Annotated in this window: 28 protein-coding genes (1 of these 28 only partly in view); 27 read left to right on the top strand and 1 reads right to left on the bottom strand. The window is 57.4% G+C overall.

Going from position 1 to position 42,225, the window contains the following annotated elements; translation table 11 throughout:
* Positions 1 to 81: 81 nt before the first annotated feature.
* The 20 genes from HXO69_RS00950 (at position 82) to tuf (ending at position 34,395) form a co-directional block, all read left to right on the top strand.
* A complete protein-coding gene (locus HXO69_RS00950; protein ID WP_296544741.1) occupies positions 82 to 1,461 on the top strand; it encodes a molybdopterin molybdotransferase MoeA in 1,380 nt (459 codons plus the stop codon).
* A 123-nt stretch (positions 1,462 to 1,584) separates the two neighbouring features.
* On the top strand, positions 1,585 to 2,085 hold the full coding sequence (gene moaC, locus HXO69_RS00945; protein ID WP_044150196.1) for a cyclic pyranopterin monophosphate synthase MoaC: 501 nt from the start codon (positions 1,585 to 1,587) through the stop codon (positions 2,083 to 2,085).
* Positions 2,086 to 2,140: 55 nt separating this feature from the next.
* Positions 2,141 to 2,659, top strand: coding sequence for a molybdenum cofactor biosynthesis protein B (locus tag HXO69_RS00940; protein ID WP_296544740.1), 519 nt, complete (start codon positions 2,141 to 2,143; stop codon positions 2,657 to 2,659).
* Positions 2,649 to 3,155 carry a molybdenum cofactor biosynthesis protein MoaE gene (locus HXO69_RS00935; RefSeq protein ID WP_005504913.1) on the top strand — a complete coding sequence of 169 codons (507 nt, stop codon included), beginning with the start codon at positions 2,649 to 2,651 and terminating at the stop codon, positions 3,153 to 3,155. The genes HXO69_RS00940 and HXO69_RS00935 overlap by 11 nt, the downstream gene beginning before the upstream one ends.
* A gap of 128 nt (positions 3,156 to 3,283) precedes the next feature.
* Positions 3,284 to 4,477 (top strand): ThiF family adenylyltransferase, encoded by a 1,194-nt coding sequence (locus tag HXO69_RS00930; RefSeq protein ID WP_296544738.1) that lies wholly within the window; start codon positions 3,284 to 3,286, stop codon positions 4,475 to 4,477.
* Positions 4,478 to 4,555: 78 nt separating this feature from the next.
* Entirely contained in the window at positions 4,556 to 8,275 is a 3,720-nt protein-coding gene (locus HXO69_RS00925; RefSeq protein ID WP_296544736.1) for a nitrate reductase subunit alpha, read from the top strand.
* Complete coding sequence (narH, locus tag HXO69_RS00920) at positions 8,275 to 9,888, top strand: nitrate reductase subunit beta (RefSeq protein ID WP_005504921.1); 1,614 nt, start codon at positions 8,275 to 8,277, stop codon at positions 9,886 to 9,888. The genes HXO69_RS00925 and narH overlap by 1 nt, the downstream gene beginning before the upstream one ends.
* A 3-nt stretch (positions 9,889 to 9,891) precedes the next feature.
* On the top strand, positions 9,892 to 10,632 hold the full coding sequence (narJ, locus tag HXO69_RS00915) for a nitrate reductase molybdenum cofactor assembly chaperone (protein ID WP_005504922.1): 741 nt from the start codon (positions 9,892 to 9,894) through the stop codon (positions 10,630 to 10,632).
* 26 nt (positions 10,633 to 10,658) lie between these two features.
* The gene (gene narI / locus HXO69_RS00910) at positions 10,659 to 11,492 is read left to right on the top strand and encodes a respiratory nitrate reductase subunit gamma (protein WP_049341119.1); all 834 of its coding nucleotides are present in this window, start codon (positions 10,659 to 10,661) and stop codon (positions 11,490 to 11,492) included.
* A gap of 30 nt (positions 11,493 to 11,522) precedes the next feature.
* Positions 11,523 to 12,743 (top strand): nitrate/nitrite transporter, encoded by a 1,221-nt coding sequence (locus HXO69_RS00905; protein ID WP_296544735.1) that lies wholly within the window; start codon positions 11,523 to 11,525, stop codon positions 12,741 to 12,743.
* 285 nt (positions 12,744 to 13,028) lie between these two features.
* Entirely contained in the window at positions 13,029 to 15,869 is a 2,841-nt protein-coding gene (gcvP, locus tag HXO69_RS00900) for an aminomethyl-transferring glycine dehydrogenase (protein ID WP_296544734.1), read from the top strand.
* Between the two features lie 173 nt (positions 15,870 to 16,042).
* Positions 16,043 to 17,161: a glycine cleavage system aminomethyltransferase GcvT gene (gcvT, locus tag HXO69_RS00895; RefSeq protein WP_070831766.1), complete on the top strand. Its 1,119-nt coding sequence runs from the start codon at positions 16,043 to 16,045 to the stop codon at positions 17,159 to 17,161.
* Positions 17,162 to 17,435: 274 nt separating this feature from the next.
* Entirely contained in the window at positions 17,436 to 18,932 is a 1,497-nt protein-coding gene (locus HXO69_RS00890; protein WP_296544732.1) for an L-serine ammonia-lyase, read from the top strand.
* Between the two features lie 257 nt (positions 18,933 to 19,189).
* Positions 19,190 to 22,696, top strand: a complete 3,507-nt coding sequence (rpoB, locus tag HXO69_RS00885) for a DNA-directed RNA polymerase subunit beta (RefSeq protein ID WP_200962785.1) — start codon at positions 19,190 to 19,192, stop codon at positions 22,694 to 22,696.
* Positions 22,697 to 22,806: 110 nt separating this feature from the next.
* Positions 22,807 to 26,709, top strand: coding sequence for a DNA-directed RNA polymerase subunit beta' (locus HXO69_RS00880; RefSeq protein WP_294627903.1), 3,903 nt, complete (start codon positions 22,807 to 22,809; stop codon positions 26,707 to 26,709).
* Between the two features lie 521 nt (positions 26,710 to 27,230).
* Entirely contained in the window at positions 27,231 to 29,336 is a 2,106-nt protein-coding gene (locus HXO69_RS00875; protein ID WP_296544731.1) for a neutral/alkaline non-lysosomal ceramidase N-terminal domain-containing protein, read from the top strand.
* A 636-nt stretch (positions 29,337 to 29,972) separates the two neighbouring features.
* Positions 29,973 to 30,347 carry a 30S ribosomal protein S12 gene (rpsL, locus tag HXO69_RS00870; protein ID WP_005504939.1) on the top strand — a complete coding sequence of 125 codons (375 nt, stop codon included), beginning with the start codon at positions 29,973 to 29,975 and terminating at the stop codon, positions 30,345 to 30,347.
* Positions 30,347 to 30,817: a 30S ribosomal protein S7 gene (rpsG, locus tag HXO69_RS00865; RefSeq protein WP_005504941.1), complete on the top strand. Its 471-nt coding sequence runs from the start codon at positions 30,347 to 30,349 to the stop codon at positions 30,815 to 30,817. Before rpsL ends, rpsG begins: the two co-directional genes overlap by 1 nt.
* A 72-nt stretch (positions 30,818 to 30,889) precedes the next feature.
* Positions 30,890 to 33,004 carry an elongation factor G gene (gene fusA / locus HXO69_RS00860; RefSeq protein WP_296544729.1) on the top strand — a complete coding sequence of 705 codons (2,115 nt, stop codon included), beginning with the start codon at positions 30,890 to 30,892 and terminating at the stop codon, positions 33,002 to 33,004.
* A gap of 200 nt (positions 33,005 to 33,204) precedes the next feature.
* Positions 33,205 to 34,395, top strand: a complete 1,191-nt coding sequence (tuf, locus tag HXO69_RS00855) for an elongation factor Tu (RefSeq protein ID WP_005504946.1) — start codon at positions 33,205 to 33,207, stop codon at positions 34,393 to 34,395.
* Positions 34,396 to 34,979: 584 nt separating this feature from the next.
* Here the strand turns inward: tuf and HXO69_RS00850 are convergent.
* Complete coding sequence (locus HXO69_RS00850) at positions 34,980 to 38,309, bottom strand: Fe2+/Zn2+ uptake regulation protein (protein WP_296544727.1); 3,330 nt, start codon at positions 38,307 to 38,309, stop codon at positions 34,980 to 34,982.
* A 576-nt stretch (positions 38,310 to 38,885) separates the two neighbouring features.
* Between HXO69_RS00850 and rpsJ the strand changes: the two genes are divergently transcribed.
* The 7 genes in view from rpsJ to rplV are tightly spaced (at most 60 nt apart) and all read left to right on the top strand, a layout consistent with a single transcriptional unit that may run on beyond the window.
* Positions 38,886 to 39,194: a 30S ribosomal protein S10 gene (rpsJ, locus tag HXO69_RS00845; protein ID WP_004005287.1), complete on the top strand. Its 309-nt coding sequence runs from the start codon at positions 38,886 to 38,888 to the stop codon at positions 39,192 to 39,194.
* 13 nt (positions 39,195 to 39,207) lie between these two features.
* The gene (gene rplC, locus HXO69_RS00840; RefSeq protein WP_005504955.1) at positions 39,208 to 39,864 is read left to right on the top strand and encodes a 50S ribosomal protein L3; all 657 of its coding nucleotides are present in this window, start codon (positions 39,208 to 39,210) and stop codon (positions 39,862 to 39,864) included.
* Between the two features lie 6 nt (positions 39,865 to 39,870).
* Entirely contained in the window at positions 39,871 to 40,488 is a 618-nt protein-coding gene (gene rplD / locus HXO69_RS00835; protein WP_296544726.1) for a 50S ribosomal protein L4, read from the top strand.
* Complete coding sequence (gene rplW / locus HXO69_RS00830; protein ID WP_005504959.1) at positions 40,488 to 40,790, top strand: 50S ribosomal protein L23; 303 nt, start codon at positions 40,488 to 40,490, stop codon at positions 40,788 to 40,790. Before rplD ends, rplW begins: the two co-directional genes overlap by 1 nt.
* A gap of 40 nt (positions 40,791 to 40,830) precedes the next feature.
* Positions 40,831 to 41,667 carry a 50S ribosomal protein L2 gene (gene rplB, locus HXO69_RS00825; RefSeq protein WP_005504961.1) on the top strand — a complete coding sequence of 279 codons (837 nt, stop codon included), beginning with the start codon at positions 40,831 to 40,833 and terminating at the stop codon, positions 41,665 to 41,667.
* 12 nt (positions 41,668 to 41,679) lie between these two features.
* The gene (gene rpsS / locus HXO69_RS00820) at positions 41,680 to 41,961 is read left to right on the top strand and encodes a 30S ribosomal protein S19 (RefSeq protein ID WP_004005282.1); all 282 of its coding nucleotides are present in this window, start codon (positions 41,680 to 41,682) and stop codon (positions 41,959 to 41,961) included.
* Positions 41,962 to 42,021: 60 nt separating this feature from the next.
* Positions 42,022 to 42,225: the 5' portion of a 50S ribosomal protein L22 gene (rplV, locus tag HXO69_RS00815; RefSeq protein ID WP_005504964.1), read on the top strand. It continues 162 nt past the right edge of the window; the window shows 204 of its 366 coding nt (coding positions 1-204); its start codon is at positions 42,022 to 42,024; the stop codon falls past the right edge of the window.

Here is a 42,225-nt window from a genome sequence, read left to right as displayed (position 1 = left end):
GCCTTAGGACAAGCTCCATTTACCAGCCCACAAACACACACCTACACTAGTCATAACCGCCGCCGCACGATTGGAACCGACATGATTTCCCCCGAATTCAACGGAACCCCCAGCACCGAAGAATACCGCGCCTACCTGGCGCTACTGCTGCGCGAAGTCTTCATCGGCACAGCAGAAACGGTTCCCCTCTACCACGCGGCAGGACGCATCCTCGCCCAAGACGTCACCGCACGCATGGACGTACCCAGCTTCGACAACTCCCAAATGGACGGTTACGCCCTCACCGCCGAAGCTGCCGAACGCGAAGACCGCATCTTCACCGTCGGACGTGAAATCCCCGCCGGCCGACCCCTTCAGCGTTCCCGCTCCTCCGACGACCTGACCTACCCCATCATGACCGGCGCGCCTATGCCCAAGGGCTACGATGCCGTCATCCCCGTCGAACAGTCCGAACGCATCGAATACCCCGACCTACCCGAATCCTTCGGCCGCCCCAGCGAAAAGGTCAAACTCGCTCCCGGCAAGCCCGGACAGTTCGTCCGCCGCCGCGGTGAAGACGTCGTCACCGGTCAGGTCCTCGCACGTGCCGGTGAACGCATCACCCCCGCCCTGCTTGGTGCGCTCGCCTCCCAGGGCTATGCGCGCCTGACCGTCGCGGCGGGTCCCCGCGTGCTCGTGTGCACCGGCGGCGACGAAATCCTCTCCGGCGTTGAAGAAGACGGAAGCGCCACCACTCAGGAACTCGCTCAGGGCCAGATTTTTGACGCCAACGGCCCCATGCTCACCGCCATGCTCCAAGAAGACGGAGCGGAGGTGCGACGCATCGCTATTGGTGATGACCCCGTCGAGCTGCTGCACCGCCTCACGGCAGAATACGAGAGCTTCAAGCCGGACATCATCATCACCTCCGGAGGCATCAGCCACGGCAAATACGAAGTGGTGCGCAACGCCATCGCCAAGGCACACGAAGCCGACATCCTGGTGCCCGTCTCCTGGTTCGGCCACGTCAGCCAGCAGCCCGGCGGACCGCAGGGTGTAAACGTTCTCGATTTCAAGGGCCACCGCGTGCCCATGATTTCCTTCCCCGGCAACCCGGTGAGCACCCTCATCTCGTACGCGCTGATTCTGCGCCCCTACCTGCGTGCAGGCGGCCCCTACGGTGTGCCCTATGCGGTTGCCTCCGAACAAGCAACGCTGAATAACGCACCGCGCGGCGTGCTCGTCACCGACGCCCCGCTCACCGCACCGGCGACCAAGCGCCAGTTCCTGCGCGGTACCCTCGCCATGGTCGAGGTGGAGCCCGGAACCTACCGGGTGGAGCTCTACCCCGACGTGCTCTCCGGCTCGCACCTGCTGCACCGCGCGGCACAGGCGGATGTGCTCATTGAGCTGGCGCCCGGAACCACCTACACCGGGGGAGAAGCGGTACCCTACCACCGCATCCGCCTCACCGATAACTAGGCGACGCACCCCCGCATTGTTCCTTGCTTTAGAGCAGTGAATAATAGCGGCAGGGAATAATTGAGACTCACACTAACTAACGATTCGCGGCAGAAGAACACCGCGCAGAAGCCAGGAGAAACGATGACCTCTACCTCTCAGCCCAACCAGGAACTGACCCACGTGCGCGCCGATGGCTCGGCACACATGGTAGACGTTACGGAGAAGTCAGTCACCACCCGCACCGCTCTGGCTGAGGCGACTGTGCGCACCCGCGAAGACGTCATCGCCATGATTTTTGACGCTGACCTGCCCAAGGGCGACGCACTGCCCGTCGCACGCGTCGCCGGCATTATGGGTGCTAAGCGTACCCCGGAAATCATTCCTCTCTGCCACCCGCTGCCCCTGGGCAAGATTACGGTGGATTTCGAGCGCGGCACTGATTTCGTGCGTATTGAAGCATCCGTGAAGACCCGAGGTGTGACCGGTGTGGAGATGGAGGCGCTTACCGCCGTCTCCTCGGCGGCACTGACCGTGTTCGACATGATTAAGGCAGTCGATAAGCACGCCGTTATTACCGATATTCGTGTTCTGGAGAAGAGCGGCGGCAAGTCCGGCGACTGGTCCGTCCGCGAGGACTCCTAAGCCCCGGCGGAACACCGCCCCACCGCCATCTGGTAAATGCAGAAAAGGAATTCCAATGAGTAGCGAAGAGTACACCATGCCGGAGAACCTGACCGGCCTGGTCATTGTAGCCTCCACCCGCGCAGCCCGCGGCGTGTACGAGGATAAGTCCGGTCCCATCGCCGTGGAGTGGTTGCGCTCGCGCGGCTTCGACACCCCGGACGCTGTGGTCATCGAGGACCGCGATATTGTCGAGTACTTCAACACCCTGGTGACCGAAGGTAAGAAGAACGGTAACCTGCCGACCTTCATCCTGACCAGCGGTGGTACCGGTCTGAACTCTGACGACCAGACCGTGGAGGCGGTTCGCCCCCACCTGGATAAGGAAGTACCCGGCATCATGCACGCTTTCTGGATGAACGGTCTGAAGAACGTTCCTGCAGCCGTGCTTTCGCGCGGTGTGGCGGGCGTGATTGACCGTACCTTCGTGATGACCCTGCCCGGTTCGCGCGGCGGTGTGAAGGACGGCGTGGCAACCCTCGACCCGCTCGTCGAGCACATTTGCCGCCAGATGGAGGACTACCATGACCACTAAGCCGCAGAACGAAGAATCCCTGGACCATTCGGGTGCGCACGGTGCTGAGCCGAGCGGCTCGACCGTGGTGTTCACCGATATTACGGAGGCGCCCCTGGAACCGCTGTACGCGGCGGCTAAGGCTGAGGTTATGACCGATGCTATGGGTGCCCTGGTAATTTTTGACGGCATTGTGCGCAACCACGATCACGGTAGTGCGGTGCGTGGGCTGTCCTATAGCGCGCATCCGCAGGCTCGTGAGTATATTGCCGAGGTTGCCGCTGAGGTTGCTGCTGAGCTCGATGGCGTGCGCCTGTGGGCTGTGCACCGTGTGGGCCCGATTGCTATTGGCGAGTCTGCTCTGACCGTGATGGCGGCGGCTGCTCACCGCGGCCGCGCGTTTGATGCATGCGAGCTGGTTGCCGACCGTGTGAAGGCTCGTGTGCCGATTTGGAAGGAACAGGAACTGCTCGATGGAAGCATCGAGTGGGTTGGTGTGGATACTTCGCCCGCTTAGCCTTCTGAATATTCTGATATCTCTATATAAGCCTGTCAGGGGGATTTCTCTCGGGCAGGCTTATTCTCCTTGAGGCTTGGATCCCAGAAATCTCAAGTCACCTCTACTACTAGACGCGAGGAATTCCTATGTCTTCTCAGCCTTCAACCGGCACGGGCGAGCTCTCTGCCGCTGAGCGTGCATTCTACTCTCGTCAGCTGATTCTGCCCGAAATGGGTTACGAGGCTCAGCTGGCGCTCAAGGGCGCACGCGTGGTGGTGTTGGGCGCTGGTGGTTTGGGCGCTCCGGCGCTACTGTACCTGGCGGGTGCCGGGGTCGGTCAGATTGTGGTGGTTGATGATGACGTCGTGGATGCTTCGAATCTGCACCGCCAGGTGATTCATACGCACGCCAGGGTAGGTAATTCTAAGGCTGAGTCTGCCGCTGAGTCTTTGCGCTCGCTGAATCCTTTTATTGAGGTTGTGCCGGTGCGTGAGCGTTTGACGGAGGCGAATGTTGATGAGCTTTTGTCTGGTGCTGATTTGGTGCTGGATGGTAGCGATAATTTTGAGTCGCGTTATGTGGTGTCGGCAGCTGCTGCACGTGCTGGGATTGCGCATGTGTGGGCTGCGATTCTTGGTTTTGATGCGCAGCTGAGTGTGTTTTGGGCGGGGCACGGCCCGGTGTACGAGGATTTGTACCCTCATGCTCCTGCTGCCGGTAGCGTACCGTCGTGTAGTACTGCTGGCGTGGTGGGTGCTATGGCTGGCGTGGTGGGTGCTGCGATGGCCATGGAGGCGGTGAAGCTGCTGACCGGGGTGGGGGAGCCGCTCATGGGTGAGGTTGGCCTATATTCGGCATTAAGCGGAAGGTGGGAATATATACCTCTTGTAGCTAGCGTGCAAGCTGTACCTAAGAAAAGCGCTGTTTTGCCCCAAGAAACGAGTCATAAGCCCAAAAATCATGTAACAATTCGTAATATTTCTCAGGATTTTACAAGCCCTTCTGTCGACTCGAAGCCCCGCTCGATGAGCGCTCAGGACCTTAAAAAGATGTCATCGGGTGAAAATATTGCCCTTTTGGATGTCCGTGAGCAGGTGGAGTTCAATGCCTTTGCAATTGACGGTGCCATTAACCTACCCCTCACTGAATTGCTTGAAGCGGCTCGAAATGACTCTCTCAAAGCCCTGATTGAGCGTAAAATCCCCGTAAATGCCCAGAAAATCGTTATTTACTGCACCGGATACACCCGAACGGTTGAGGCGGCTCGTGAAATAGCGCCTCTGGAGGAGCGTTCTGTGTACATGCTTGAGGGTGGAATTTCCGCCTGGCTTACGGTCTAAAACACCCTTATTTCGCATGAATTAGGCAAGGTTTTTATCTCGTATTTTCTATGCCAAATTTCCGATATATTGGGCAGTATGGAACAAGCATCACAGATTAAGGGCCCGGATGGCCCCCTTACCGATCAGCTGATCAAGTTCGGTAAGTTCTTCTCCCGCTGGGATGAGACTGAAGACGGCCGCGCCGTCTTCCGTGAAGGCGGCCGCGAAGGTGACGCCTTCTACCGCGACCGTTGGAGCCACGATAAGGAAGTTCGCTCTACCCACGGCGTGAACTGCACCGGCTCCTGCTCCTGGAAGGTGTACGTCAAGGACGGCATTATCACCTGGGAAGCACAAGAAACCGACTACCCCTCGGTTGGTCCCGACCGCCCCGAGTACGAGCCCCGCGGCTGCCCCCGCGGTGCAGCATTCTCGTGGTACACCTACTCTCCCACCCGCGTTAAGTACCCCTACGTTCGTGGTCTTCTGCTGGAGATGTACCGCGAAGCGAAGGCAATCCACAACGATCCCGTGGACGCCTTCCACTCCATCGTGTCCGACCCCGCCAAGCGTGCACGCTACGTGAACGCACGCGGTAAGGGTGGTCTGGTGCGCTCGACCTGGGCTGAGGCTCTCGAGCTGATGGCTGCTGCTCACGTGCACACCATCAAGTACTACGGTCCCGACCGTAACACCGGCTTCACCCCGATTCCGGCAATGTCTATGGCTTCCTTCAGCGCGGGTGTTCGCTACATCCAGCTGACCGGCGGCGTCATGACCAGCTTCTACGACTGGTACGCTGACCTCCCCGTGGCTTCCCCGCAGGTCTTCGGCGACCAGACCGACGTTCCCGAGTCCGGCGACTGGTGGGACGCTGCATACCTCATCATGTGGGGTGCAAACGTTCCGCTGACCCGTACCCCGGACGCTCACTGGGTCTCCGAGGTTCGCTACCGCGGTACCAAGGTTGTCACCGTGAGCCCCGACTACGCCGACAACACCAAGTTCGCTGATGAGTGGCTGCCCGCACAGGCAGGTACCGACGCGGCACTGGCAATGGCGATGGGCCATGTCATCCTCAAGGAGAACTACGTCGACCAGCGTGTCGAGTTCTTTGAGGACTTCGCCCTGACCTACACCGACCTCCCCTTCCTGGTCACCCTGGAAACCCGTGAAGACGGCGTTAAGGTCCCCTCCAAGTTCCTGACCGCAGCTAAGCTCGCAGGCGAGGCTGAGCAGGCTAACGCTGACTTCAAGCCCGTCCTGATGGACCGCGAGACCGGTGAGGTCTTCGTGCCCAACGGCACCATGGGTCACCGTTACGCTCAGGAAGACCAGGGCAAGTGGAACCTGGACCTGCAGGGTCGTAAGCCGATTCTGTCGATTCGCGACCTGCCCCAGGGCCAGACTGCAGCTGCAGAGATCAAGATGCCGACCTTCGACAACCCGAAGGGTCACGGCGACGTCATTACCCGCGGTGTGCCCGTAGCCTACGTTGAAGGCCACGAAGTCACCACCGTCTTCGACATCATGCTGGCACAGTACGGTGTGGGCCGTGAGGGCCTGCCCGGCACCTGGGCTAAGGACTACGAGGACTGGAACGTTCAGAACACCCCGGCATGGCAGGAGCAGATTACCTCTGTCCCCGCCGAGGCTGTTATCCGCGTCGCCCGCGAGTTCGCCAAGAGCGCCCTGGATTCCGGCGGCCGCTCCATGATTATCTTCGGCGCGGGTATCTGCCAGTGGTACCACGCTGACACCACCTACCGCGCTATCCTCGCCCTGCTGAACCTGACCGGTTGCCAGGGTCGTAACGGTGGCGGTTGGGCTCACTACGTGGGCCAGGAGAAGGCACGTCCGCTGACCGGTCTGACCAACATTGCGAACGCTCTGGACTGGAGCCGCCCGCCGCGTCACATGATCGGTACCGGCTTCTGGTACATGCACACTGACCAGTTCCGTCAGGATGCATACTCCACCGACTACCTGCAGTCCCCGCTGGCTAAGGGCGAGCTGCGCGACGTTCACACTGCTGACGTTGTGGCACGCTCCGTGCGCATGGGCTGGATGCCGTTCTACCCGCAGTTCCCCGAGAACTCGCTGGAGCTGGCTGAGAAGGCAGAGCAGGCAGTGGCACGCGGCGAGGCTGCCTCGAACGCGGACTACATTGCGAAGCGTCTGAACTCTGGCGACCTGGAGTTCTCCGTTGAGGACGTTGACAACCCCGTCAACTGGCCTCGTACCCTGACCCTGTGGCGTTCGAACCTGTTCGGTTCCTCCGCTAAGGGTGAGAGCTACTTCCTGAAGCACCTGGTCGGTAGCATGGACAACGTCCAGGGCTCCGATTCGGAGAAGTTGCCGAACGAAGTGAAGTGGGTTGATGAGGCACCTCAGGGCAAGCTGGATCTGCTGGTCACCTCGGACTTCCGTATGACCTCCACCACCCTGCTGTCTGACATCGTTCTGCCGACTGCAACCTGGTACGAGAAGCACGATATCTCCTCGACCGATATGCACCCGTTCCTGCACGCGTTCTCCCCGGCAATTGACCCGCCGTGGGAGGCAAAGACCGACCACGAGACCTTCAAGGCACTGGCGTACGAGTTCAGCCGCCTGGCTAAGAAGCACCTCGGCGTCCGTAAGGACATCGTTTCGGTCCCGCTGCTGCACGACACCCCCGGCCAGATTGCTCAGCCCGGCGGTCACGCACCCGACTGGAAGAACACCCCCGGTATGGAGGGCGTACCCGGCAAGAACATGCCGAACTTCGTTACCGTCGAGCGCGACTACGGCGCACTGTACGACATGTACACCACCGTTGGCCCGCTGTTCGACAAGCTCGGTGCAACCACCAAGTTCATTACTTACGACCTGAAGAACGAAGTCGCGAAGATGGCTAAGGAATTCGGCGTGATGGACTCCGGTAAGGGCGCAGGTCGTCCGGCACTGGATACCGACGTGAAGATTTCTGAAGCAATCCTCATGATTTCCGGTACCTCCAACGGTGAGGTTGCTATCAAGGGCTTCAAGGAGCTCGAGAAGCAGACCGGTCTGCACCTGATGGACCTGGCAGAAGGTAACGAGGAACGTCGTATCACCTTCCCCATGACCCAGGCCGCACCGCAGCCCGTGATGACCTCCCCCGAGTGGTCCGGTTCGGAGACCGGCGGTCGCCGCTACGCTCCGTTCACCGTCAACATCGAGAAGAAGAAGCCGTTCCACACCCTGACCGGCCGTATGCACTTCTTCCTCGACCACGACTGGATGCACGAAATGGGCGAGGCTCTGCCGATTTACCGTCCGCCGCTGGACATGACCGGCCTGTACAACGAGCCCGAGCTCGGTACTACCGATGGTGTTTCGGTTGCTGTTCGCTACCTGACCCCGCACAACAAGTGGGCAATTCACTCGCAGTACTTCGACAACCACTACATGCTCAGCATGTTCCGTGGTGGTCCGACTGCGTGGATGAGCCCGCAGGACGCTGAGAAGATTGGCGTCAAGGATGGCGAGTGGATTGAGTGTGTGAACAACAACGGTGTCTTCGTTGGTCGTGCGGTCGTTTCGCACCGTATGCCCGAGGGCGTCTGCTACGTCCACCACGCTCAGGAGCGTATGGTTAGCCCGAAGTCTGAAGTCACCGGTAAGCGCGGTGGTATTCACAACTCGGTGACCCGTATTCTTCTGAAGCCCACCCACATGATTGGTGGCTACGCTCACCAGGCGTTCGCCTTCAACTATCTTGGACCGACCGGTAACCAGCGAGACATCGTCTCGTACATCCGTCGCCGTAAGTCCCAGGAGGTAACTTTCTAATGCGCGTTATGGCACAAGTTGCTATGGTGATGGCGCTCGATAAGTGCATCGGCTGCCACACCTGCTCCGTGACCTGTAAGCAGGCATGGACGAACCGAGCCGGTACCGAGTACGTCTGGTTCAACAACGTTGAGACTCGTCCCGGTCAGGGTTACCCCCGCCGTTACGAGGATCAGGAGAAGTGGAAGGGCGGCTGGGTGCTGAACAAGCGCGGTCGTTTGGAGCTCAAGAGCGGTAACCGCTTCCAGAAGCTCTTCACGATCTTCGCTTCCCCGATTCAGCCCGAGCTGAACGACTACTACGAGCCCTGGACCTACGATTACCAGAACCTGACCAGTGCTCCTCTGGGTGATGACTTCCCGGCTGCTAAGCCGGTCTCCCTCATCACCGGTGAGGACACCAAGGTCGAGTGGGGTATGAACTGGGACGACAACCTGGCTGGTGCGACCGAGTACGGTCACCTGGACCCGCTGGTTGAGAAGGTTCGCAAGAAGGCTGAGGACAAGATTAAGTTCGAGTTCGAGCAGACCTTCATGTTCTACCTGCCTCGTATTTGTGAGCACTGCTTGAACCCCTCCTGCATGGCTTCTTGCCCCTCCGGCGCTATCTACAAGCGCGCTGAGGACGGTATCGTTCTGGTTGACCAGGACCGTTGCCGCGGTTGGCGTCAGTGCATCACCGGTTGCCCCTACAAGAAGGTGTACTTCAACCACAAGACGGGTAAGGCTGAGAAGTGTACCTTCTGCTACCCCCGTATTGAGGCTGGTATTCCGACCGTGTGTGCTGAGACCTGTGTTGGTCGTATGCGCTACATCGGTATCTTCCTCTACGATGCAGACCGCGTGACTGAGGCTGCTTCGGTTGAGGATGAGAAGGACCTCTACGAGGCTCAGCTGTCGCTGATGCTTGATCCTTCGGATCCGGCTGTGATTGAGCAGGCTCGTAAGAACGACATCCCCGATGCGTGGATTACTGCAGCTCAGAAGTCGCCCGTATACAAGCTGGCGAAGGAGTGGAAGGTGGCTCTGCCCCTGCACCCCGAGTACCGCACCATGCCGATGGTTTGGTACGTGCCGCCGCTGTCTCCGATTGTTGACCTGCTCAAGGAACAGGGCCACGATGCAGAGAACAGCAACAACCTGTTCGGCGCTATTGAGTCTCTCCGTATTCCGGTTGAGTACCTGGCTGAGTTGTTCACCGCTGGTGACACTGAGGTTGTTACTAACGTTCTGCGCCGCCTGGCTGCGATGCGTTCGTACATGCGTGACATCAACCTCGGTGGCGAAGGCAACGAGGAGATTGCTCAGGCAGTTGGCATGACTGGTCAGCAGGTGTACGAGATGTACCGCCTGATGGCTATCGCTAAGTACAACGAGCGTTACGTCATTCCGAAGGCTCACATGGAAGACGCCCACAACCTTGAGGAAATGGGCTGCTCCCTGAGCGTGGATGGCGGACCCGGCATGTACGGCGATGCGTTCAACGACATGGAGGGTCGCCCGACCCCCGTGTCTACCGGTGTCTACGAGGCTAACAACAAGGTCAGCTTGTTCAGCTGGGATGGTTCTTCCCGTCCTGACGGCCTCTTCCCGAATACCACCGGAAAGAAGTAATAAGTGGCTGGATTCTTTTCCAAGCTCATGGGCAAGGCCGGTTCCGAGGCTACTGTCTCGGAGCCGGCTCAGCCGGAGAACCCGTTTGATATCGATTACGGTCCCGGCGAGGATAAGGACTCGGTGATTTACCAGGTGAGCGGTATGCTCCTGGGCTACCCCGATGAGGAGACTCTGAAGGTTCTGCCTGAACTGGTGGAGATTACCGCTTCCACCCAGGATGAGGCTTTCATTGCTGCCGTTGATGCGGTTCAACAGTGGCTGACTTCTAAGGACCTGGAGGATGTGCAGTCCGAGTACGTGCAGGAGTACGACCTTTCGCGTCGTCATTCTCTGCATCTGTCCTACTGGACCGATGGTGATACCCGCCGCCGTGGTGAGACTCTTCTGCGTTTCAAGCAGATGTACCGCGACTCCGGTATGTTGACCGTTTTGAATGGTGAGCTTCCGGACTACCTGCCGTTGGTGCTGGAGTTCTGTGCGTTGGTGGATCGCCGTAAGGGCCGTTCCGCTTTGCAGGCGTACCGTCCGTCCCTTGAGCTTCTTCGTCTGTCCATGAAGGACGGAAATCTGCCCCACTACGGGTTGTTGCAGAGCATCTGCGATACCCTTCCTGGCGTCTCTCCGCAGACTCAGGAGGAGGTCCAGAAGATGGCTGGCTACGGCCCTCCCGTCGAGACTGTTGGCCTGAATGGCTACGCTGATCATCAGCTGCTCCAGCAGGCTTCGGCTCGTTCTAACTAGTTTTATCCCTTGTGAGGAGACAACACGTGTACGTACTTGCTTCTGAGAACGCAGGACATGCTGCACAGGCTGTAGCCGATCCGGGTATTGTTGACATCCTGCTGTGGGGCGTTCTGCCCTATGTTGCACTGGTCATTCTGATTGGTGGCACCATTTGGCGTTACCGTACTGACCAGTTCGGATGGACTACCCGCTCGTCCCAGGTCTATGAATCGAAGCTGTTGCGCATCGCTTCGCCCCTGTTCCATTACGGTCTTGCGGCCGTTTTCCTTGGCCACGTTGGTGGTCTGCTGGTGCCTAAGGCATTCACCGACCTGGTCGTTTCGGATGACACTTACCACATTGTGGCGCTGGTTGGCGGTTCTGTCGCTGCGGTCGCAACCATTGTTGGTATGTTCGTTCTGATTGGTCGCCGCGCTTCGAACTCTCGTGTGCGTTCGGCTACCACTCGTAATGACGTTTTCATGTATGTCGTTTTGGTTCTGGTGATTCTCGCCGGTACTGCGGCTACTCTGATTTCGGCAGTGAACCCCTCGGGCGGTTTGCCTCCGGTGAATGGTCACGAGGTTCACTTCAACTACCGTGAGACCATTTCTGTGTGGTTCCGTTCGCTGTTCTACTTCCACCCTGAGGTGGCTCTGATGGTGAATATTCCTGTGGCTTTCAAGATTCACATCGTGGTGGCTATGGTTCTGTTCATCATTTGGCCGTTTACCCGCCTGGTGCATGCACTGACTGTGCCTCTGCACTACCTCTTCCGCCCCTACACCGTGTACCGCTCTCGTGGCGGCCAGCGTGTTGGTGCACGTCGAGGTTGGGATCCGGTTGGTACTCTCCCGCGTGAGCGCGCCGACCGCTAATACACATATCCATATTGCAAAAGAGGAAATATGAGCACCCCTGCTGCACCGAGCTACGACCTGAAGAATGGTCAGCTCCGTAACGTTCTGCTTGCAACCTTCGCCTCGACCATTGGTTTCTGGGCGTGGACCGTTGTTGGCCCGCTGGCCAAGATGTACGCAAAGCAGATGCACCTGGACGCTGGTATGACCAGCCTTCTGGTTGCTATGCCGATTTTCATCGGCGCTATCGGCCGTATTCCCGTTGGTGGTCTGACTGACCGCTACGGTGGTCGTATTATGTTCACCGCTGTTCTGGCGATTAGCGCACCCCTGGTCTTCCTGGTTGGTGTTGCTGGTCAGATGAACTCGCTGCCCATGCTGCTTGTTGTGGCGTTCTTCCTGGGTATTGCGGGTACCGTGTTCGCTGTGGGTATTCCCTTCAGTTCCGCATGGTATGACGCTTCCAAGAAGGGTTTTGCGACCGGTGTGTTCGGTGCCGGCATGGTGGGTACTGCAATTTCTGCATTCGCTACCCCCCGCCTGGTGCAGGGTATTGGTTACTTCCAGACTCACGTTCTGATTGCTGTTATCTGTGCTGTAACCGCTGCTATCTCTTTCTTCTTCTTGAAGGATTCTCCGGCAACCATCGGCCGTGAGGTTACTCCGCTGATGCCGAAGATTGTTCAGGCATTCAAGGTGAAGACCACTTGGCAGCTGTGCTTCCTCTACGCTGTTGTGTTCGGTGCGTTCGTGGCATTCTCGAACTACCTGCCTACTTACCTGAGCAACATCTACAACTTCAACGCTAACGACGCTGGTATGCGTGCGGCTGGCTTTGCGGTTGCTGCTGTGATTGCTCGTCCCTTCGGTGGTGTGCTGGCTGATAAGTTCGGTCCGAAGATTATCACCCTCATCTCCCTGGGTGGTGTGGTGATCCTGGCAGTTATTACCGCGTTCCAGCCTGATGCTGAGCACGTGTATGGTGCTGTTTTCATCCTGATGGCTGCTCTTCTGGGTCTGGGCCACGGCTCGGTCTTCGGCTGGGTGGCTCGTGCGGCTGATCCGAAGAACGTTGGTGCGGTGTCCGGTGTGGTTGCTGCTGCTGGCGCTCTGGGTGGTTTCTTCCCGCCGCTGGTGATGGGTGCAACCTACAACCAGGCTGAGAACAACTACTTCATCGGTCTGATGCTGCTGGCCGTGACCGCGTTCCTCGCCTTTCTGTCGGCATTCCTCGTGCCGCACGGTGGCAAGCCCAACCACGCTAAGTAGGTTCTTCTAGTACATCCTTCTGCAGGATGTATGCGAAGTTTGCTTTGACTGAGTCCGGCTCGTTTTCTCTTCGGAGGGAACGAGCCGGACTTTGTGCTTTTTGCTGTTTTGTCGTCTGACAGGGGTGGGCTTTGGCGGGGCAGAAGAGTTTGATGTTTGGGCATGTCGAATGTTGGTAAAGCTAGCGAAACTTTGTGGAGATGTGGGACACTTTAAAGTGTTCGACTCGTCGCAATAGCGCGACGTGACCCCTCTACGGTTTGCGCCGACCAATAGGAGAATCCTATGTCCTTTATTGATCGTCATCTCGGCCCCCGTTCCGCAGACGCAGAGCAGATGCTCGAAACCCTGGGATACTCTTCCCTGGATGCGCTGATGGACGCTGTCGTCCCCTCCCAGATTCGCCTTGACGGCGAATTGCAGTTGCCTGCTCCGCTGTCGGAGCATGAGGCTCAGGCAAAGATCGCCGGCTATGCTGCGAAGAATAAGGTTCTCGCCCAGATGATTGGTGCCGGATACTACGATGCAGTAACTCCCGCAGTTCTGCGCCGTAACATTCTGGAAAACCCCGGTTTCTACACTTCTTACACCCCGTACCAGGCTGAGATTTCTCAGGGTCGTCTGGAGGCTCTGCTGAACTTCCAGAACACCGTGATGGAGCTGACCGGCCTGGAGATTGCAAACTCCTCCCTGCTGGATGAGGCGTCAGCAGTGGCTGAAGCAGCTGTCATGATGTACCGTGCAAACCGCAAGGTGAAGAACGGCTTCTTTGCTATTGACTCCCGTTGCCTGCCTCAGGTTATTTCGGTGACTCGCGGCCGTGCAGAGATGCTCGGCATTCCCTTCGTCATTACTGATTTCTCTGAGGGTCTGCCCGAGGGCGACCTGTACGGTATCGTCCTGGCGTACCCCGGCAATGAAGGCGATATTCGCGATATTGAGCCGCTGATTAAGGCCGCTAAGGAGCGTAACGCCCTGGTCACTGTGGTCGCTGACCTGTTGGCTCTGACCCTACTGAAGTCTCCGGGCGAGCTGGGTGCAGACATTGCTGTGGGCAACACTCAGCGTTTCGGTCTGCCCTTCTTCTTCGGTGGCCCCCACGCTGCGTACATGGCTGTTCACAAGGGCATGGAGCGTACCATGCCTGGCCGTCTGGTGGGTGTTTCTAAGGATTCGGCTGGTAAGCCTGCGTACCGTCTGGCTCTGCAGACTCGTGAGCAGCACATTCGCCGTGAGAAGGCTACTTCCAATATTTGTACTGCTCAGGCTCTGCTGGCGATTGTTGCTGGTGCTTACGCGATGTACCACGGTCCTGAGGGTCTGCGCGCTATCGCGAACCGCCTGCACACTAATGCCGCTCGTGTTGCTACCGCGCTGAAGTCTGCGGGCTACGGTATCGCTCACGATACTTTCTTCGACACCGTCGTGGTGGAGGCTGCTGGCCGTGCCGACGAGCTGGTTGCGAAGGCTCTGGAAGCTGGCGTGAACATCCGCCGCTTCGACGAGAACCGCATCGGTATTTCCGTGGGTGAGTCTCACGGTGAGGAGCTGCTGAAGAGCCTGGTTGAGGCTCTGGGCGGCACCCTGGGCGAGGCAGACGCACAGTACGATCTGCCCGCTGAGTTGCTGCGTACCGATGACTACATGCAGCACCCGATTTTCCACAAGTACCGCTCCGAGACCGAGATGATGCGCTACCTGCGTCACCTCGCCGATAAGGACCTGGCACTTGACCGCACCATGATTCCGCTGGGTTCGTGCACCATGAAGCTGAACGCAGCTGCTGAGATGGAGCCCATCTCCTGGCCTGAGTTCGCGAACATTCACCCGCTGGTCCCGGAGGATCAGGCTGAGGGCTGGCACGAGCTGATTAAGGATCTGAGCGAGTGGCTGGTTGCTATTACCGGTTACGATGCTATCTCGCTGCAGCCGAACTCGGGTGCGACCGGTGAGTACGCTGGTCTGCGTGCGATCCGTTCCTTCCACGAGGCTAACGGCGACCACGAGCGCGATACCGTCCTGATTCCGCTGTCTGCGCACGGCACCAACGCGGCATCTGCTGCTCTGGCTGGTCTGAAGGTTGCCGGTGTGGCAACTGCTGCTGACGGTTCGATTGATGTTGACGACCTGAAGGTAAAGATCGAGAAGTACGGTCCTAAGGTTGCCGGCATCATGATTACCTACCCCTCCACTCACGGTGTGTTTGAGGAGCAGGTTGCTGAGGTTTGCCAGCTGGTTCACGAGGCGGGTGGCCAGGTGTACCTGGATGGTGCAAACCTGAACGCTCAGATGGGCTTCGCTCAGCCGGGTAAGTTCGGCGGCGACGTTTCGCACCTGAACCTGCACAAGACCTTCTCCATTCCTCACGGTGGTGGCGGCCCCGGTGTTGGCCCGCTGGCTGTTCGTGAGCACCTGGCGAAGTTCCTGCCCGGTGACGCATACCGTGCCGATTCTGAGGGTAAGCTCCCCAACGATGCTGCTCTGCCGATTTCGCAGGCGTTCTTCGGTTCTGCCGGCGTTCTGCCGATTAGCTGGATGTACATTGCGATGACTGGTGCTCAGGGTCTGAAGGACTCTTCGCAGTACGCGGTTCTGAACGCTAACTACATTGCGAAGAAGCTGAACGACAAGTACCCGGTGCTGTACACCGGCCCTGGCGGTCTGGTCGCTCACGAGTGCATCCTGGACCTGCGTCAGCTGACCGATCAGTCTCACGTGACTGCTGAGGACGTCTGCAAGCGTCTGATGGACTTCGGCTTCCACGCTCCGACTCTGGCGTTCCCGGTTCCGGGCACCCTGATGGTTGAGCCGACCGAGTCTGAGTCGAAGGAAGAGCTGGACCGCTTCATTGAGGCAATGGAGACCATCTACGACGAGATTATCGAGGTGGCTGAGGGTAAGGTCTCTGTGGAGGATTCGGTTCTGCGCAATGCACCGCACACCGTTGATGTGGTGAGCGCTGATGAGTGGGATCGCCCCTACAGCCGTACCCAGGCGGCTTTCCCTGTTCCGAGCCTGCGCGCTAACAAGTACTTCACTTCGGTGGGTCGTATTGATGGCGCCGGCGGTGACCGTAACTTCGTGTGCGAATGCCCCCCGATGGAGGCTTTCGACCTGGAAGCATAAGGAGCCTGTAACGCTCCTGGGTAGGCTGTAGCGGTCTACCTGCCTCACCCGTCCTCAGGTTCCTGAGGGCGGGTGGGGGTCGCCTCCGCAACGTATCTGGTGTCTGTGGGGGCGGATGAAAATCTACGACGATTGAACGATAACAGCACAAGGCTGTGCGTGAGGAGAACCTAATGTCCCCCAAGAAGACCTCCCTGTACCCGGTTCACGAGAAGCTGGGCGCTTCTTTCACCGACTTTGGTGGCTGGGATATGCCCCTGAAGTACGCTAATGACGTTGCTGAGCACGAGGCTGTCCGTACCCGTGCCGGTATTTTCGACCTGTCCCACATGGGTGAGTTCCGTGTGACCGGTCCGGATGCGGGTGCGTTCCTGGATTACGCTCTGGTGTCGAACATGTCCATCCTGAAGGTTGGTAAGGCGAAGTACTCGATCCTGGTCAACGATAAGGGCGGCGTGATTGATGACCTGATTACTTACCGTCTGGGCGATGAGGAATTCATGGTCGTTCCGAACGCTTCGAACATTGACACTGACTTCGCTGCGATGAGCGAGCGCCTGGGCGATTTCAACGTTGAGTTTGTGAACGAGTCGGATCAGACTTCTCTGGTTGCTGTTCAGGGTCCTCGTGCTGAGGAGATTCTGCTGGCTGCTGGTGTTTCTGATGAAGAGGCTGTGCGCGAGCTGAAGTACTACGCTTCGGTTCCGCTGACTGTTGCTGGCGTTGATGTTCTGCTGGCTCGTACCGGTTACACCGGTGAGGATGGCTTCGAGCTGTTCGTTCCGAATGAGAAGGCTGTTGAGCTGTGGGATAAGCTGGCTGCTGCTGGTGAGCCTTTCGGCATGATTCCTGCGGGTCTGGCTTCTCGTGACTCCCTGCGCCTTGAGGCTGGTATGCCGCTGTACGGTCACGAGCTGGGTCTGGATATCACCCCCTTTGAGTCCGGTCTGGGCCGTCTGGTTGAGATTGCTCTGGAGAAGAAGGCAGCTAACTTCGTGGGTCGTGAGGCTCTGACTGAGCTGGCTAAGAGCGAGTCGAAGCGTATCCTGGTTGGTTTGAAGGCTCAGGCGAAGCGTCCTGCTCGTGCCGGTTCTAAGCTGGTGGATGCTGAGGGTAATGAGATTGGTGAGGTTACCTCCGGTATTCCTTCCCCGACTCTGGGCTTCCCGATTGCTATGGCACTGGTGAACCGTGAGTTCTCTGAGGTTGGTTCTACTGTGGATGTTGATATCCGTGGTAAGCGTGCTCCGTTTGATGTTGTGGCTCTGCCGTTCTACAAGCGTGAGAAGTAAGAGTTTTTCTGCAGGTAATCTGTAGGGCAGAGGCGCCGTGTCCTGTGTGGGCACGGCGCCTTTTCAGCGCTGTAATGCGGGGCTGAGCGGCGGGGGAATGTTGGAAGTGTTCTGAGCCTTAGTTTGTGATGGTTCTGAAGTGCGTTAGGATTAGAGCGGCCAGTCAAGGGTGATTGTCCGCACGTATAGACCGCAGATTGGTGTGTGGTTCCTTTGTTGAGGGGCGCGTATCTTTTGGTGCGGTGCACAGGCATTTTTATTTGAAGGACAGAACGTGGCTATTAACCAGAGCGCACCCAGTAGCGCCCAGAAGAAGGCAGAGGCTCTGCCGTATGACATCAGTGTTTTTGAGATGTTCAGCATTGGTGTGGGTCCTTCGAGTTCGCACACGGTGGGTCCGATGCGCGCTTCGAACCGTTTTGTGGCGGAGCTGATTGACGAGGGTCTGCTGGACCGTGTGACGGGCGTGCATATTGATTTGTATGGTTCGTTGGCGGCTACGGGTGCCGGTCACGGTACGATGAGCGCGGCGTTGAAGGGTCTGTGCGGTTTTGTTCCTGAGACTATCAATATCGCTGAGTCTGAGGCGATGATTGAGCGTAATAGCGTGGACGGTAGGTTGCCGTTGGCTGGTTACCCGTCCTCTGCGTACGGTGTGACTGCTCCCGGTGGTGAGGAGCAGAAGGTGTACGGCCCGGTGGTGAATTACCGTGAGCTGGATATGACTCTGCGCCCTCTGACTGTTTTGCCGCGCCATACGAACGGTATGAAGATTGCGGCGTTTGCGGGTGAGCAGCTGCTGCTAGAGCGTACCTACTATTCGATTGGTGGTGGCTTCATCGTCGAGGGTGATGAGGAGGCGACCGGTGGCGCCTCGCTGATGAACCCTCCGTATCCGTTTGGTTCGGCCGCTGAGCTGTTGGAGATGGCGAACGAGTCTGGACTGTCGATTGCGCAGCTGAAGATGGCGAATGAGTGTTCTCTGCGTTCTGAGCAGGAGGTCCGTGACGGCATCCTGCATATCTACCGTGTGATGAAGGAGTGCATTGGCTCTTCTCTGGCGCGTGTGGGTTATCTGCCTGGTCCGCTGAAGGTACGTTGCCGTGCAGGTGCGTGGCACCGCGATTTGATGGTGGAGGACCCCTCGAAGTCTCCTGAGTTCGCTATTGACTGGGTGAACCTGATTGCTTTGGCGGTCAATGAGGAGAACGCTTTTGGCGGTCGCGTGGTGACTGCTCCGACGAATGGTGCTGCGGGTATTATTCCTGCGGTGCTGCATTACGCGATGAATTACACGCAGGGTATTCGCCATTGCGGTCAGGCTGCTCGTGATCAGGCTGTTGTTGATTTCTTCTTGGCGTCTTCTGCTGTGGGTGTGCTGTATAAGAAGCGTGCCTCGATTTCTGGTGCTGAGGTGGGCTGCCAGGGTGAGGTGGGTAGTGCCTCTTCGATGGCTGCTGCCGGTTTGGCGCAGGTGATGGGTGGTACTCCCGAGCAGGTTGAGAACGCTGCTGAGATTGCGATGGAGCACAACCTGGGTCTGACCTGTGACCCGGTGGGTGGTCTGGTGCAGATTCCGTGTATTGAGCGTAATGCGATGGCGGCGTCGAATGCTGTGACGGCGGCTCGTATGGCGTTGCGTGGTGATGGTACGCACCGTGTGTCGTTGGATCAGGTGATTGAGACGATGCGTCAGACCGGTCTGGATATGTCTCACCGCTATAAGGAGACGTCCATGGGTGGTTTGGCTGTGAATGCGGTGGAATGCTAGGTGCACGCCGTGGCAGGTTTGCACTCCTGATGAGGGTGTGGTAGACAGAAGGGATTTCTTCCTGTATCGTTAGTATTTACGCTTTCCCTAACCTTTGTGCCTTCATATAGCGGTGGGCACGGGCTGAAGGTGACGTTTTTCCGTCCGACTCTATAGCTTCGAGCACCGTTCTATTCGGGGGCTGAGGTTGTCGTGTCGCCGGTAATGTCGCCGGGAGGCTGATTGCTAACAGACATGTCTGTGGAAGGATCCCCATTTTGGTCGCTTCGAGCACCTCTAACCATGACGCCGCTAACGGCGCAGAGAACGTCTCGCGCCGAATTTCATTCGCGAAGATTAACGAACCGCTGAAGGTTCCCAACCTGCTTGCTATCCAGACCGATAGCTTCGACCGCCTCGTGGGTAACGAGCGCTGGGCGGAGCGTCTGGAGAAGGCGCAGGCTGCTGGTGACACTTCTGTCCCCGCTCAGTCCGGTCTGGCTGAGATTTTTGAAGAAATCTCCCCGATTCGTGACTTCCAGGAGACTATGCAGCTCTCCTTCTCTGAGCCTGAGTTTGCTGACCCCAAGTACTCTGTTGAGGAGTGCAAGGACCGCGACGCAACCTACTCGGCTCCGCTGTACATTAAGGCTGAATTCATGAACCTCGCTACCGGCGAGGTCAAGCAGCAGACCCTGTTCATGGGTGACTTCCCCCTGATGACCGAGGCCGGTACCTTCGTTATTAACGGTACTGAGCGTGTGGTCGTTTCCCAGCTGGTGCGTTCCCCCGGTGCTTACTTCGAGAAGGCTCCGGACCGTACCTCCGATAAGGACATTTACTCTGCCCGCGTGATTCCTTCCCGCGGTGCATGGTTCGAGCTGGAGATTGATAAGCGCGACCAGGTTGGCGTGCGTCTGGACCGTAAGCGTAAGCAGTCCGTGACCGTTCTGCTGAAGGCTCTGGGCTGGACCGAGTCCAAGATTCTGGCTGAGTTCGGTCAGTACGACTCCATCCGTGCAACCCTGGAGAAGGACTCCGTCAAGGACCGCGACGAGGCTCTGCTGGACATTTACCGCAAGCTGCGTCCGGGCGAACCCCCGACGGTTGAAGCTGCCCAGGCTCTGCTGGACAACATGTACTTCACCCCGCGCCGCTACGACCTGGCGAAGGTCGGCCGTTACAAGCTGAACCGTAAGCTCGGTGTGGACGTTCCCATGGATTCCCCCGAGGCTTCCGTTCTGAGCCAGGACGACATCGCTCAGATGATTCGTTACCTCTGCGCTCTGCACGCAGGCGAGACCAGCATCCCCGGCGTCCGTGACGGCGAGGAAATCTCCCTCAAGATCGATATCGATGACATCGACCACTTCGGTAACCGTCGTATCCGCACCGTGGGCGAGCTGATTGAGAACCAGATCCGTACCGGTCTGTCCCGTATGGAGCGCGTGGTTCGCGAGCGCATGACCACCCAGGACGTGGACGCTATCACCCCGCAGTCCCTGGTGAACATCCGCCCCGTCGTGGCAGCTATCAAGGAGTTCTTCGGTACTTCTCAGCTGTCCCAGTTCATGGACCAGAACAACCCGCTGGCGGGTCTGACCCACAAGCGTCGTCTGTCCGCTCTGGGCCCGGGCGGTCTGTCTCGTGACCGTGCAGGCATGGAAGTTCGAGACGTGCACCCCTCGCACTACGGTCGTATGTGCCCCATTGAAACCCCTGAAGGCCCGAACATTGGTCTGATTGGTTCGCTGGCAACCTACGGTCGAATCAACTCCTTCGGTTTCATTGAGACCCCCTACCGCGTGGTGACTGACGGCCGCGTGACCGATGAGGTCCGCTACCTGACCGCTGACGACGAGAAGTCTGTCGTTATTGCACAGGCAAACGCACCGCTGAACCCGGACCGTACCTTCGCTGAGAACGAGGTTCTCTGCCGTGCGGGCGATGGTTCTGGCGAAGCTGTTCTGGTCGCTCCCGGTGCCGTTCAGTACATGGACGTCTCCCCGCGCCAGATGGTGTCCGTGGCTACCGCCCTGATTCCTTACCTGGAGCACGACGACGCTAACCGAGCACTGATGGGTGCTAACATGCAGCGTCAGGCTGTGCCCCTGCTGGAGTCCGAGGCTCCCGTGGTTGGTACCGGTATGGAGAAGTACGCAGCACTGGACTCCGGTGACTCCGTGCTCGCAAAGAAGCCCGGTGTGGTTTCCTCCGTGGACGCTAAGACCGTTATCGTCCGTAACGACGACGGCTCTGTCTCCACCTACCCGATCATGAAGTTCTCCCGCTCGAACCCGGGTAACTGCTACAACCAGCGCGTTGTGGTGAAGGAAGGCCAGCGCGTCGAATACCGCGACGTTATCGCTGACGGCCCCTCCACCGACGGCGGCGAGCTGGCACTGGGTAAGAACCTGCTCGTGGCGTACATGCCGTGGGAAGGCCTGAACTACGAGGATGCGATCATCCTCTCCCAGCGCATGGTTTCTGAGGACGTGCTGACCTCGATTCACATTGAGGAGCACGAGATTGACGCCCGCGACACCAAGCTGGGCCCCGAGGAGATTACCCGCGATATTCCGAACGTGTCCGAGGATGTTCTCTCGGCTCTGGACGAGCGCGGCATCATCCACATCGGTGCTGAGGTTGAGGCTGGCGACATCCTCGTCGGTAAGGTTACCCCCAAGGGTGAGACCGAGCTGACCCCCGAGGAGCGCCTGTTGCGCGCAATCTTCGGTGAGAAGTCTCGCGAGGTTCGCGACACCTCCCTGAAGGTTCCTCACGGCGAGTCCGGTACCGTCATCGGTATCCGTATCTTCGACCGCGAGAACAACGATGAGGACGATCTGCCCCCGGGCGTGAACCAGCTGGTCCGCGTGTACGTGGCTCAGAAGCGTAAGATTACCGACGGCGACAAGCTTGCAGGCCGCCACGGTAACAAGGGTGTTATTTCCAAGATCCTGCCGATCGAGGATATGCCCTTCCTGGAAGACGGTACCCCCGTGGACGTCATCCTGAACCCGCTGGGCGTGCCCGGTCGTATGAACATTGGTCAGGTTCTGGAAGTCCACACCGGTTGGCTGGCTAAGCAGGGTTGGAAGATTGAGGGCGAGCCCGAGTGGCTTAAGCACATGCCGAACTTCCCGAAGGAATCCGGCCCGACCCGCCTGGCAACCCCGGTGTTCGACGGTGCCCACGAGGACGAACTGTTCGACCTTATGGACCACTCGAACCCGAACCGCGATGGTGACCGTCTGATCAACCGTTCCGGTAAGGCACGTCTGATTGACGGCCGTTCCGGTGAGCCGTTCCCGGACCCGATTTCGGTTGGTTACCAGTACATCCTGAAGCTGCACCACCTGGTGGATGACAAGATTCACGCTCGTTCCACCGGTCCGTACTCGATGATTACCCAGCAGCCCCTGGGTGGTAAGGCGCAGTTCGGTGGTCAGCGCTTCGGTGAGATGGAAGTGTGGGCGCTGGAAGCATACGGCGCCGCATACACCCTGCAGGAAATCCTGACCGTCAAGTCCGATGACGTGGCGGGCCGTGTGAAGGTTTACGAGGCTATCGTGAAGGGCGAGAACATCCCTGAGCCGGGTATCCCCGAATCCTTCAAGGTTCTTATCAAGGAAATGCAGTCTCTGTGCCTGAACGTCGAGGTGCTCTCCACCGACGGCAAGATTATTGAGATGAGCGACTCGGAGGAAGAAGGCTTCCGGGCAGCAGAAGATATGGGCGTGAGCCTGACCCACGACGAGCCTAGCTCCGTCGACGAGGCATAAGCACCGCCTCCTTCTAGGGTGGGGAGCCCCGCATGCGCTCGCGTGCGTTGTGGGGTTCCCGCCCGCTAACCCAAGTCTTCAGAAACTTACAGAAAGAGATTAGGACCGATATGTCCAACGAATCTTCGCTTGGTTTGATGCGAATTGGCCTCGCCACCGCCGACGACATCCGTCGTTGGTCCTTTGGTGAGGTTAAGAAGCCCGAGACCATCAACTACCGTACCCTGAAGCCCGAGAAGGACGGCCTCTTCGACGAGCGTATCTTCGGCCCCACTAAGGACTGGGAGTGCTACTGCGGTAAGTACAAGCGCGTGCGCTTCAAGGGCATTGTGTGTGAGCGCTGTGGTGTTGAGGTGACCCGCTCTAAGGTACGTCGTGAGCGTATGGGTCACATTGAGCTGGCTGCTCCTGTTACCCACATTTGGTACTTCAAGGGTGTTCCTTCCCGCCTGGGTTACCTGCTGGATCTGGCTCCGAAGGACCTGGAGAAGGTCATTTACTTCGCTGCCTACATGATCACTAAGGTTGACGAGGAGGCTCGTCACGAGGATCTGCCCATGCTGCAGGCTGCTCACGACCGTGAGAAGCAGGAGCTTGAGGCTGCTCTGAACGCTGATGTGAACGCTATCAGCCGTGAGGTTGAGGCTGAGCTGGCTCGTATTGAGGCAGAGGGCGGCAAGGCTGCTGAGAAGCGTAAGCTGCGCGATAACGCTGAGCGTCAGCTCGCGTCGGTGCGTAAGCGCTACGAGCGTGAGGCTGAGCACCTGGATCGCGTGTGGGACCGCTTCAAGAACCTGAAGGTCGCTGACCTTGAGGGTGACGAGGCGCTGTACCGTTCCATGATTGATAAGTACGGCCTGTACTTTGAGGGTGCGATGGGCGCAGAGGCTATTAAGAAGCGTCTGGAGTCCTTCGACCTGGAGGCAGAGGCTGAGGCTCTCAAGGAGATTATTCAGACCGGTAAGGGTCAGAAGAAGACCCGCGCTCTGAAGCGTCTGAAGGTTGTTAACGCCTTCCTGACCACTAACAACTCTCCGCTGGGTATGGTCCTGGATGTCGTTCCGGTTATTCCGCCGGAACTGCGCCCGATGGTTCAGCTGGATGGTGGCCGTTTTGCGACCTCCGACCTGAACGACCTGTACCGTCGTGTGATTAACCGTAACAACCGTTTGAAGCGTCTGCTGGAGCTGGGTGCTCCGGAGATTATCGTGAACAACGAGAAGCGTATGCTGCAGGAAGCTGTGGACTCGCTCTTCGATAACGGTCGTCGCGGTCGCCCGGTGACCGGCCCCGGTAACCGCCCCCTGAAGTCTCTGTCTGACATGCTGAAGGGTAAGCAGGGTCGTTTCCGCCAGAACCTGCTCGGTAAGCGTGTTGACTACTCGGGTCGTTCCGTGATTGTGGTTGGTCCCCAGCTGCAGATGCACCAGTGTGGTCTGCCCAAGCAGATGGCTCTGGAGCTGTTCAAGCCCTTCGTTATGAAGCGTCTGGTGGAGCTGAGCCACGCTCAGAACATTAAGAGCGCTAAGCGTATGGTTGAGCGTTTCCGCCCGCAGGTTTGGGACGTTCTGGAAGAGGTTATTGCTGAGCACCCGGTTTTGCTGAACCGTGCACCTACTCTGCACCGCCTCGGTATTCAGGCGTTTGAGCCGAAGCTGGTTGAGGGTAAGGCTATTCAGCTGCACCCGCTGGTTTGCTCCGCGTTCAACGCTGACTTCGATGGTGACCAGATGGCAGTTCACCTGCCGCTGTCTCCCGAGGCTCAGGCTGAGGCTCGTATCCTCATGCTGTCCTCGAACAACATCCTGAAGCCGTCGGATGGCCGCCCTGTGGCTGTTCCTTCGCAGGATATGATCATTGGTCTGTACCACCTGACTACTCCTCGCGATGGTCAGAAGAACGAGGGTCACGCATTCTCCTCGGTGTCTGAGGCTCTGATGGCGATGGATCGTCACGAGATTGAGCTGTACACCAAGGTGAAGATTCGCCTTGATGGTGACCAGTTTGTTGCTCCTGAGGGTTGGGAAGCTCCCGAGGGTTACAAGCCGGGCGACCCCGTGCTGCTGGACTGCACCGTTGGTCAGGTTCTGTTCAACCAGGCTCTGCCGAAGGATTACCCCTGGTTCTCCGGTGTGGCAGATAAGAAGGGCCTGGGTAGCCTGATTAACGATCTGGCTGAGCGTTACCCGATGGATGTTGTGGCTCGTGCCCTGGACAACCTGAAGAACTCCGGTTTCTACTGGGCTTCCCGTTCGGGCGTGACCGTGGCTGTTTCCGATATTGCTACTCCCGCTGAGAAGCCGGCAATTATGGAACGCTACGAGAAGCAGGCTGCTGCAATTCAGGACGACTTCGAGATCGGTACCATCGATGACGAAGAGCGTCGTCAGGAGCTGATTAAGGTTTGGACCGAGGCTACCGACGTGGTTGCTGAGGCTATGCGTGAGAACTTGAGCTCTCACGGTGGTCTGAACACCATTTACCGTATGGTGACCTCCGGTGCACGTGGTAACTGGATGCAGGTCCGTCAGATTGCGGGTATCCGTGGTCTGGTGTCGAACCCGAAGGGTGAGATTATGCCTCGCCCGATTAAGTCCTCGTACCGTGAGGGCCTGTCGGTTCTGGAGTACTTCATCGCGACCCACGGTGCACGTAAGGGCCTGGCGGATACCGCACTGCGTACCGCTAACTCGGGTTACCTGACTCGTCGTCTGGTGGACGTTTCGCAGGACGTTATCGTTCGCGAGCACGATTGTGGCACTCGCCGCGGTCTGGTTCTGCCTCTGATTGATGAGGACGGCGCTCTGCACCAGGATGTCGAGACTTCGATTCACGGTCGTACCCTTGCGGTTGACGTGAAGGACGAGGCTGGCAACGTTCTGGCTGCTGCTGGTTCCGATGTCTCTGATGAGCTCATTGAGAAGCTCTTCAAGGCAGGCGTGAAGGATGTTCGCGTCCGTTCGGTTCTGACCTGTGAGTCCGCTATTGGTGTGTGTGCACTGTGCTACGGCCGTTCGATGGCTTCGAATGTGCTGGTGGACATTGGTGAGGCTGTTGGTATTATTGCGGCTCAGTCGATTGGTGAGCCCGGTACCCAGCTGACCATGCGTACCTTCCACACCGGTGGTGTGGCTTCGGCTGACGATATTACTCAGGGTCTGCCCCGTATTCAGGAGCTGTTCGAGGCTCGTACCCCCAAGGGTGTTGCCCCGATTTCTGAGGTGTCCGGTCGCGTGACCATTGAGGATACCGAGAAGTCCTACAAGATTGTGGTGACCCCGGACGATGGTTCCGAGCCCCAGTCCTACACTGTTCTGCGTCGTGCAGCTTCTAAGCTGCAGAACGGCGATCACGTTCAGGTTGGCGATCAGCTGGCTACCGGTTCTGTTGATCCGAAGGAGGTTCTGCGTATTCGTGGTCCTCGTGAGGCTCAGAAGCACCTGGTGAGCGAGGTTCAGGGCGTGTACAAGTCGCAGGGTGTGGAAATCCACGACAAGCATGTTGAGGTTATTGTTCGCCAGATGCTGCGTCGCGTGACCGTGATTGAGTCCGGCGATACCGATCTGCTGCCTGGTGAGCTGGTTGATAACATTGCTTTCCAGACTGCTAACCGCAAGGCACTGGTTGAGGGTAAGAAGCCCGCAGCTGGCCGTCCGGAAATGATGGGTATTACCAAGGCTTCGCTGGCTACCGAGTCCTGGCTGTCGGCGGCCTCCTTCCAGGAGACCACCCGCGTCCTGACTCAGGCTGCTATGGAGGCGAAGACTGACCCGCTGCTCGGCCTGAAGGAGAACGTGATCATCGGTAAGCTGGTTCCCGCCGGTACCGGTCTGGCACGTTACAACGATATTGAGGTTGAGCCCAGCGCTCAGGCTACCGCGGAGCGTATGCAGGCTCTGGACACTTTCGGTGGTTACCCGAGCGCATTCCAGATGGATAACGAGGTGTACACTTACGGCAACGGCGGCTTTATGGCTGTTTCGCTGGATGAGTACGGTCGTGGTCTGGACTAAGGCTTCTGCCGTGAGGGGCAGGTTGGAGGTTTAGAGACCCGGCTTGGTCCTTGATAAAGAACGCGGATATTCGAGTTTGTCTCGGGTATCCGCGTTCTTTGTTGTTTAACGAATAGGTGGGGGAGAGGCGACTTTCTTTTAACCGGTACTTTAATATTCTTTATCCTTCAGGGGAAGGTTGCATATTTTTTGCCTAGTGGACGGATTTATTTATGAAAAAATTATTGGAGTGCATGATTTTTCAAACTGGGAAAATTTCTTGAATGGGCAAGAAATTAGATGGCGGTCAAATATTGTGAGACCCCTTGTAATTCGCCCTAATAATGCCATATATAGAATACTTGCTCGTTTTTCTTTGGGTTATATAAAGAATAAATATTCTATATTTGAATAATGCTAATTCAACTTGGAAAGCCCTTTGACTAGGTTCTATTCTTGAAAGCATGCATATCACTCCATTCTCTTCCGGACGGGTTACGAATCAGGGTACCCGACTGTCTTCCGGAGCATCTCGACCTCAGATGTCTGAACAGAATTCCTCCTTGTCTGCAGGGGAGCAAAAGCGCTCCTCTGTTTTTTCGCGTTTTAAGGCACCCACCCACTCTCTTGCTCGCATTGGTGCAGCATGCCTTATTGCGGCGTCCGCAATTCTTCCCGCCGGTCAGGTTGCAACCGCAGCCCCTGCTTCTCAGAGCGCTAGCGCTACCCCCTACCTGGTAGGTGCGGGTGCGGCGGATATTACCGGAGAGCCCGGTGAAGTCGGCTTCATGGGCTACGGCGACTCTTCCCAGAAGGGTAGCGGTGTGCATACTCGTCAGTACGCACGTGCTTTCATTGCGGTGGACCGCGCCTCGGGTAAGCGCAACCTCATCGTTGTGCTTGATACGCTGACCAGTTGGCAGTCGTTGCGTGATGAACTGGTGAAGCGCATCCGTGCAGAGTTTGGCTCCGCGTATGACGAGTCGAACATTATGATTACCGCGACTCACACTCACGCAACTCCGGGTGGTATTACGCACCAGAGTCTGTACAACATTACGACTCTGGGTTTCCATCAGGACACCTTCAACGCCCAGGTGGACGGTTCGCTGAAGGCAATCCGCCAGGCAACCAAGGATTTGGCTCCTGGTAACCTGACGATTTCTTCTTCGAAGCTGACCGGTGTTGGTGCTAACCGTTCCCGTGAGGCGTTTAATCTGGATTCTCCTGAGCTTCGTTCCAAGTTGCCTGGCGGTACCGATCCGACCAATATGACTCTGCGTTTGGAGCGTAACGGCAAGACTCGTGCGGTGCTGAACTGGTACGCGATTCACCCGACGTCTTTGACCTCGAAGAATACTCTGATTTCGAGCGATAACAAGGGGTATGCGGAGTACCTGCTGGAGACTCAGGATCACGGTGTTGACCGCAATGTTCCCGGTAGTGGCGATGGTTTCGTGGCGGCGTTTGCGAATGCTAATGCTGGTGACGTTTCCCCGAATACTTGGTTGAAGCCCGGCCAGGGGCCGACCAATGACCAGTTCAAGAACGTGAAGATTCAGGGTGAGAAGCAGGCTAACGCCGTGCGTTCTCAGCTGAAGAGCTCGGGTACTCCGGTTGGTAAGGGTCTGGATTCGCGCATTTCGTACTTCAACTTCTCGGGTATGAACGTGGATGCCAAGTACACCGGTAGCGGCCAGAATGAGCGCACCTGTCAGGGCTTCCTGGGTACTCCGTTCGGTGCGGGTTCCACTGAGGATGGCGGCGGCGGTTGGGCTGTCTATAAGGAAGGCTCGGGTCGCCCCTCTATTCTGGGTACTTTGGTGTTCACTCCGAGTGCGGCGCAGACGCGTTGTCAGCAGCCGAAGGGCATTCTCTTCTCTGCAAAAAATGGAACGATCATTCAGGAAAAGTATCCGGTGCAGATTATGCGCTTCGGTGACTACTATCTGCTGGGTATGCCCGGCGAGTTTACCGGTGCAGTAGGTGTGCAGTACCGCCAGGATGCTGCCAAGCTCTTCGGCGTTCCTGAATCGCACATCATTCTGCAGGGCTACACCAATGCCTACGACCACTACGTCACGACTCCTGAGGAATACGACTCGCAGCAGTACGAAGGCGGTGCGACCCTCTTTGGCCGTTACACCTCCAGTGCCTTCCGCCAGACTATTAACGTTGTTGGAACTTCCCTGAAGAACGGCACCCCTCTGGGTATCGGTGATCGTCCGAATGATCGTCGCCCGATAGCTAGCCTGCAGGGTAAGGTCGTCTACGACACTCCGATGTTTGGTACGCGCTACGGTCAGGTGACCCAGCAGCCCCAGGATGCTATTGCCGGCCGTCAGGAGGTATCAGCACGTTTTGTGGGTGCGCACCCGAATAACAACATGCATCACGATGGTAGCTACTTCGTGATTGAGCGTCGTGTGGGTAATACCTGGAAGTACTACACCGCGGATAACAACCCGGACACCTTCTTTGAGTGGAAGCGCATTGGCGTGTCTGCGTCTCAGGTGACGGTGCGTTGGAACGTTCCGGCAAATACCCCTAAGGGCCAGTACCGCATCCGTTACTACGGCAATGCCAAGAAGAACTCGAAGACTATTACCCCGTTTGAGGGGCAGACTCGAGTCTTCCAGGTGGTGTAGTTCGGCAGTCGCTACGGTGAACCTATAACTGAATACTCTCTTGCGGGAGGTGGGTGCAGTTTTGCGCTCGCCTCCCGCAGTTGTTGAGGCCGTCAGGAATCATTGAGATGGTTCTTGGCGGCTTTCTGCTTTAAAGTGCGTCAAGAAGGTGGCGAGGGAGGAGTAAATCCCAACAATGTAATTTAAGTGAGGTAAATCATTGGGTTTAACCCCTTGGGCGGGGCATTAAAGCGAAGAATCCCAGATCTGGCGCTAGATTAAGTGGGATTTAACCTGTATAGTCTTATCCGAAGTACTTGAGCTCGGTGCACAAGGATCCACCCCCGGTGGGTTTACGCGGGATTATCCCGAGGGCACGGGCATGATGAATCAATGGCAGTATGGATACCGTCCTTTGGCGTTGCTTTTTGCTGACGCCTAAATGCCATTTTTAAGCGTGCCCAAAAACTTTTTCACCTCTGACGGTGAGGAATTTTAGCCCTGAGAACTCGCCGAGATGTCGAGGAACCTATAGAAACCAACCGGATATGCATCCGAGCGTTTCTGATAACCGAGAGCACCCATCCAACGTGATGGGGGCCAGTAAGTTTATACGGGCTTCTCTAACGAGAAACCTGATCAAGCAACGGAGAAAACGTGCCTACTATTCAGCAGCTGGTCCGCAAGGGCCGGACTCCCAAGGTCGTTAAGACCAAGGCGCCCGCACTGAAGGGCAACCCCATGAAGCGTGGCGTGTGCACCCGTGTGTACACCACCACCCCGAAGAAGCCGAACTCGGCACTGCGTAAGGTCGCTCGTGTCAAGCTCAACGGCGGCGTCGAGGTTACCGCATACATCCCCGGTGAGGGTCACAACCTGCAGGAGCACTCGATCGTGCTCGTTCGCGGTGGTCGTGTGAAGGACCTCCCCGGTGTTCGCTACAAGATCGTTCGTGGCGCTCTGGATACCCAGGGTGTTAAGGGTCGCGGCCAGGCTCGCTCCCGCTACGGCGCTAAGAAGGAGAAGAAGTAATGCCTCGTAAGGGTCCCGCTCCCAAGCGTCCCCTCGTAAACGATCCTGTTTACGGTTCTGCTCTGGTCACTCAGCTGATCAACAAGGTTCTGCTGGACGGCAAGAAGTCCGTCGCAGAGCGCATCGTCTACGGCGCCCTCGAGGGTGTCGAGAAGAAGACCGGTTCTGACCCGGTCGCAACCCTGAAGAAGGCAATGGACAACATCAAGCCTTCTCTCGAGGTTCGCTCCCGCCGCGTTGGCGGTGCAACCTACCAGGTTCCGGTTGAGGTTCGCCCCGGCCGTTCCACCGCTCTGGCTCTTCGCTGGCTCGTTGGCTTCTCGAAGCAGCGCCGCGAGAAGACCATGACTGAGCGTCTGATGAACGAGATCCTGGATGCGTCCAACGGTCTCGGTGCCGCTGTGAAGCGTCGCGAGGACACTCACAAGATGGCCGAGTCCAACAAGGCCTTCGCACACTACCGCTGGTAATTCTCCGTTTAGAGCCTGCCGAGTCGATTCGAGTCGGCAGGCTTTCGGAGTATCTCATTTAGGGAGAATAACGTGGCACTTGACGTGTTCACCGACCTTAACAAGGTCCGCAACATCGGTATTATGGCGCACATCGACGCCGGTAAGACCACCACCACTGAGCGCATTCTGTTCTACACCGGTATTAACCACAAGATTGGTGAGACCCACGACGGCGCTTCCACCATGGACTGGATGGCTCAGGAGCAGGAGCGAGGTATTACCATTACCTCCGCAGCAACCACCTGCTTCTGGAAGGACAACCAGATCAACATCATCGACACCCCCGGTCACGTCGACTTCACCGTTGAGGTTGAGCGCTCCCTGCGCGTCCTCGACGGCGCAGTTGCTGTGTTCGACGGCAAGGAAGGTGTTGAGCCCCAGTCTGAGACCGTTTGGCGCCAGGCTGACAAGTACGATGTCCCCCGTATCTGCTTCGTCAACAAGATGGACAAGATGGGTGCTGACTTCTACTTCACCGTTCAGACCATCATCGACCGTCTGGGTGCACGCCCGCTGGTTGTTCAGCTCCCCATCGGCGCTGAGAGCGACTTCCTCGGTGTTGTTGACCTGCTCGAAATGAAGGCATACGTCTGGCCCGGCGACGCCAAGGGTGACGTGTCCATGGGTGCCTCCTACGAGGTTCAGGACATTCCTGCTGACCTGGTTGAGAAGGCTGAGCAGTACCGCGCTGAGCTGGTTGAGGCTGTTGCTGAGGCTAGCGAAGAGCTCATGGAGAAGTACCTCGAAGAGGGCGAGCTGACCATCCCCGAGATTAAGGCTGGTATCCGTCAGCTGGTTATCTCCGGTGAGGCATTCCCCGTTCTCTGTGGTTCTGCATTCAAGAACCGCGGTGTTCAGCCCATGCTGGACGCTGTGATCGAGTACCTGCCCTCCCCGCTGGACGTTCCGGACGTTGTCGGCTCCAACCCCTCCAACGAGGAAGAGAAGCTGACCCGTAAGGCATCCGCTGAGGAGCCCTTCGCAGCACTGGCGTTCAAGGTTGCAGCTCACCCGTTCTACGGTCAGCTGACCTACACCCGTGTGTACTCCGGTACCGCAGCTCAGGGCCAGCAGGTTCTGAACTCCACCAAGGGTAAGAAGGAGCGCATCGGTAAGCTCTTCCAGATGCACTCCAACAAGGAGAACCCGGTTGAGGAGATCACCGCAGGTCACATTTACGCAGCGATCGGTCTGAAGGACACCACCACTGGTGACACCCTGTGCGACCCCGCACACCCGATCGTTCTCGAGTCGATGACCTTCCCCGACCCCGTGATCTTCGTGGCTATCGAGCCCAAGACCAAGGGTGACCAGGAGAAGATGTCCACCGCTATCCAGAAGCTTTCCGCTGAGGACCCCACCTTCACCGTTTCGCTGAACGAAGAAACCGGTCAGACCGAAATTGGTGGTATGGGTGAGCTGCACCTGGACATCATCGTTGACCGTATGAAGCGTGAGTTCAAGGTTGAGGCTAACGTTGGTAAGCCTCAGGTTGCTTACCGCGAGACCATCAAGAAGGCAGTCGAGAAGGTCGACTACACCCACAAGAAGCAGACCGGTGGTTCCGGTCAGTTCGCAAAGGTGCAGGTCTCCTTCGAGCCCCTGCCCCTGGATGGCGAAGAGCTGTACCTGTTCGAGGACAAGGTCACCGGTGGCCGCGTTCCTCGCGAGTACATCCCCTCGGTCGACGCTGGTATCCAGGACGCTATGAAGTTCGGTGTCCTCGCTGGCTACCCGATGGTGGGCGTGAAGGCAACCCTGATCGACGGTGCTTACCACGACGTCGACTCCTCCGAAATGGCGTTCAAGATCGCTGGTTCGATGGTCTTCAAGGAAGGCGCTAAGCGCGCTAACCCGGTCCTGCTCGAGCCGCTGATGGACGTTGAGGTTCGTACCCCCGAGGAGTACATGGGCGACGTTATCGGCGACCTGAACTCCCGCCGTGGCCAGGTTCGTTCCATGGAGGACGCATCCGGCGTTAAGATCATCAAGGCTATTGTGCCCCTGACCGAAATGTTCGGTTACATTGGCGACCTGCGTGGCAAGACCCAGGGTCGTGCAGTGTTCTCGATGGCATTCGATAGCTACGGCGAGGTTCCCAAGAACGTCGCTGACGAGATCATTCAGAAGAGCCGCGGCGAGTAATTTCCGCGTCTTGTCCGTGGGCCACGGGCCAAAAACCTGTGGCCCACGCCAAAATTTTCAATTAAATCCATTATTGAGAGCATGAACAGTTTCATCTCTGCGGCGTAATCCGCTATTGTAGACGCTAGACCGTTTTATAACGGGATGCGCCGGAGCGAAGATCCGCGTGCATGTTTTCAATCGTTCTAGGAGGAACACTCTTGGCTAAGGCTAAGTTCGAGCGCTCCAAGCCTCACGTTAACGTCGGTACCATTGGTCACGTTGACCACGGTAAGACCACCCTGACCGCAGCAATCTCCAAGGTTCTGGCTGACAAGTACCCGGACCTGAACGAGAAGCGCGACTTCGGTATGATCGACTCCGCTCCCGAGGAGCGCCAGCGCGGTATTACCATTAACATTGCTCACATCGAGTACCAGACCGAGAAGCGCCACTACGCACACGTTGACGCTCCCGGCCACGCTGACTACGTCAAGAACATGATTACCGGTGCGGCTCAGATGGACGGCGCAATCCTCGTGGTTGCAGCTACCGACGGCCCCATGGCACAGACCCGCGAGCACGTTCTGCTCGCTCGCCAGGTTGGCGTCCCCACCCTGCTGGTTGCACTGAACAAGGCAGACATGGTTGACGACGAAGAGCTCCTCGACCTCGTCGAGATGGAGGTCCGTGACCTCCTCTCCTCGCAGGAGTTCGACGGCGACAACGCTCCCGTTGTTCGCGTTTCCGCACTGAAGGCTCTCGAAGGCGACCCCGAGTGGGTTGCTAAGGTCGAGGAGCTCATGGACGCAGTCGACACCTACATTCCGGACCCCGTGCGTGAGAAGGACAAGCCCTTCCTCATGCCCATCGAGGACGTCTTCACCATCACCGGTCGTGGCACCGTTGTTACCGGTCGTGCAGAGCGCGGTACCCTGAAGATCAACTCCGAGGTCGAGATCGTCGGTATCCGCCCGATCCAGAAGACCACCGTTACCGGTATCGAGATGTTCCACAAGCAGCTCGACGAAGCATGGGCAGGCGAGAACTGTGGTCTGCTGCTCCGTGGTCTGAAGCGTGACGATGTCGAGCGTGGTCAGGTTGTCGTGGAGCCGGGCTCCATCACCCCCCACACCGAGTTCGAGGCAAACGTCTACATCCTCTCCAAGGATGAGGGTGGCCGTCACAACCCCTTCTACTCCAACTACCGTCCTCAGTTCTACTTCCGTACCACTGACGTGACCGGCGTTATCACCCTCCCCGAGGGCACCGAGATGGTTATGCCCGGTGACAACACCGAGATGACCGTTACCCTGATCCAGGAAATCGCAATGGAAGAGGGCCTCGGCTTCGCTATCCGTGAGGGTGGCCGCACCGTTGGTTCGGGTCGCGTTACCAAGATCATCAAGTAATTGCCGTAAATTTACGACAATTCGCTAAAGATCTGCCGGAGGGGAGACTCTCCATCAGGTAGCGATACTCAAGGACCCCCGCATCTGCGGGGGTCCTTTTGTTATGCCCTTTGCGGGTTGCTGAAGGCTGCAAAGAGGCAGGTGTATCCCTCTTGCCGGGAGAACCTCCTAACCACGTCCTGGGCGCTATAGACGCCCTTCAACAAGCTCTCAGCGCTTTTGTGCGGCAGAAACCCACGCTAAAAGATAAGGGAGAAGATTGGAGCCTCAGCGGTGAGGAGCCAATGGTGAGGAATCCTCAGAGCGGTAGCAGTATCGCACACCCGTGCCTCAGACCTGTAGCAGGGCATAGGGGAACAGATGCGCTGTCATTGGCTTACCGTTCTTGAATGTCCATACATTTTCAAGGCGCTGGCAAAAGGACGCGAGATAGACGTTGCAGATGCGAATAGGGTTTGCAGGCAAAGAAAAACGGTTCCCAGCCCAAAGGCTGGGAACCGCAATTCGAATGACTGCCCCTCGGAAGGGACATAGGTAATCCTACTACAGAATGCCGTAGGAATAGAAGCTATACGTGCTGATAGCTAGATGTTTTCCTCGTGGCGAGGCTCGTAGCCATGCTGAGGAGCCGGGGGCTGCTGCATCTGGACATTGCTCTGAGGGTACATACCCGGCTGATTCTGAGACGGCGGGAAGTCCTCAAGCTGCTCAGAACCCTGGTGCGGAGCTACCACATCCTGCTTATTCTGTCGCGCCAGCAGACGCCAGATAACGCCGGCAATGAGCAGAATAGAGATAATCAGCAGGGTCAGGGGGTTCAGACCGTTGAGCAAAATTGCCAGGTCGAGGGTGACTAGCGCAGTTGCAATATAGGTCCATACTCGGTCGAGCAGCAGAGCGCTCAGAAGAGTCAGGGCAATGCCGAGTACCAGCACCACGATATCCGGACCGTCAGCGGGAACTGCCCACGTTACCAGGGTGAGGAACACCTGCAGGCCCAAAGCCCAGTACAGAGGAGAATCCGATACCTGCGTATCTACAGGCCTCTTTGCGATGAAGTTCTTGAGGACCTTGGCTGCCACAACAGCCAGCATAATCAGGAGAGCAACCTCAAGAATGACGCTCAGGGGGTTGGACTTCGAGTAATCAATGACCAGACGGGCGATGAAGAGGCTGAACGCCGTGGTGCAGACAATCGGCAGGTTCTTCGCCTTGGTGACAGATACGAAGGACAGAGCACCCAGACCCCAGAGAAGTGCGTTGAGCTCCACCTGCCTGGGCTCAAAAACCAGCCCAACGAAAGTGTAGAATCCCAGCGTCGCCAGAGCGGGAATCATCAGCAGCGTATTGACCGGTGCATAGATACCCTGGCTCAGGGGACGACGAGACAGGAAACGCGCGTAAGGGGCACCCAACGGGCCGTGCATCGGCAAATCAACCATCGTATTACCAACCGGGACAGCGATGCGCGGACGAACATTAGCGTTCACACCGAAGACCTCAATCGGGAGCGTGACCTTCAGAACGAACAGGATGATGACGGCAATCAGAGCGTAGTAGCCCAGAAGAGTCATCTCCATTGTGCTTTCCCTCGTGTTGAAGAGATTCCACAGAGCACCGATGCAGAAAGTCGTGATGCTGATGGAGGCACCAATCTGCATGCGGGAGACCCTGAAGATAAGGGCAAGCACCCATACAGCGATGAAGATAGCAGGAGTTGCTACCGCGAACAGAAGATTATCAAAATCGCCAATGAAACGGCCTGCGCTCAGGACAGAACCAAGGGTGAAGAAAATCGCCGCCGCGTATGCTTCGTAGTTTCGCTTGGAGTACGCATAGAGTAGCACGCTGCACAGCGCCTGAACCGCCAGCAGTGCAAGTACGAGGAAGTCTACGAGCGATTCCTTCATATTGCCGGTAATCGCGAGCAGAATGACCGACCAGCAGATGGGGAATCGCGCAACGGTGAGTAGCTCCGAACGAATCGAAGAGCCAACCGGCATAAAGAAACCAAGCGCACCATAAACGACGGTTAGGAGCGCCGGCAGTGCTACAGCAATGTACTCCTTCTGCAAGTCGTACAGCAGGTAGTGTCGCGAGCCAATCGTCGCGATAAGCAGAGTCGCGTAGAACGCGATACGGACAAACATGACAAGCGTGGAGCGGAAGGAACCAACATCCGAAAGTCGTAGCGCGCGGGCCAGAATAAGAGCGCTCAGGACGCTCAAGAAGAGGACGGCACCCGAGAAGAGCGGGAAACCAACCCAGAATCGGCCATGTGCTCCGCCATCAGCATGGTTAGCTACGTACCCAACGAAGAGAGCAAAAACGCCCAAGAAGAGGTAGACCGACATCTCTACAAGACGGTAGCTTGCGTTCTGTACTGCAACGCCCTGAGAGAGGACAAAAGTCAGCAGCGCAATAGCGGCGCAGACCAACGCAAACATCAAAAGCGACTCAGAAGTCTGCATCTCAGGAATGAGAGCGAGGAAGAGCTGAATCATACCAATGGCATAACCGATGTTGCTCAGTACCGCTCCAGCGGTACGTGCCTCGGGAGCCTTAGCACTGACCAGATAGATGACTACAGCCGCGGCAAAGAAGAGGTAGAACGTTCCCTGGTTGCCAGGGGAGGCGTACATGCCAATAACAGGAATGAGCGCTACAAAACTCATGAGCACCAGAGGCTGAATTGCCTTGCGGTACAGCAAGAAGCTCACGATGCAGAGGACACCGATAACCCAGGGGGCGGGGAAGATACCTTGATTGCCTTCTGCGTAGGGAAGGAAGGCGCTCCAGCGCGTTGCGTAGGTAACGCTATCAGCGACGTGAGCAGTGTAGAAGGCATCAAGGAGAGCAAAGAAGGAGAAGAATACGCCGACGCATGCGTCAATTGCCGGCAACCACTCTATCTTGCGAGCGGGTTGGTGAATAGCTTCCTTCGCCCAGGGGATAGCCGGGGTGCTTTGCACCTGCTCGGGCTGTTCATCAGTAGCAGGAGCGGAACCAGCAATAGTCTTCTGCAGACGAGGAATAAACACGTAGGCAGAAATCAGGTTAACAACCAGAACAGAGACGAAGAAGATACTGGGGAACCACGGGCCGTGATCCGAGTCCATGATGAAGGAGAGAATGGACGCAATCGGGTAGATGCGTGCCTGGGCGTAGTAATCCGCCGTGCCGTTCAGCCAGGTGAACAGAATGGCGTGCACAGACATAACCGCAAAAGCAATACCCGCATCCGTGTAGCTCAGATCGTTGGTAAAGAAGAAAATGGCGACGGCAGTAGCCGGGACGAAAATACGGGAAGAATCAACAAGACCTTCGCGGATACCCTTCGGGGCAGCATTCGGGGCAAAGTGCAAGATCAAACCCAGAACAGTGGCAACGGCAGTCAGAGAAATGAAATACCAAACGAAAGGCAGAGCCGCCACCTTCGTAGCTGCCAACGAGTCTGAAACGATGAACGAAATCAGCAGGTACGCCATCACGCGGTTACGCATGAGGGCGCAGGCTCCAACAATGGCTGCAGTGCCAACCAGAGACGTGAGGAGCCAGATGTAGCGTCCTTCAGTCCAAATCTTGAGGACATAGATAGCAACGCCGGTCAGAGGAATAAACGCAAGACCCGTTGCTGCAAAAGAGTAGGAGGCAATACGCAGGCGCTCTACGAAACGGTAGGTGAGCAGGCCGGCTCCGTAGAAGACAATTGCTCCAAGCGCCATTGCGAGGACACGGAAGATAGCTGTTTCATCCTGAGAAGAAGTCACCGAGGTGACAAAAAGGCCCGCAGCACCAATGAGCAGGAGCGAACCAATGTACAGAACAATATTGAGGAAGATATCCTCATTGACTCGGCGTCGCTGCGCAGGAGGCTGAGGATACGGACCCGACAGGGACGGGGGAACGTACAAACCGAGACCTTGCGGCTGAGCATACTGAGGGCTCAGAGACGAAGAGTGAGAGCTAGAGGATGCCTGATGAGGTTGTGTCGGCTGAGACATGGTTTCTCCTTAGGCTGTAGTGATACTTCTACGATACGAGAGTCTTTAGAGCTAAAAGCTTTATTAAGAGCAATAAAGCGCATGGAACTTACTGAAAGTAGATTGAAAGCTCCCTGAGAGTTACATCGCGGGGGTATCCTTAGGTTGACAGAGGCAGTTAAGTGTTCTTAAGCACTTAACTTGTGTTCGTATTGCATCGGGGCTCTATCTCTGAGAGAATTGACGACGTTGTCAAAGCGTCTACCTGCACTAAAGGTAGGCCCACGTATGACCCGGTCCGAAGGATGACGGGACGAGTTTGTCTAGAAAATAGGCGACACGCCCGAGTTCGGGGGTCGGTACTCAGGCGGGGTGAGGAACCCGGCAAAGCCGGATTCAGTCCGTTCTGAGTGGCGCACGTGATGAATATATCGCGTTCCTTAAGCGCTATAACAAAGGGGCAAAAGCTCCGATACAGGGAATACATCAAGAAAGAGAGTCCGACAGATGGCGGGACAGAAAATCCGCATCCGTCTGAAGTCCTATGACCACGAGGTCATCGATTCTTCGGCACGGAAAATCGTCGAAACGGTCAAGGGCGCAGGCGCAACTGTAGTTGGCCCCGTGCCGCTGCCGACCGAGAAGAACGTCTACTGTGTTATTCGTTCTCCCCACAAGTACAAGGACAGCCGCGAGCACTTCGAGATGCGTACGCACAAGCGTCTGATCGACGTTGTTGATCCGACCCCCAAGGCTGTTGATGCCCTCATGCGTCTCGACCTGCCGGCAGACGTAAACATCGAGATCAAGCTGTAGAGGATCGCATCTAATGACTAACAAATTCGAGCGCCAGGTGAAGGGCCTGCTGGGCACCAAGCTCGGCATGACCCAGGTCTGGGACGAGGACGGCAAGTTCGTGCCCGTCACCGTCGTCAAGGCTGATTCTAACGTTGTTACCCAGATCCGTAACCAGGAAACTGACGGCTACGAAGCTGTTCAGATTGGTTTCGGTGCAATCGACTCTCGCAAGGTTACCAAGCCCCTGGCTGGTCACTTCGAGAAGGCCGGTGTTACCCCCCGTCGCCACATCGTCGAGCTGCGTACCGCAGACGCTTCTGAGTATTCCCTCGGTCAGGAACTGACCGTTGAGCTCTTCGAAGCAGGCCAGAAGGTCGACGTCGTTGGTAAGACCAAGGGTAAGGGCTTCGCAGGTGTTATGAAGCGTCACGGCTTCAAGGGTGTTGGCGCGTCTCACGGTCAGCACAAGAACCACCGTAAGCCCGGTTCCATCGGTGGCGCATCCTACCCCGCACGCGTGTTCAAGGGTATGCGCATGGCTGGCCGTATGGGCGCAGCACGTCACACTACCTTGAACCTGACTATCCAGGGTGTGGACGCAGAGAACAATGTCCTGCTGATCAAGGGCGCAATCCCCGGTCCCAAGGGCGGCGTTGTTCTGGTTCGTACCGCTGTGAAGGGAGCCTAATACATCATGGCTGTTAAGACCCTTAAGGTAGACCTGCCCGCAGAGATTTTCGACGCGCAGGCATCCGTGCCCCTGCTGCACCAGGTTGTCGTTGCACAGCTCGCTGCTGCACGCCAGGGCACCCACAAGACCAAGAAGCGCGGCGAGGTTTCCGGTGCAGGCCGTAAGCCCTTCAAGCAGAAGGGCACCGGTAACGCACGTCAGGGCTCCATCCGCGCACCGCACATGACCGGCGGTGGCGTTGTTCACGGTCCGACCCCGCGTAACTACGCACAGCGCACCCCCAAGAAGATGATCGCCGCTGCACTGCGCGGTGCTCTCTCCGATCGCGCTCGTCACGACCGCGTCCACGTTGTCGAGAACTTCATCTCCGGTGAAACCCCCTCGACCAAGGCTGCAAAGGCTGCATTCGCAGCTATCACCGAGCGCAAGAACATCCTTCTTGTGATTGCTCGTGCAGAGGACGTTGTGGCTCTGTCCGCACGTAACCTGGAGAACGTCCACGTTCTGTACGCAGATCAGCTCAACACCTACGATGTGCTGGTTTCTGACGACGTGGTCTTCACCAAGGCAGCATTCGATGCATTCGTTGCTGCAGCTCAGAAGAAGGAGGGCGCTAAGTAATGAGCGTTTCCACCAAGTCTGTATACGACGTGATCATCGCTCCCGTCGTTTCCGAGAAGAGCTACGGTCAGCTCGACGAAGGTAAGTACACCTTCGAGGTCGCAACCGATTCCAACAAGCTGGAAATCAAGCAGGCCATCGAGAAGATCTTTGACGTCAAGGTTGCTTCCGTCAACACCATCAACCGTCAGGGCAAGCGCAAGCGCACCCGTTTCGGTTGGGGCGCTCGCAAGAACACCAAGCGTGCGATTGTGACCCTCAAGGAAGGCACCATCGACATCTTCGGCGGTCCGCAGGCATAAGCCCCGCGGAGACCACTTTAACGAAGGAAGAAATATCTAAATGGGTATTCGTAAGTACAAGCCGACGACCCCGGGTCGCCGCGGTTCGAGCGTTGCTGATTTCTCCGAGATCACCCGCTCCACCCCGGAAAAGTCCCTGCTTCGTCCGCTTCACAAGACCGGCGGCCGTAACAACACCGGCCGCATCACCACCCGTCACAAGGGTGGCGGCCACAAGCGCCAGTACCGTCTGATCGACTTCCGTCGTCACGACAAGGACGGCGTTAACGCACGCGTTGCGCACATCGAGTACGATCCCAACCGTACCGCTCGCATCGCGCTGCTGCACTACTTCGATGGTTCCAAGCGCTACATCATCGCTCCGAACAAGCTCGCTCAGGGCGACATCGTCGAGTCCGGCCCCGCAGCTGACATCAAGCCCGGTAACAACCTGCCCCTGCGCAACATCCCCGTTGGTACCGTGATTCACTGTGTCGAGCTCCGCCCCGGTGGCGGCGCAAAGCTGGCTCGTTCCGCAGGTGCTTCTGTACAGCTGGTTGCTAAGGAAGGCAAGTACGGTCAGCTCCGTCTGCCCTCCGGCGAAATCCGCAACGTGGATGTTCGCTGCCGCGCAACCGTTGGTGAAGTTGGCAACGCTGAGCAGTCCAACATCAACTGGGGTAAGGCAGGCCGTAACCGCTGGAAGGGCATCCGCCCGACCGTCCGTGGTGTGGTCATGAACCCGGTTGACCACCCGCACGGTGGTGGTGAAGGTAAGACCTCCGGTGGTCGTCACCCGGTTAACCCCAACGGTAAGCCCGAGGGTCGTACCCGCCGTCCCAACAAGGAAAGCGACAAGCTCATCGTTCGTCGCCGTCGTACTGGCAAGAAGCGCTAAGGAGCCTGAAACATGCCTCGTAGTTTGAAGAAGGGCCCTTTCGTTGATCAGCACCTCTACCTGAAGGTTGCAGCTCAGAACGAGAAGGGCACCAAGAACGTAATCAAGACTTGGTCGCGTCGCTCGATGATTATCCCCGACATGCTCGGTCACACCATCGCAGTGTACGACGGTCGCAAGCACGTGCCGGTGTTCATCACCGAGTCGATGGTTGGTCACAAGCTCGGTGAGTTTGCTCCGACCCGCACTTTCCGCAGCCACGTGAAGGACGACCGTAAGGGTAAGCGTCGCTAATCGGTTCATACCGATAAGCTAACGTTTCCCTTTCGGCAATAGACGAAAGAGAGATAGGCAATGGAAGCCAAGGCATCAGCGCGTTTCGTTCGCGTTACGCCTATGAAGGCCCGCCGTGTCGTCAACCTGATCCGTGGTAAGCAGGCGGAAGAGGCTCTGGCGATTCTGAAGTTCGCCCCCCAGGCAGCTTCGGAACCGGTATACAAGATCGTTGCTTCGGCAGTAGCTAACGCTCGTCAGAAGGCAACCCAGCAGGGTCTGCCC

The sequence above is a fragment of the Rothia sp. (in: high G+C Gram-positive bacteria) genome (genome assembly GCF_015265375.1).
GTDB lineage: Bacteria > Actinomycetota > Actinomycetes > Actinomycetales > Micrococcaceae > Rothia.
Note: the sequence above shows the minus strand (reverse complement) of the source record. Positions and strands in the feature narration are given on the sequence as shown.

Coding starts and splice junctions, on each gene's coding strand:
- HXO69_RS00930 (WP_296544738.1), top strand. CDS start 3,284: ATGTCTTCTCAGCCTTCAACCGGCACGGGCGAGCTCTCTGCCGCTGAG.
- rpsS (WP_004005282.1), top strand. CDS start 41,680: ATGCCTCGTAGTTTGAAGAAGGGCCCTTTCGTTGATCAGCACCTCTAC.
- gcvT (WP_070831766.1), top strand. CDS start 16,043: ATGTCCCCCAAGAAGACCTCCCTGTACCCGGTTCACGAGAAGCTGGGC.
- HXO69_RS00935 (WP_005504913.1), top strand. CDS start 2,649: ATGACCACTAAGCCGCAGAACGAAGAATCCCTGGACCATTCGGGTGCG.
- rplW (WP_005504959.1), top strand. CDS start 40,488: ATGAGCGTTTCCACCAAGTCTGTATACGACGTGATCATCGCTCCCGTC.
- narH (WP_005504921.1), top strand. CDS start 8,275: ATGCGCGTTATGGCACAAGTTGCTATGGTGATGGCGCTCGATAAGTGC.
- rpsJ (WP_004005287.1), top strand. CDS start 38,886: ATGGCGGGACAGAAAATCCGCATCCGTCTGAAGTCCTATGACCACGAG.
- HXO69_RS00940 (WP_296544740.1), top strand. CDS start 2,141: ATGAGTAGCGAAGAGTACACCATGCCGGAGAACCTGACCGGCCTGGTC.
- rplC (WP_005504955.1), top strand. CDS start 39,208: ATGACTAACAAATTCGAGCGCCAGGTGAAGGGCCTGCTGGGCACCAAG.
- HXO69_RS00925 (WP_296544736.1), top strand. CDS start 4,556: ATGGAACAAGCATCACAGATTAAGGGCCCGGATGGCCCCCTTACCGAT.
- HXO69_RS00905 (WP_296544735.1), top strand. CDS start 11,523: ATGAGCACCCCTGCTGCACCGAGCTACGACCTGAAGAATGGTCAGCTC.
- moaC (WP_044150196.1), top strand. CDS start 1,585: ATGACCTCTACCTCTCAGCCCAACCAGGAACTGACCCACGTGCGCGCC.
- HXO69_RS00875 (WP_296544731.1), top strand. CDS start 27,231: ATGTCTGAACAGAATTCCTCCTTGTCTGCAGGGGAGCAAAAGCGCTCC.
- rplD (WP_296544726.1), top strand. CDS start 39,871: ATGGCTGTTAAGACCCTTAAGGTAGACCTGCCCGCAGAGATTTTCGAC.
- rpsG (WP_005504941.1), top strand. CDS start 30,347: ATGCCTCGTAAGGGTCCCGCTCCCAAGCGTCCCCTCGTAAACGATCCT.
- rplB (WP_005504961.1), top strand. CDS start 40,831: ATGGGTATTCGTAAGTACAAGCCGACGACCCCGGGTCGCCGCGGTTCG.
- HXO69_RS00950 (WP_296544741.1), top strand. CDS start 82: ATGATTTCCCCCGAATTCAACGGAACCCCCAGCACCGAAGAATACCGC.
- HXO69_RS00880 (WP_294627903.1), top strand. CDS start 22,807: ATGTCCAACGAATCTTCGCTTGGTTTGATGCGAATTGGCCTCGCCACC.
- gcvP (WP_296544734.1), top strand. CDS start 13,029: ATGTCCTTTATTGATCGTCATCTCGGCCCCCGTTCCGCAGACGCAGAG.